This window comes from Victivallis sp., assembly GCF_048170485.1.
In the GTDB taxonomy this organism is placed as follows: Bacteria; Verrucomicrobiota; Lentisphaeria; order Victivallales; family Victivallaceae; genus Victivallis.
In genome coordinates this window covers 1-50,541 of record NZ_DBEXAY010000071.1, presented here as the reverse complement: position 1 = coordinate 50,541, position 50,541 = coordinate 1, and the positions used below count along the sequence as shown (strand labels likewise).

Sequence of the window (50,541 nt, the reverse complement as noted above, 5' to 3'; positions counted from 1 at the left end):
TCTCTCCTTGTCTTCACAATGGTGACAATGTTGAAAAAAAAGAAACCGTTTCACAATGTTTAATATAACCAGAGAAAACGATTTTTCCATAGGGAAAACACCTTTTTTACCAGATAATTCCTCCCCTTACGTCAGAGCGCCCCGCGCCTCACCACGGAACTCCCGCCCCGAATATGCTCCGCGAGTTTCGTCGCGGCCGGTCCATAGTCACGTTTGAGCAGAAGCTCAAAAAGTTCGAGCCGTTCACGCACCGGGTCAAAATCGTCCCCGGGCGCGGCACTGCAACTGCGCAGGTTGCGGAACGGCGCAGTCCGCCGGATCAGCCGGGCGGCAATTTCGCCGAGACAGCGGTTGGTGCAGTATTCCGTAATCAGGGAGTGGAGGGCGGCGTCCGCGGCGAGCGCGACGGAAATCCGTTCCTCCGGAGCCGCCTCTTCGAGGCGCCGTTTCCAACCGGTCAGCTTCGCCTCGGGAATGCGGGAAATGGCGCTCTCCAGCGCCAGCGGTTCAATCATGGCGCGACAGGCGAACAGCTCCTCGACCGCTTCCGGATCCGGGCGGCAGACCTGGTATCCCCGCCGGGGCAGCGACTCGATCAGCCCCTCCTCCGCCAGACGTCGCAACGCTTCGCGCACCGGAGTCCGGCTGATTCCAAACTCCCGCGAAAGCCCCTCCTCGGTCAGGCGCACGCCGCCATCCAGCCGCCCGTCCATAATCCGCCGGACCAGCTCCAGATAAGCCTGTTCGGCCAGCGATCGTTTCATCAGCCCCATGGGGATCCTCCTTTGCAGCATACAATACCACTTCGACGCGCAAAATGCAACCGAAAGGGTTTACATTACTCCTTAAAGAAAAGAGCTTCCGCGAACATCAACAAAGGAGACGCCATGATAGAATTTCAAGTAAAAGACAAACGTTTCTCCCGCTGCGGCAACCGTCAACTTCCCTGCGGAGCGCGGCCGGTCCTCGAATATGCGGTCCGGGAAACGGTGGAGTTCACCTTCGATTTCGATCTCGATGCGCAGGCGCTTCACACCCTCTCCGGCGACAGTATGCCGCTCCAGTCCGGCGAACCGATGCTGTTCGCGACCGGCATCGGTACCGGCGCGCGCAAACTTCAATTCGAAATCGACACCATGAATCAGAGCTTTCTGGAGAAATGCCGAAGTTTCCATCAGAAACTCTATCTGGAAATCGCGGAAAAAAAGAATGGTTCCGACCGGATTCTGCTTCAGGACTGGATCGAATGCTCGCCTCGCGTCAACGTCTCCGGCACCCCGCCCGAACCGGTCACCAGCTACTACACCGCCGCCGAAGTGGACGCCAGACTCGCGCAGATTTCCGGCGGCGGAGAACCGCCCGACCTGAGCGAATATGCGAAAAAAAGCGAACTGCCGCAGAAACTCTCTCAGCTTGAAAACGATTCCGCATTTCTCAGCGACGCACCCGCCGACGACGCCCTTTACGGCAGGCAGAACGGTCAATGGACCGCTCTGGTCGCCACCGAGGAAAACTACTCCGCCGCAGAAAAAGCCAAGCTGGCAGAACTCCCCTCCGCGGCGGAACTCGATCAGCGGTTCGCCGATCTCGCCACCGGAGAGGTGGATCTTTCCGGCTACTACACCCGCGCGGAGACCGATGCTCTGCTCGCGCAAAAGCCCGACCGCGACGAACTGCCGGAGGTGCCGGACACCTATTCACGCAGTGAAATCGATGCGATGTTCGGCGCCTTCGAACAGGCCGCCGCCGCGGTGATCGGCGAGCCGCAATAACCTCACACGCGTTCCAGCGTCAGGAGTGCGCCGCCGTTGCCGGGCAGGAAAATCCCCTCATCCCGCAGGCAGGTTTCCGGAGAATCCGAACAGCAGTCGGCCATCCGCCAGCCTGCCGCGGGATGCAGCGCCACTTCGCGGGCGTCCGGCGAACAGTTGGTCACCACCGCGTAACAGAGCGAATCCGACGCCGGGTGTTCGCTCAACAGCATCTCCCGGCACTCCGGATGGAGCCGTTCTCCGGCCAGCGCCCCTGCCCCGCAGTAACGGTAGAACTCACAGGCCGGGATCGACTGGAAGGAGCCGGGGATTTCCAGCATCCGCTTTTCCAGCGGCAGCGCGGCCAGGATCACCCGCCCCCCTCCCCGCCGGAACTCCAGGAACGTCCCGCTGTCGTCGAGCGGCTCCGCTCCGCGTGACGCCAGTTTGAACTCGTAGGCGGGAGCAAGCGGCAGCTTCACCCGGGTTCCGCCCAGATTCAAAGCGTATTCCCGGACCGAACTCCCTTTCCGGCGGCTGACGATCTCCGCGCCGAAGAACTCCGCCATCTCCACCGGGCAGGCGTCGCTGTCCAACGTCACGCAGAGCGTCGCCCCGGCCTCGACCCGCCGGGCAAGCTCCCGGAACGCGGCCCGGTTCAATCCCCCCTTCCGCTTCATGCACGGCAGGAAATAACAGGGCGCTTCCGGAATCTCATCCTCACAGAACGCAAATTTCAACGTAAGTCCCGCCTGACGGGCCAGAATGTTGACCGCGTTCACCAGTTCATAATGCTCCTGATCGCGCCCCAGAATGCAGACCGCGGTGTGCGCCGCCGGCGGAAGCGCCTGCACCGGAGCACGTTTCAGAAACTCGCCGAATGCCGCAATCGCCTCTCCGGTCGGATTCAACCGGAGGTCGCCGGTGAGAATGCCGTGCTCCATGCCCGCTTCATCCCAGTCGTAAGGGGGAAACTCCATGCCGGTCTGGTCAAACGCACACCACCACAGCAGAGCCCGCGCATCCGACGCCCACAGCAGCCAGAGTATGTTGCGGAGCTGACGACCCAGCGCCGGGAAATCCGAAAAGGTGCGCCGGAGCGTGCCGATCTCCTCGACAATGCTCGGTTTTCCGCCGATATCGTGGTAAAGCTGATTTTCCGTCGGCGCAAGCATCACCCAGCGAAGTGTGTTCGCAGGATCGCAGTTGACGTAGCTTCGCCACATCTGATACGGATGCGTGGTCAGCACATCGCACAGTTCCGCCTGGTCGGCGATCAGCCATTTGTTCGGCCGGGGCTCCCACTGCCGGTCGTGCAGCTGGAGAGAGTGCATCCCCGAAAAAATCGGCCGTGAGGGATCTGTCTGCCGGATCGACGCGGAGATCTGAGCGGCCCAGTTCCACGCCGCCGCCCGGGTATCGGCCACGGAGAGACAGTTGCTCTCGTTGCCCAGCTCCCAGGCGAGAATGGCAGGATGGTGTTTCATCCGCCCGACGAAATACCGGACAAACCGATTCTGCCAGAAGAGTGACTCCGGATCGGTGAAGGCGTCCAGCCCGTCCACCGCGGGCGGGCAGTAAATCCGGAAGGTCATGTGGCCGTTGATCAGCGGCACGATCAGCTTCATGCCGTGCTTCTGCGCGAGATCAGCCAGCGTCTCGAACCGCTCCATCATCGTCTCATCCACCCCGGCCCGCCCCGCTTCGGTCGCCGGAAGCGGCCGTTCGCCGGTAAAGGCGTACCCGCGCGGATACCCGCCCTTCGCACAATTGCTCCGCAATACCATCACCGGCTGAAAATCCGGCCAGAGCGGAAATACCCGCAACAACCGGCAGCCGATCTTCTCCAATGCAACAAAATCCTGCTCCACCACCACAGCGTCCCACTGCGACCACATCCGTGTCGCGGCATGGCTCGCCCAGTAGTTTACCCCGAGCGTCATCGTCCCTTGTTCCAGCATCTGCACACCCTTTCTTCCGTTTTTTCTAGTATATCCGGGAAACCGTGCAAAACAAGGGGAGCTCTCCGCCTTTATACAGAAAACATTGAAACAAACCCGGGGAAATATGAAAATATTGAAACAGAAGAGTTCAAATCAGCGGAACCGCTTCCGAAACCGCGCGCCGGTCGGGATATTCCCTCCGGAGACGTTCGACATCCTCTTCCGCCATCCGCCAGCCGACGGCACCGACATTTTCCGCCAGGTGAAGAGGATCAGACGCCTTGACAATCGTCACCACGCCCGGCTGGGAAATCAGCCAGTTCAACGCCAGCTGCCGGGGCGTGTGGCCATATCGCGCCGCCAATTCCGTCAGCAGCGGAACCGAGCAATCGACTCCGCGCAACGGCCGCCAGGCGATCACCATGACGCCCGTTTCCTGACAGAAGTCGAGCAGTCCGGAAAGCTCAATTTCGCGGACCTGCAGATTGTAGTGGAGCTGGTTGGCGACGATCGGCACCTCGGAGAGCGCCTGCGCCTGTTTCAGCCGATCGAGGGAAAAATTGCTCACCCCGATGTTCCGCGCCAATCCTTCGCGCTGGAGCCGGTTCATCGCCCGGATCGTCTCCTTCAATGGAATCTCCGGATTCACCTGATGAACCAGATAGAGGTCGAAGGCATCGACGCCCAGCCGGCGCAGGCTTGCCTCCGCCGCGCGCAACGGTCCGTCGCCGCCGAGATGGCTCTTCCAGACCTTGCCGGTGAGAAAGAGCCGGGAGCGCTCCACGCCGCGAATCGCCTCGCCGACCAGCTCCTCGGCATGGCCGCCGGCATACATTTCCGCCGTGTCGATATGGGTCAGACCGGCGTCGAGCGCCCGGCGGATTACGGCGACGTCGCGGGCATCGTCATTCTTCGGGTCGCGTTCCGAAACACCGCCCAGCCGCCAGGTCCCCTGCCCGAGCACGGGCATCGAGAATCCGCCGGCAATCGTTTTCCATGGAACCGTCATCGATTCTTCTCCTCCTCTTCCAGCCGCTTCCGGCGCAACCGCTCCCGGAGAAAGAGCTTCCGTTTCCGGTAGTCATCCAGCAGAACCGCGATGCTCAACAGCCCCGAAATGCAGAATCCGAGCGTGCCGATCACCGGGATCTCCCCCCAGAACGGCGGAATTTTTGCCACAATGATCAGCGCCGACCCGATCAACAGCGCAGAAATCAGCAGAGAACGGGACATCCGCTCCCCGGTCACGTAAAGCGTCTCCTCGATGTCGTTGAGCCGGTGATGTTCCACCCGGAGCGTCAGATCGCCCCGCTCCAGCTTGCCGCCGATGTTCCGGAGCGCCTGCGGCAGATTCTGCAGCGACGTGATGTTTTCGCCGAGCGTATCGAAGAAGCGGCGCACATAGGGGACCGGATTGAGCGCACGCATTTTGAGCTTCTGCACGAACGGCTTGACCATCTCCACAATTCGCAGTTGCGGGTTGAAGGTCCTGCCGAGATGTTCTATGGTGATCAACGCCTTGAACATCATGTAGAGATTGGGCTTGAGCGACAGCTCATACTTGCTGAACATCTCCATAAGCTCTTCGAGGATGTGGGAAACGCTCAGTTTATCCAGCGGCAGATTGATGTTTTCGTCGACGAGGTCGCCGACATCGCGTTCCAACTCCAGCCGGCTTCCGGTAAAGCTGCCGGAAATCGTCATGCGCAGCGCGGTGTCGGTCATCAGAGAGATCTGACCGCGCAGCATGTAGTCGATGATCTTGACGAAATCCTGCCGCTCCTCTTCGCTGACCCGCCCCATCATGCCGAAGTCAATGAAGGCAAACCGGTTTCCTTCCAGCAGAAAAATGTTCCCCGGATGCGGGTCCGCATGGAAAAACCCGTATTCGAAAATCTGGGCCAGCAGGGAGTTGACGCCGAGCTCCGCGATGCGCGGCAGATCATATTTCCGCCGCACCTCCTCTTCGGCCAGCACCTTCGTGGCGGAATCGCCGAACAGACGCTCCATGGTCAGCACCCGCATGGAGGTGTATTCCAGATAGAGGCGCGGAATGACCAGCCCTTCACTGCCGGCCATGTTCCGGGTGAACCGGAGCAGATTGGCCGCTTCGAATTGATAGTTGAGCTCCCGGCGGAGCGAATAGGCGAACTCCTCGACAATCCGCACCGGGCGGAGCCGGGCCAGGGATTCGTTGAAATTCTCCAGCTTCCGGGCGATGTAGAGCATGATCTCCAGATCGGTGGCGATCAGCGCATCAACGCCGGGCCGCCGCACCTTGACCACGACAGCGGTGCCATCCATCAGCGTCGCGGCATGGACCTGCCCGATGCTGGCCGCCGCCAGTGGCTCCGGGGAGAACTCCCGGAAGATCTCCTCCGGTTCCTTCCCCAGCTCTGCGCGGATGGTCTCCCGTGCCTTTTCCACCGGAAAGGGGGAAACCTTTTCGGTCAGCTTCGAAAGTTCGCGCGCATATTCCGGCGTGATGAGATCCGGCCGGGTGGAGAGGATCTGCCCCAGCTTCACAAAGGTGGGGCCCAGCTCCTCAAACAGCATCCGGAGTTTCTCCGGCCGGCTTTTCCCCGTGAGAACATGCTCCTGCCAGAGCCGCTTCTTCAAAGGATGAATATGCTCGGCCAGATCGTGAAATCCATATGCTGCCGTGGTTTCAAGAATGACGAGAAACCGTTTGAATGATTTATAATCGCGGGTAATCTCCGACGGAGCCTTGAATCGCATACCAGCCTCCTCCTCCCTTTACCATACCCCTCCGGACGCGCGGATGCAATCCCATTTCCGGAGAAACCGGCGTTATTTCCCCTCCTTCTCTCGCAAAGCGGCCCGCTGCGGCGACTCCACCGCGATTGCCGCAACCGGACTCTCCGCGCTGACCGAATGCAGATTGAGCACCGCCTTGATGAAGTAGCGCCGCTCCCCCTCCGGAGAAACCACCAGTTTTTCCACGAATGGAAGCTCCTTGGTCACCAGCACATTGTTCCCCGGAACAATCTCCAGCGGGTAACGGGTGGCCGGGCGCTTGACGTCGAAGGAGAGCGGAATCCACAACCCTTCATCCGGCTCGGTGGTTCCCGGCAGCCAGGGCTGGCAGTAGATCAGCAGATTGTCCGGCTCGTTGGCGTACCACTCGACCAGACGGAGCGGGCGGTCGTCGGTGTTCCGGAGCGAGAAGGTCACCCGGCCCGGCCGGCCCGCCGTCAGCGTCCGGCTGCCGACCAGCTGAAGCGAGAGTTTGTAGCGCGCCAGCTGCGGGTACTCCGGCAGTTCGGCGACAACACCGACCCCCAGCTCCTCGCGTTTTTCCACCTCACGGACACATCCGGCGGTCTGCATCAGAACGATACCGGCCGCCGCCAGCAGAAAACAGTGTGAAAGTTTCATAACAAGAATACCTCCCGGAATTATTTTCGATTCAATTCCACCAGCTGCCCCAGAATCGCCGTCCGTTCCTCCGCGGTGGCTGCCTGCCGCAGGCGAAGGGTCAGCGTGCGGCGTTTCTCTTCACGGCGAATCCGGCGCAGCTCCCTGACCGAATCGAGGACCGCCCGGCTGACGTCGGCATACTGGTGATCGCCCACCAGAAGACGGCTGACCGCCGGCGACGGGTGTTCCAGCAGCATGTCGGAAATCGCGCTGCCCGCCTGATCGAACTCTCCATTCAAAGCGGCGTTGACTGCGAGATTGATCGCACGCTCCGGCGGCGATTCTCCGGAGAGCTCTTCCGGCGGCAGAAGTTCTGCGATCTGCCGGGCCGCCTCCTCGTAGTTGACCGCCAGCGCGAGCAATGTGAGCAGCGCGGAGGGGTAACGCTCCTCCACCGGACGGACCGGCGGCTTCGCCTCCTGCTCCTGCCCGGCAAAGCGGCTCCGCCGCTCCTCCTCTCCCCGGAGTTTCCGGCGCACCTGCCGCAATTCCGCCCAGAAGGCGTCTTCGCTCACGCCCAGAGCGGTCGCCGCCTCGCGGACATACAGCTCCAGCTCCACCTGATTGGTCACCTTGCCGAGGAACTCCGCCACCTCGGCGGCGGCCTGCCCCCGGCCGGCGGGCGAACTCATGTCGTACCGTTCCGGCAGCGAGTCGCAGAGCACCTGCAGCCAGGAGACCGCCCCCGCCACCGCCTGCTGAACCGCCTCGGCACCGCCGTTGCGGAACAATTCATCTGGATCCTTTCCGCCCGGAATCCGGATCACCCGGATATCGAACGACATCGGCAGAAGGATCTCCAGATCGCGCCGGATTGCCTTCTGACCGGCCGCATCGGAGTCGAGCGCCAGAAAAATCCGCCCCGCATAGCGGCGCAGAATCCGCCCCTGATTCTCGGTGAAACTGGTTCCCTGCGGCGCCACGGCACACGCAAACCCGGCCCGGTGAAACGCGATCGTGTCAAGCTGCCCTTCGCAGATGATCGCCATATTCTTTTCGCTCATCATCCGGCGCGCGAGCGGCAGAGCGTAAAGGAGATTGCCCTTTTTGAAAATCGGCGTCTCCGTGGTGTTGATGTACTTCCCTCCGGCCGGAGTGGCTTCCAGCGCCCGGGCGCTGAATCCGACCGCCCTGCCCTGTTCATTTTCAATGGTGAAAGTGAGTCGCCCCTTGAAGTGATCGTAACAGCGTCCGGTCTCCGCCTTCCGGCTGACGATGCCGGAATTGACCAGTTCCGCGTCGGTAAACCCGATGCTCCGCCCATAGTTGAGGCAGGCGGTCCAGTCATCGGGACAGGCGCCGATCCGGAACTTCTCGGCCACTTCGGGCGGAATTCCCCGCTTCTGCAAGTAAAGCGCCGCAGGAGAAGCGGGATTCGAAACCAGAACCCGGTGAAAAAATTCCGCAAACGCTTCGTTCACCTGAAACAGCCGCTCCCGTTCGCCGGCCCGGCGCCGCCCCTCCCCCGGATCGCCGCCGGGAGCGTTTTCCGGGATCACCACGCCGACCCGCGACGCGAGCATATGAAGAGCGTCGACAAAACCGACGTTCTCCTTCTCCATGAAGAAGCGGAAGACATCGCCCCCCTTGCCGCATCCGAAACAGTGAAAGGTCTGCCGGGCCGCATCGACATGGAACGACGGCGTCTTCTCCTGATGAAACGGGCACAGCCCCTTGTAGGTGTTGGTTCCGGCCCGCCGGAGCTGCACGAACATGCCGATCAGTTCCACGATGTCGCATCGGGATCTGATGTCTTCGATGATCTCCTTGGATACGCCGAACGCCATGGTCAGTTCATCTGCCGCAGCCGCGCTTCCACGCGGGCGCGGGCGGCGGCATATTCCGGCTTGCCCTGGGTCTGCTTGAGGAAGAACTTGTAGAAGCCGCGGGCATTCGCCTTCGACGAGGTGTAGCGATCCATGAACACCCCCATGTTGTAGAGCATGCCGGGATTGTTCTTCGAATTGCGGCAGGCATCCATGAACGCCCGCTTGGCGGCGTTGAAGTTCCCGGACCGGACATAGGAGATGCCCAGCTGATTGTCCAGCGCCGAATTCTTCGCGAATTCCGGCCTCTGCTTGAGCATCAACAGATAGGGAACCGCCTGCCGGGAACGCATGGCCACCGCGACGTTGCAGAGCGCCACGAGCGTGTTCGTGTCGTCCGGCTTGAGCCGGAGCGCCTGCTCCAGCGCATTCATCGCGTCGGCATAGCGGGCCGGATCAGAGGCATAGAGCCTCCCCAGCGTATACTGTGCGGCAAAACTCTCCGGATTGATCTTCACCGCCTGAAGAGCCGAATCCAGCGCAAGATCACGTTCCCCGCACTTCTCACTGGCCACCGCGCGGAACACCAGCCCGGACACATTGTCCGGCTCGAGCTCCACCGCCCGTCGAGCCTGCTTCAGCGCCTCTTTCCACTCCCCGGAATCAGCATATTCCTTTGCCTTCACCAGACACCCGTCCGCCGTGCGGCTGCCGCACCCGGCAGGAAGCAGACAGATCACCCCCAGAACCGTCGCGGCCAATCCTTTGAAAAACCGTCTCATTTTCGCCTCATCTCCGTTGGTTGCGGCCGCGCCACGCACTCACCGCCAGCCCGGCTACATAAACCACCCCCGCCAGCAATACGATCGCCGGTCCGGAAGGCATCCGGTACCAGTAACTCACCAGCAGGCCGAACGTCACAAAAAGCCAGCTCAACACGGTAGCGAGCACCATCGTCGACCAGAGGTGCCGCGTAAAACACCCCGCCGTCGCCGCCGGCAGCGTCAAAAGCGCAATCACCAGAATGATCCCCACCACGTTGATCAGCAGTACAATTGTCAAAGCCGTCAGCGCCAGCAGCGCCAGATAGAGCAGCTTCACCCGCACGCCGCGCAGCTCCGCAAAGGTTCCGTCAAACGACATCGCCAGAAGGCTGTTGTAGAAAAACAGCGTCGGAATCAACACCACCGCATCCAGCACCAGCGTCATATACACTTCGTGCTGCGACAACAGCAGAATGTTCCCGAACAGATACCCCTGCCAGTCCACATAGCCCGGCGTCCGGTCGAGAAAGAGCAGACCGATCGCCATGCCGAGCGCCCAGACCACATTGATGATCGTGTCTTCACGCTCGCGGGCGCAGATGCTGACCACGCCGACCAGCAGGGCGGACGCCACCGCACCCACAACGGCGCCGAGCGTCGCCGAACACCATCCCCAGAGGCAGACCCGCTGCAGAAAGAGCGCCACGCCGACGCCGCCGAGCGCGGCATGCGCACTGGCTCCGGCGATCGACGAGATCCGGCGGGTCACCACCATCGTACCGATCACGCCGAGCGCAATGCTCGACAGAACCCCGATCAGCAGGGCGTAGCGGAGAAACACCATCTCGGGCAGAAAGAAGTCACGCAACAGTTCCATCTAGTGCGCCTCCTTTCGGCCGCATTCGGCATGTTTGCAGTTGCAGAAACAGTCATGATCGTGTTTGATCAGATTCACTTCGTGATGGTACACCGCGTTGGCGGCGGCGGCGTCGAACCGCCCCGCCTCGTGGACCGTCACCCGACGGTTGACGCAGATCACCAGATCCACCTCACGGTTGACAAACCCGAGATCGTGGGAGACGGTCAGCACCGTCATCCGGCGGCGGAGAATTTCAAGCGTCGCATAGAACTGCTCTTCCGCACCGGGGTCGATATTGGCCGTCGGTTCATCCAGCAGCAGCAGTTCCGGCTGGCAGGCGAGAGCACGGGCGATCAGCACCCGCTGCCGCTGCCCGCCGGAGAGCGCAGCAAAACTGCGCTCCGCCACCTGCGGAATGCCCATCTCCTCCAGCGCGGCACGGGCAATCCGCTTGTCTTCCGCGGAGTAGCGCCCCCAGAATCCGCGACGGAGCCGCCCCATCAGCACCACTTCAAGCGCCGTCACCGGAAACGCTCCGTCAAGTTGATGAAACTGCGGCATATATCCCACCTTGGGGCGCGCCTCCTCCGGAGAAACACCGAAAATCCGAATCTCCCCGCTTTCCGGCGTGAGCAGCCCCAGAAGCAGACCGAGCAATGTGCTCTTCCCTCCGCCGTTGGGGCCGACGATACAGCCGGACTGCCCGCGCCGCACGGTCAGGTTGACCGATTCCAGAACCCGGCGGCCGGGCTCATATCCGAAACAGAGGTTCCGCAGTTCGATGATAGGTTCAACGTCGTTCATCGGCTTCCCGCTTCTCTTTCTGTGCCGCGAATCCATGCTTGAGAACCCGCGTCATCTCCCGGATGTTGGCCGGAAGATCGGCGGCCAGAGGATCCATGCCGACCACTTCGCCGCCGATCGCCTGCGACAGCGCCCGCGCGCTGGCCGGGTTGAACTGCGGCTGAACGAAGATCACCCGTACTCCATGTTCGCGCGCCCGGCGGATGATTCCGGCGAGATGGGCCGGGGTCGCCTCGCGGCCGCCGAGCTCAATCGCGGCCTGCCCGAGCCCGGTCATGTGAGCGAAATAACCGAACGCCGGGTGGTAGACGTAAAACTCTCCGCCCGCATACGGGGTGAGTTCCTGCATCACCTCTTTTTTCAGCGCGGCGAGTTCCCGGGTGAGCGTTTCGCAGTTGGCCCGGTAGACGGCGGCATGGGCCGGATCGAGCGCCGAATATGCTTTTTCAATATTTTCCGCAATCCGGATGGCATTGTCGAGCGAGAGCCAGACATGCGGATCGAGTCCATCCTCGCTGCATGGTTCGCCGGGCCCGTGCGCATGGCCGGCATGCGGATCCTCGTTGTGCGTATGTTCGCAATCGGCGCCGAAGGGAATCCGTTGAATTCCCTCCGACACATCGATCACCTTCACCTTCCCGTTCGCAAGCGGACGCAGAAGCGAGTGTTCAAACGGCATGCGGGTGGTGAGAAACAGCTTCGACGCCGCAGCGGCCCGGATATCGTGCGGACCGGGAGCGTAATCATGCGGACTGCGCCCCTCCGGCAGCACAGACTTCGCGTGGATGAATTCTCCGCCAATCCGGTTGGCCAGGTAGGCGATCGGCGGCAGCCCCGCACTCACGGCAAAACGTTCGCCGGCGGCGGGAGCACTCTCCTCGCCGCAGCCGCAGAGCAGAAGCAGAGCAACGGCCGGCAGCAGGGCAAGGCAACGGAAAAAAGTCATAGTAAAACTCTCCCTCATAATACCAGATGATAATTGAAATAAAATACCCCGGAATGAGAACAATGTCAAGGGTTCACCGGCCGGATGACGCTTTTTTTGCCCAAACTGCTTGCAATTCCATGAAAAAGGTGTATAGTTTACTCCTTGTACATGAATTCGCAAAAAAAACAAAATCAGGTGTCTGATGGAAAAGATTTTTCTGACCGGCATCACCGGTCTGGTCGGCAGTGCATTCGTCGTTGCGCTGCTCCGTGAGCGGCAGGATTACGAAATTGTATGCCTCGCCCGGAAGACAGCAGTCAAGAGCGCGCAGCAGAGAACCGAAGAGATCATCCGCGATGAATGCAAATTCGACGGGTGCCCCGAACTGGCCGACCGGATCCTGAAATCGGTCAAGGTGATCGAAGGAGACGTGACCACCATCGACCCGGAAGAACTTGCGAAGAATCCGCTGCTCTCCGGCACCACGATCATTTTCCACTGCGCCGCCGACGTCAATCTCGGCAAGGACCCCACCGGGCGCACCTATCGGATCAACTACAACGGCACCGTGAACATGGTCAAGTTGGCCCAGCTTCTCAAGGTGAAGGAGTTCCACTATGTCGGAACCGCCTACATCGCCGGGAAACTGGTGGGGACCGCCTTTGAGAACATGCCTATCGACAACGGCTTCAACAATCCGTACGAAGAGAGCAAATTCAAGGCGGAGATGCTGGTCCGCAATTCGGGCATTCCCTTCACGATCTACCGGCCGGCGATCATCACCGGCCGCCGTTCGGACGGCCGGATCCGCAAGCCGCTGGCGTTCTACCGCATTCTTGAATTTCTGGGCAAACTCAAGAGTCATTACTGCACCAAGCACAAGATCGATCACACCGGCTGGGCCAATCTGCAGATCAATTTCGCCGCGGTGCCCTCCGAACATGTCTATTTCGTGCCGATCGACTATGTGCAAGAGGCGATTACCGCCCTCTTCCAGCAGCCGGTCAACAATCAGGCCTACCACATCACCGGTGAAAGCCCGCTTTCGACCCACCAGATTGAAAACTCCATCTGCCGGGTGTTGCGTCTCGACGGAACCACCGTCAACGGCGGTCCGGTCGCGGAAACGATGGACAACAAACTGATGGCCCGCTTCCTCGGCGACCTTTTCCCCTACTTCTCGTCGGATATCATCTTCGACCAGAGCAACGTGCGCAAGGCGCTCGGCGACAAGATCCTCGACTGGGAATACGGGCAGAAGGGGCTGGAGACGCTGATCCGGTCGTTCTACAAGGACTACTTCCCGAACGTCGAATGGCTCCAGACGCTGGCCAATGCGCCGCTGGATCGCGAGCCGCACTGCTGAACATTGAGATAGAACCCGGGCGGGGACCGCAAAAACGGTTCCCGCTTTTTTCATGATGGTCATTGATTTTCACACACACTGCTATCCGCAGAAGGTCGTCGCCAAGGCGCTCAGCGCGGTCCAGGGCCGTCTCAAGCCGGCGACGGACGGCACGCGCGACGGACTGATCGCCTCGATGCACGAAGCAGGAATCGACTATTCTCTTGCCCTGGCGCTGGTGACCAATCCGGCGAACAGCCTCGGTGTGAACCGCTGGGCGGCAGAACAGAACCATGCCCCGGTCTTCTTCACCGGCTCCCTCCATCCTGACGACCCGACGCCGAAAACGACGCTGGATTTCATCGCGAAATCCGGACTGAAAGGAATCAAACTCCACCCGGAGTATCAGCAGTTCGAATTCCGTGAAGAGCGGCTCTTCCCGCTCTGGGAACGGTGCTGTGAACTCGGGCTTTTCGTCGTGACCCATGCCGGGTACGACATCATGTTCCAGCCGCCATGGCACACCGACCCGGAGCGACTGGCGGCATTTCACCGCCGTTTCCCGGAACTGCAACTGGTGCTGGCGCACCTCGGTTCGATGACCTTGTGGGATGATGTGGAGAAATATCTGCTCGGTCTGCCGGTCTATTTCGATCTCGCCTTCGTCACGCCGGACTACATCGAGCCGGAACGACTGGTCCGGATCATCCGCCGCCATGGTGCGGAACGCATTCTCTTCGGCACCGACAGCCCGTGGTGCGACCAGAAAAAACAGCTTGAATTCATCCGCTCCCTGCCGCTGACACCGCAGGAACAGGAGCTGATTTTCTGGAAAAATGCGGCAAAACTGCTGGATCTGCCGCTTTCCACTCCGCAAGCGCTCAGAAGAAGAGCTTGATTGCTGTCAACACGACAAGAACCTGAATGATGTTCTCGAAAAGCTTTTGCGGCATCCTGGAGAGCAGCAGAATTCCGAGCGCGGCACCGATCAGCAGAAACGGAATCATCATGAGGTCGATCTTCAACGCCTCCATCGTAATCCGTCCCTCCCAGAGGAAAATCGGCAGCTTGGTCCAGTTGATGATGAGAAAGAACCAGGCGCTGCACCCCATATACTTCTCCTTGGGCAGCTTCATCGCCAGAAAATAGATCGCCGCCACCGGCCCCGCCGCATTCGCCACCTGCGTGGTGAAGCCGAGCGTCACACCGCAGGCCGCCGCCACTGCCGAACCGGACGGGATCTTCTCCGGCGCCAGCCGGGCGCGCAGCACGTTGAGCGCCGCCAGAATCAGAACAATCGCCCCCAGCAGCGGCCGCATCGCCTCGTCGCTGATGTACCGCAGCGTCCAGGAGCCGAGTGCCAGCCCGGCAAATGCCCACGGCAGCAGCCGGAGAACGATCTTCCAGTCCGCATGGCGGCGATACCAGGCGACCGCCAGAAGATCGGTCATCGCCAGCATAATCAGCTGCAGCCCGGTCGACAAACGAGCCGGAAACGCCATCGTCAACAGCACCACCGGCAGAACGCCGATTCCGGGAATCGCCGTTTTGTTGATTCCGATCAGAACGGCACTGACGATCAGCGTCAGAATCTGGAGAAAAGTAAATTCATTGAAGAGATCCGGCATGCGTCAAAAACTCCTGAAACAGAAAGGGCGGCCGGCCAACGGCCGCCGCCCGAATTCCGACTCTTTCCCTTACAGAGAACGCCCGGTGAGCATCCGGTATGCTTCCAGATACTTCCGGCTGGTCTTTTCGACCACATCGGCGGGAATGACCGGCCCGGGGGCGGTCTTGTTCCAGTCGAGCGTCTCGAGATAGTCGCGCACAAACTGCTTGTCGAGGCTGACCGGACTGGTACCGACACGGTACTGGTCCGCCGGCCAGAAACGGCTCGAATCCGGCGTGAGCACTTCGTCGACCAGAATCACCTTCCCGTCGATTTCGCCGAACTCAAATTTGGTATCGGCGACGATAATGCCCCGCTTTTCCGCATAATCACGCGCCGTGGTGTAGATCTTGAGAGAAAGATCGCGGATTTCCGCCGCCTTCTCCGCACCGATCAGCGCCACAACCTGCTCAAAGGAGATCGCCTCGTCATGCTCGCCCACGGCCGCCTTGCTCGACGGAGTGAAGAGCGGCTCATCCAGCTTCGACGCCTGCTGGTAACCGGGACGGAGCCGGATACCGGAAACGACACCGCTCTTCTGATAGTCCTTCCAGCCGCTGCCGACCAGATAGCCCCGGACGATGCATTCCACCGGAATCACCTTCGCCTTGCGGACAATCATCGACCGCCCCTGCAGGTCCTTGACATAAGCCTTCAGTTCCGGCCGGGTGGTGACATCCGCGGAAATCAGATGGTTCGGCACATCCCGCATCAGGTCGAACCAGAAAAGCGAAATCTGCGTCAGAACCTCGCCCTTGCGCGGCACGCCGTTGGGCATGACCACGTCAAATGCGCTCAGCCGGTCCGTCGCCACAAACAACAACGCATCGCCGAGGTCGTAGACATCGCGCACCTTGCCGCGGTTGACGAGCGGAATCCCCGGCAGTTCCGTCTGCATCAGGGCGCCGTTGGCATCGTACTGCATTTGAGTTCAGCCCTTGATTTCACCGATTTCGACGCGGGTCAGCCCCTGGCGATGTCCCTTGGTCCGGCGATAGCCCTTGCGGCGCTTCATCTTGAAGACCACGATCTTCTTGCCGCGGAACTGATCCTTGACCACCGCCTCGACCGAGGCGCCCGCGACGAGCGGAGAACCGACGTTGAGTTCGCCGCCCTCTTCGCCGACGGCGAGCACTTCGGAAAAGGTCACCTTGCCGCCGACTTCGGCATCGAGCTTCTCGACTTCGACGAGGTCGCCGGTTTTGACTTTATACTGCTTGCCGCCGGTTTTGATGATCGCATACATTCTTTTTTGCTCCTTCAGCTGATGATTTCAAAAAACCTTCATTCAGTTTAACCATTCGCACATAATCCTGATAATATATCCTCATTTTCCCGCTTTGCAAGGAACGGATGGCGCTGTTTTTGCAAAAATCCATTGCAACCCTCCAGCCAACCGCCCGTTTCCCGGAAACAACCGGCACGTTCCGCCGGCCGGCGAAAGCCCCTCTGCCTCTTTCGGTTTCAGAACGCCTTCCGAAATAAAAAAGTTAGATATTAGAAGTAATTAGGATTTGCAAAATATTAAAAAGGGGATATTTTATATGCCTGTCAAACAGGAGAAACGAAAAATCATATGGAACAAAACCAGTCATTCGACGCCGCGCTCTGGCGGCTGCTCTTTCAGATTGTGGACCGCCTGCGCGAGTCCGCGCTGGATCAGCAGCAACCGCACGAGATCGAACTGGCGATGAATCTCACCTTGCGCCAGCAGCAATTGCTGCGCAACATCTGCATCCTCACCGAGACGAAACCGGAGGGGGTGAGCCTCAAAGAGCTCGCCGCGTCCCTCGCCCTCACCTCCGGCGCGGCCTCGGCCATGGTGGAGATGTTTGTCCGCCGGGAGCTGCTGGAGCGCCGGACCGATCAGCAGGACCGCCGGGCGGTCCGGATCCGTCTTTCGGAAAGCGGACGCCGCCTCATCCGGGAGCTGGAACAGCGATTCAGCGACATGACAGGCCGCTTTCTCGCCCGCCATCCGGCAGATGAGAGCGCCCGGCTGATTGCCCTGCTCGAACAATTTAACAGTGAACTGCAAACCAATTAAGGAGACCCATATCATGTTCCAGACAACCTACTGCAAAGCCGCCCTGCTCGGGATGGCCGGTCTGCTCTCCCTGAGCGCCGCCGCCGCGGACAAACCGGCGGGCAAACCCGCTCAGCCGATCGCCAGCGTCCTGGTCGAACCGGCGGTCGAAATCTCGGAATCCACCACCCGGACCATTCCGGGGCGGCTGGAGGCGATCGAAGAGGTTTCGCTGATTCCGCGCATCTCCGGCAACATCAACTCCATCAAGTTCAACGAAGGCGACATGGTCAAAAAGGGGCAGCTTCTCTACGAGCTGGAGGATACCACCTACCGCGCGCAGATGCTGGCGGCCAAAGCCAAAGTGGATCAGTGCAAGGCGGAACTCAACTACGCGAAGATCAACTACGACCGCCAGAAAACGCTGGAACAGCAGCAGGCGGTTTCGAAGAGCACCTACGATGACGCCGAGCGTCTCTACAATCTCAACAAGGCGAAATTCGCCGAAGCGGAGGCTTCGCTGCTCGATGCGGAAAACAACCTGAGCTACACCTGCATCTACGCCCCCATCACCGGCCGGATCGGCAAGGTGACGCTCACGGTGGGCAACTATGTGACCCCTTCCACAGGGGAACTGGTCGACATCGTCCAGATCGATCCGATCTACGCGAACTTCGCCATCAGCGAACGGGATTTCCAGTCGATGTTCGGCGATATCGAGACGATGAAGCAGAAAGCGAAAATCCGCCTGAAACTGGCGGATGACACGGCATATCCGCTGGATGGCAAGGTCGCGCTGGTGGACAACAAAGCCGATACCGACACCAGCACCATGCAGATCTGGGCCCGTTTCCCGAACCCCGACGCCAAGCTGGTGCCCGGCGGTCTCGTCACCGTCATGATCTCCAAAGTCGCGGACAAAAAATACCCGGCTGTCAAACTCTCGGCCCTGATGACCGACGCCAAAGGCAACTTCATCTACGTCGTCACTCCGGCAAACAAGGTCGAACGCCGCGACGTGCGGCTCGGTGCGATGATCGGCAACCTCCAGACCATCCTCGAAGGGATCAAGCCGGGCGAAATCGTCATCGTGGACGGCACTCACAAGGCGGCGCCGGGCGCGCAGGTCAATCCGGTTCCGGCGAAGTAAAGCGGGGAAAGGTTTTCGATCATGATTTCCAGAATCTTCATCGAGCGCCCGAAGCTCTCCTTCGTGATCTCCATCGTCACGGTGATCGCCGGAGTGCTCTGCCTCTTCCAGGTGCCTGTCGCCGAATATCCGGAGATTGCGCCGCCGCAGATCATGGTTTCCGCCAGCTATCCCGGCGCCAGCGCCGAAGTGATCGCCGAAACCGTCGCGACGGTCATCGAATCCGAAGCGAACGGCATCGAGGATATGATCTACTTCTCCTCGCAATCGAACAACTCCGGCAGCTATCAGCTGAGCATCACTTTCAAGCCGGGGACCGATACCGATATCGCGCAGGTCAACGTGCAGAACGCCGTCAGCCGCGCCGAACCCTCCCTCCCCGCCGAAGTGAAAGCGCTCGGCGTTCAGGTCAAGAAGCGGTCGAGCGACATTCTCGGCATGTACGCCTTCACCACCGACGGAACGGAGGTCTCGCAGCTGGAGCTCTCCAACTACGTGCGAATCCACGTCAAGGATGAACTCGCCCGAATCGACGGCATCAGCGATGTCGCCATCTGGGGTGAGCGCAACTACTCCATGCGTGTCTGGCTCGATCCCATGCGCATGTCCGCCTTGAAGATCAAGCCGGAAGATGTCATCTCCGCCATCGAATCGCAGAACGTTCAGGCCGCCGCCGGAACCGTCGGCGCCGAAAGCAGCAACGAATATCTCCAGCTCAAGGTGAACACCCTTGGCCGCCTCAAGACGACCGAACAGTTCGGCGACATCGTGATCAAGGTCGGCAGCAAGGGTCAGCTGACCAAACTGCGCGACATCGCCCGTCTGGAACTCGGCGCGGAAAACTATTCGAACAACAGCCGTTTCAACGGCCGGGAATCGGTCTCCGTGGCGATCTACCGCAACGACGACGCCAACGCGCTCAACGTCATCAATGCGGCCAACGCGCGGCTCAAGGAGCTCTCCGAACGCTTCCCGAAAGGAATCAGCTACGAGCTGGGCTACGACCCGACCGAATACATCCGTACGACGATGGCGGAAATTGTCGAAACGCTGGTGGTCGCACTGATCCTGGTGGTCGCGGTGACCTACCTCTTCCTGCAGGACTGGCGCGCCACGCTGATTCCGACGCTGGCGATTCCGGTCAGCCTCATCGGCACCTTCGTCGTGCTGGTGCCGCTCGGGTTTTCGATCAACGTTCTGACGATGTTCGCGCTGATTCTGGTGATCGGCTCCCTGGTGGACGACGCCATCATCGTGGTCGAAAACTGCATGCGCATCATCGAAGAGGAGCATCTTCCGCCGAAAGAGGCGACCATCAAGAGCATGCAGCAGATCACCGGGGCGATTCTCGCCACCACGCTGGTGATCGTGGCGATCTATGCACCGGTCGGCTTCTACGGCGGCATGGTCGGAACGATCTATCTGCAGTTCTCGGTGACGATGTGCATCGCGCTGTGCATTTCCACAATCAACGCGCTGACCCTCAGCCCCGCGCTCTGCTCGCTGCTTCTGCGCCCCTACAATCCGGATAAGAACATCGTGTTCCGGGGCTTCAACCGGGTGCTCAACTTCAGCCGGAGCGGCTACATGCTCTTCGCCGGACTGCTGGTCCGCCGGGTGATCATCATGCTGATCCTCTTCGCCGGCGTGCTGGCGGCGAACTACTGGTTCTTCGAAAACACCGAGAGCTCCTTCCTCCCGCCGGAGGACAAGGGCGCCATCATGTGCGACATCGAACTCCCGCCCGGGGCGACGCTCTACCGTACGGAGCAGGCCATTCAGGAGGCGTATGAGAAGATCTCCAAGATCCCCGGGGTGCAGGATGTGCTCTCGGTGAGCGGCTTCAGCTTCATCGGCGGCGAAGGGGAAAACGTCGGTCTGATGATCGCCAAACTCAAAGACTGGTCGAAACGGACCACGCCGGATCTGTCGGTTGAAGCGATTCAGGAGAAGATCCTGCAGGAGACCGCCTCGATCCCGTCGGCGAAGATCAACGCCTTCCTGCCGCCGGCGATCATGGGCCTCGGCGTCACCGGCGGTGTCAGCTTTGTGCTGCAGGCGACCGGCAACCAGACGCCGCAGGAGCTGGCGAGCACCCTGAACGGACTGCTTGCCAATCTCAACAACAAGCAGGTCGCACCGGAAGCGCTCTATGCGTTCAGCTCATTCAACGCGAACACGCCGCAGCTCTATCTTGATCTCGACCGCAGCAAGGCCGAATCGATGAACATTCCGATCAGCCGGGTGTTCACCACGCTGCAGAGCAAGCTCGCCTCCTACTATGTGAACGACTTCAACCTCTACGGCTACAGCTTCAAAGTGAAGGTGCAGTCCGAGGCGGAAGAGCGGTCGCGTCTCACCGACATCAGCCAGATTCAGGTACAGACCAACGACGGCAAAATGGTGCCGCTGAGCGCGATTGCCAGCGTCTCCTACATGATCGGACCGCGCCAGATCGAACGGTTCAACCTGGCGATGGCCGCCGCGGTCAACGCGCAGGCGATGCCCGGCGTGAGCAGCGGCGCGCTGATGAAACGGATCGAACAGATCGTCCGGGATAAAATTCCGCACGACTATCAGATCAGCTGGACCGACATGAGCTATCAGGAGCGCGGCAACGAGGGCAAAATCGTCGGCCTGATGCTGCTGGCGCTGATCTTCGGATACCTCTTCCTGGTCGGCCAGTACGAAAGCTGGAGCATTCCGCTGCCGGTGATCACCTCGATCGCCATCGCGGTGCTCGGCGGCTTCATCGGCTTGCATCTGTGCGACCTCTCGCTCAGTATCTACGCCCAGCTCGGCCTGGTGATGCTGATCGGACTAGCCAGCAAGAACGCGATTCTGATGGTGGAGTTCTCCAAACAGGAGCGCGCCACCGGGAAATCGGTCAACGAGTCCGCGCTGGAAGGGTTCAAACAGCGCTACCGCGCGGTGCTGATGACCGCCTGGAGCTTCATCATCGGCGTCTACCCGATGGTGGTGGCAACCGGAGCCGGTGCGGGCAGCCGCCGGGCAATCGGTGTGACCACCTTCTACGGAATGCTTCTTGCCACACTGGTCGGCATCGCCTTCATCCCGGCGCTCTACGCCTTCTTCCAGCGAATCCGGGAGTGGGTCAAACGCGGCAAGAACTGTTACTGACCCAGCCGTTTTCCTCAAAGGGCGGAACCCGCACTCCGGTGTTCCGCCCCTTTTTTTCTTTGAACGTTGAAAAAAACAGAGAAACAGGTTATAGTGGAACAAACACCGCAATCAGAGGAGTTGTCCTTATGAAACACCATCACACATTCCTGTTCGGGTTGACCTCCGCCGCGCTTCTGAGCGGATGCTCCGCCCCTTCCGCCGTGGTCATGAAAACCGCAGTCGCCGACCGTGCCGCTCCGACAGCGGCCGCCGCACCGATGGTTCTGGCGGAGACCGCCCCGATGAACAAAGCGGTTTCCTACGAATCCGGCGCATCGGCCCGGAAGTTCCGTGGCGAAGCGGGCCGGCAGATGGCCTACACCGCCTCGCTCACGCTCAATGTCGACGACACCGGAGCCGCGCTCGCTCAGTCGCAGGAGATCGTCCGCAAAAGCGGCGGCTATACACAGGACATCAGCAACTACCGGGTGGTGCTCCGGATTCCCGCCGCGAAAGCGGAAACGGCGGTGGATCAGATTGAAAAACTCGGCACGGTCCTGTCGCGCCGCATCACCGGCGAGGATCTGACCGAACAGGTTTCCGACCTCGGCATCCGGCTGGACAATCTGCAGAAGTTGCGGCTCCGCCTTGCCGAACTGCTCAAGCGGAGCGCCAAGGTCGAAGAACTGCTCAAAGTGGAGCAGGAGCTCGCCCGCGTCACCACGGAAATCGAACAGCTTCAGACCCGCCTCAAGCAGGCGGAGAACCGGATCAATTACGTGACGTTGACGGTCACCTTCCAGAACTCCGGCTCCCGCCCGGTTCAGAGCGGCCCGGTGATTCCGCTCGACTGGGTGAAACAGCTGGGCAGTTCCACCGGAAAATCCTCGATTCCGGTGAACGGGCAATCCGCCCTCCCCTTCGATCTGGAGTTGCCGGCAGATTTCGTAACCGTTTATGCTGGAACCAACGGAGAAGCACGCGAAGCGGTTGCCGTCTCGGCCAATGACTGCGTCATCCGACTCACCCGGCGCGACAATCTTTCCGGCGGCTCACTCGCCTTCTGGGAGCAGCTCATCCGCCGTGCTCTCACGGAGACCAACAACTACGTCATCACCGAAAACCAGAAAATCCGGACCGCCGAAGGGCTGGAGGCCCAAAGCATTTCCGCCCGGCGGAGTGTCGGGAAAGAGGATTTTCACTACCAGCTGCTGATCGTACCGTTCAACCCCGGTTTCTGGGGGGCGGGAGAGCTCTTCCTCATCGAAGCATGGGGACCGGGCAAGGCGTTTGAACAGCTGAAGCCGAAACTGAAGGCGATGGAGTCGACGCTCGATCTTGCGCTCTGGCGCTGAGCCTCCTCACCGGGAACCGGCCGACGGACCGCCCGTCGCCGGGCTCCCGGGCGCGACCGGCTCGAGGTGAAATTCAATCTTCATCTTCTGCATCCGTTCGCGCAAATAGAGCTCCAATGCACGCCCGACTTTGGCGGCGGCGAGTTGTTCGCGGATGTAGGGGGCGACCGTTTCCAGCGGGACGAAAGCGGGTTCTGTCTTTCCCCGCAGTTTGACAACCACCCAGAATTCCCCGGCCCGAAGCGGACGGCTGATGCCGTTAACCTTCAACTCCGGCTGTTCCCGGCGGAGCAGCTGGACAATGGCGCCGGCGTCGAGCGTGACGCCCTCCGGATTCACCTCGCGGGCAACCCGGTCGAACGCCTCCCCCTGCAGCAACCGGGAACGCACCGTCTCGGCCTCCTCCCGCGCCGTTGGGCGGGACGCGGGGAACTGGATGATTCCGAGGTCGACCTGTTCCGGCAGCAGAAACTGCGGCTGGTTCAGGCGGTAAAAGGTTTCGATTTCCTGATCGGTTACTTTGATCTGGTCCGGCGCCATCCGGGCGAAACAGCGGTGAAGCGCCGCGTTGAGCTGGAACTGCGGCTGAGAAGCCAGCTGGGGGAAACGCTCCGGCGGAGTACCGGGAATTCCCCGCGGCAGCAGGGAATTCAACTGCTTGAGATACTCCAGCGCCAGCTCACGGCTCGGAACGATTCCGGCGGAGCGGAGCAATTCATCGATCAGGGCGAAACAGATCTTCGCTTCAATCGCACGCCGCATCAGCGGAATCAGCGCCGCACGGTCCGGAACCGCTCCGGGGGGGAGTTGGACCGAAAGCTCACTGCGGCGAATCGGTTTGCCGTCGACGGTCGCGACCACTTCCGGCAGGAAATCCCAAATTCCGCCGCCGGGCTCTCCGGCGGAAACTACGGCAAAGGAGAAAACGAGAGCCGCAACGCCTCTCCGCCACATGGCGTCACCGCGCGGCCGGGTTCTTCCCCGGCGCGGCGGGTTCGGAAACAGCCGGCGCTTTCGGCGCGGGGACCGACGGCTCCGAAACGGCCTTGTTGCGTTCCTGCTCCGCCTGAGCGGCGATGCCGGCGCGATAGGCGTCGAAATAGGCGGTCAGCTCCGGCGTCATATTCCCGGCCAGCGTGGTAGTGGCCGCCGAAAGGGCCGCGCTCTTCGCCGCCGAACTTTCGGCACTGCGCATCGCCTGGATCAGCCCCGGGGCCTGCTTCAGGATCCTCAACCGGTTCCTCAGTTGAGACAGGGAGTGATTGAGCGGATAAAGTTTCAGCCCATCCTCCAGCGCGGCAATGGCGCCGGTGACATCGCCGGCGTTGAGCGCTTTCTGCGCCCGGTCCACATAGAGATTGCTCTGTTGAATGGTGACCAGCTTCGCCACGTAATCGTTGCCGGAATCCATCGCCTGAAGCTTTCTGCCCTGTTCGGACGCGGCGGCGGCATCGTGGTTCTTCATGCTGTCGAAGAAGCGGATGACCAGCTCATTGCGTTCGGTGGGCGGCGCCGGATGCTCTTTGCCGCACCCGGCGAGAAACAGCGACGCCGCGGCGACGCACAACCAGTGTTTTTTTACGATCATTTTCATCATGTTCATAAGATAGCGCCACATTCTGTTTTTTTAAAGTCAGCGGGCAAATTTATTGCCGAAAAAACGCCGTTCCTCCTCATCCACCCCCCGCCGGGCGGCCGCATTCATCCGGTAATGCAGCGGGGTGCAGTGAAAGCGCCCGCGAAAGACCCGGATGAAGTAGTTCGCCTGCCGGAAGCCGCAGCAGGAGGCGATCTCCCCGACATTCATATCCGACTGCAGCAGCAGGCGGCGGGCGAGTTCCAGCCGCTGGCCGGTCAGATATTCGGAAAAACCGCAGTGCATGTGCCGGGCGAAGAGCTGGGAGACGTAGTTGCCGCTCACCCGCAGATGACGGCCGACCTCCGCACAGGTGACCGCTTCCCCCAGATGTCGCTCGAGATAGTCGAGCGCCTCTTCGAGCATCCGGTGCGACGCGTTGCCGGGCTGTTCGCCGGGAGCCTCCAGCGCGAATCGGACGAGGCTCCAGACCGCGTTCAGAATGTCGCCGGCGGTTTCCCCGTTGCCGATGTCGACGAGCGCGGCAAGTGCGTGCAGAAGCTCTTCGAGGGAGTCGCGGGAGGCCGCACCGCAATGGAGCACCGCATCCGGGTCATATCGCACGGGATCCCCTGCCCGGCGCCTCTTGGAGACGAGCCGGATGAAGTTGTAGCTCACCACCACCGAGAAGAGCTCGTACTCCCCCTCCTCCTCGTTCCAGAGGTCAGCGCGCGGTTCGACCAGCAGGACGTCGCCCGGCACGATCCGGCGGTCGACAAGCTGTTTCCCATCCCCATACCGGCAGAGGCGGTTGCCGGAGAGAACCAGCACCAGCCGCAGAAAAAAGGTCCGGGTGATCCGGGGATGCACCTGCTGCGGAAAAGTTCGACAGAGCAGGACACGCGGATGCTCCCGCGTAGCGGCGGCGGCAAGGGCGATTTTCCCCCGGAAAAATGCGATACTTTCGCTGTTTGTCATTTTTTTATCATTTTTATCAGAATTCTACTCTTTGCAACCGGCATCGATTATCGTATAATATAAGCAGAGAACCTAAATTTTCAAACTGTTATGAAAGGGAATCCATGCTTCCTCCGCTTCTAGATTTATCAAGTCATACGGAGATGCAAACCATCATTTCCGATGGCAGAACCACCTATCAGGGCCATCCGACCACCGTGCTGATGCCGGATGGGAAGACGCTCTTCTGCGTCTGGACCATCGGCCACGGCGGCCCCTGCGGCCCCTTGAAAAAGAGCACCGACGGCGGCCGGAGCTGGAGCGGACTTCTGCCGACACCGGCAAACTGGCGCGACCATGTCAACTGCCCGACCATCTGGCATCTGCCGACACCGGAAGCGCCGCTCCGGCTGGTGGTCTACGCGCAGAAGCCGGAGAGCCGCCGGATGGTCTATTCGCTCTCCGAGGACGGAGGGAATCACTGGACCCCGATGAAGCCCTGCGGCGGCGACATCGTTTCGGTCATGCCGTGGACCGCGATTCTGCCGATCGGAGACGGGCGGCTGGTCGGGCTGACCAATGCCCGCGATCCGGAGAGTGCAGAGCCACTCAGCAACCGGATCATCCGTTCTTACTCCTGCGACAACGGGCTGAGCTGGACTCCCCCCGAACCGGTCACCCACCTCACGGAGGCGAACTTGTGCGAACCTTGGGTGCTCCCCTCCCCCGACGGGCGGGAGTGGGCCTGTCTGCTCCGGGCGAACAACCGGGAGTATCCCTCGATGGTGATCTTCTCCCGCGATCACGGGGCAACCTGGAGTGCGCCGCGCCCGCTGCCGGAGGGCTTGCGGGGAGACCGCCACATCGCCCGTTATCTGCCGGACGGCCAGATTCTCGCGGTCTTCCGCAACGTCGCTCCCGATACCGCAGGCTTCGGTCACTTCTGCGGCTGGGTCGGCCGCTGGGAGGATCTGAAGAACGGCACCCCGGGGGAACTTCAGCTGAAGCTGCTTCACCACGCCCCGGCCGAACCGAAATTCCAGTTTGACTGCGGGTATCCCGGTCTGGAACTTCTGCCGGACGGCACGGTCGTCGCCGTCACCTATCTGCACCGCCGGACGGAAGACGCCGGCAATTCGGTGGTTTCCATGCGCATTCCCAGTTCACAACTGACACAGGAGTTTTCTTATGAAGCAGCGAAGTAACGCATCTTGTCATCGCAGAATTACACGAAATTTTACCCTTATCGAACTCCTCGTGGTGATCGCCATCATCGCGATTCTGGCGGCGATGCTGCTGCCCGCTCTGAACAAGGCGCGGGAACGGGGACAGGGTGTCCGCTGCATCAGCAATCTCAAGCAGTGCATGTCGGGCGCCCAGCTCTATGCGACCGATTACGCAGACCAGCTTATTGTACGCTTTGACGCCAACCAGTCCTACCGGGAATACCTTGAAAAATTACGTTATATTACCGACCCGGTCTCCTTCTGCCCCAGCGTGAAGCTCACCACAACCAAAGGGGTCGAAAAAGCATATTCCCGGGAAGGTTACGCGATCCTTTACTCCTTTCCCGCAAAAAGCTGGGGATGGGATGGAAATGTTGAGATGGATATCACAGGAGATTCTAAAGCTTATTTTCTTAATTTACGCAGCAAAAAATGGAAACCGGCTGCACCAATCTTTTTTGATTCCCTTCGAATCTACGGAGATGTCATACAGCAGTGGAGTATTGGAGCTGGCATTCGAATTAGCGACTACTACTATTCTCAAGGCAGAGCCCATGCCCGTCACGGCGAGAGAATGAATGCGGCTATGCTGGACGGACATGTAGCGGCTCTGCAACCACAATCATTTGCCGACCATTATGTACAGGGAATATACACCTGGCGGGAAAAAAGCAACGAATATGCTCTCCCTACCATATACAGTTTTACACAACAGCTTGGCTGGATTGGAAACCAGGCCAGATAGTCAGGAATGATCATGAAATATTTCTATATCGTTATACTTTGTTTACTGTCGTGTATAAATATGACTTCTGCCTCTGAAACTATCAGAGTGACCAATCTCTCGTCTCCTGAGTTGCGAGTTCAAAGGAACCCCATCCGAATGATTATGGGCAACATTGTCGTTCAGGCTCCGGAGACATTCGAAAAAGCACTTTTTATCGCAGCTCCCCGGGACAACGCTTACGCTCCTGGTATGGGTTACAGTTTTACAATCGATAAGCCTGCAACCGTTTATATTGCGGTCCATCGACGGGGAAAGCCTACAATTCCCCCCGGCTGGGAAAAAGCCCGCGAGGTATTCAACTGGGGACACAGCGGTCATGGGGTCATGAGCGCCGATATCGTCTATCGGAAAGACTTCCCGGCAGGCGTGGTGAACATCCCGCCTCACAACGGCTTCAATGGAAAAATGTACGGTATCCCCCATCTCACAATCATCCCGCTAGGCACCCCACCGCAACCGTGCAAAACATGGTCTCTGGAAGAACTGCAACCAGCCCGAAAAGCAGAAAAAAGCTCCCCGAATGGTCGCCCTCTCTTCACGGTTCCTGCCGGCAGCTCTTTCTCCTGTTCCGTCCCCGCCGGAGTGCTGAAACCGGGAAAGGTTTATCTTTTCTCTGTCTCCGGATCCAGCCGCAACGGAAGCTTCTTCACTCTTTCGGCAAACCGCCGACTCCGTTTCCCCTTCGGGAACCGAAACCGCTTTGAAAAAGAATTTTCCCGTATACAAATTCCGTTTGTTCCGGATGACACCGACGAACTGCGGTTCACTCTGAGTTTCAATATGGACTCGGCTCAACTGGAAGCACCCCGCCTTTTCGAGGACCGGAACGGCATCCGGCCGCAGGAAGGGCAAATCGTCAATTACTACCCGTCACGCGATTGGAAGCCACTTGAAATGAATCATGCCGTTCGTCTTCCCAAGGCAGGAAGCGCCCTTGATTTCTCTCAAATCGCAGCGTTCCCGCCGATTGGGAAAGAGGATCGCATCATCATCAAAAACGAAGGGAAATGTGCCGTAAGGAAAAATCCAACCCATCCTTTGCGGTTCCGCAGTGCCGTCATGCAATTTGTGCCTGATCCCCAAAAAATCGCCAATGATATCAAACAGCTGAAACAACTGGGAATCAATCTGGTTCGTTTTCATGGCCCGGTCTATGCAAAAAATAAATATCGCCGCTTTGGAGTTACCATCGACCAGGCGAAGATGATTCCACAGTCACAGGAGGAATTCAGGGAGTACTTCGACGAACAAAAACTCAGAGCTTTTGATTATGCGCTGGCGGAACTATCCAAGAACGGAATTTACGTCTTCTGGGATCTGATGAGCAGTTACTGCGGCTGGACTGACGCACTTCAGTCCGGTCACTGGGTCGGAAAAGATCTATTGGGGAAACAGTTCCACGCCCAGCTCTACGTCAACGAAACCTTCCGGCGCAACTGGGCCGAAGGGGTGAAGTATCTGCTGAACCGGGTCAACACCGTCAACGGCAGGCGCTATGCCGATGATCCTGTTCTGGCTTTTCTGCTCTTCATGAACGAACAGGACTTCCGCGTCTCCCCGAGTTACCTATCGGCTTTCACGCCGGAGTGGGAGAAGTTCTACGGCCCTGGTGCGCCAAAACTTTCGGAACAACTCCTCAAAAGCGACACTCCCGCCGGACGCAAAGCGGGCGAGTTCATGCAGAAAAAGATTCAGGAGCTGACCCGCTTCTACCACGGCGTCGTCCGCTCCACCGGCTGCAAAGCCCTGCTCACCAACTGGGACCTCTACATGCGCATGATCGACGCCCCCGGGCGGGAACTTCTCGAAGTCTCCACCCTCCACACCTACCATGGCCATGCCGGGTTGCCGCTTCCGGCGAAAAGCGTTCCCGGCTATCCGGTCCAGACCACTCATGGAGCAAAAGAGGTTTATCGCAACATCAGAAGTTCTCTGCGAAGCAATGGGCATTACCTTGCCCGAATTCTCGCCAAACAGAGCCTCAATCGACCAGTACTTGTCACAGAATATGCAGACTGCGCCCCCAATCCCTACCGACACGAAATGGGGCTCTTCTTCTCCGGCTATGCGACGCTGAACGGAATCAGCTTGCTGCTGCCGCACGGCAATCTGCTTCCCGAACTGAATTTCCGCCCGGTCGCACCACACAACTATGCCGACTTCTATGATCCTATTTTCCGGGCGAGCGACGCGGTGAGCGCCTTTGCTTTCCTGCGCGGCGACGTCGCCGAAAGCCCGCATTCGGTGGAGTTTACCGTCACGCCGGAAATCCTCCGCTCAGCCCATCGGCTCGACGCGCTGGCTGCCGAGTACACCATGCTCGGCTTCCTCACCCGGATCGGCGTCCGCGCCACCGGAGTGAAACCACTGGACCCGGTGGGGAACGTTTCGCCGAACCTCTCGCTCACTCCGCAGATCTTCTCCCGCGCCTACGGCACCAGCGTGGAGGCGGTCACCTCCGACGCCCGGCGCGACCGCCCCGCCATCTACGCCGACATGATCCGTCGTCTGCGGAAACAGGGGGTCCTGCCGAAAACGAACCGGACCGATGAAAAGGGAACCATCCTCGAAAGCGACACCGGCGAACTCCTCTTCGAACCGGACCGCGGCACGCTCCGCGTGGTCACGCCACGGCTCGCCGGAGCGGTCCTCAAAGAGAACCGGCCGGTCACCGCAGGAGCGGTCCGGATTGAAAATTGTTCGGTTCCCGCCTCGGTCACGCTCGTTTCGCTCGAAGCAGAAAAAACACTCTCCGACGCGAACCGGCTTCTTCTGATCTTCGCCACCGACGCAGTCAACTGCGGCATGGCCACCACGAAGGACGGCAAGCGGCTGCTCGCCCTCGGCGGCGCACCCCTCCTGATGCGCACCGGGAAGCTGACCATTTCGCTGGCCAACCGGCACGCGACGCCCCCCGCCGTCTACGCCCTCCACCTCGACGGCAGCCGGGCGGAACAACTCCCGGTCCGCCAGACGGCGGACGGTATGAAACTGGAACTCGACACCGCGAAGCTGCAGTACGGCACTCCGTTCTTCGAGATCCTCTATCCGGAGAAACGCTGAGCGTCACGCCCCCGGCGGCGGAGCGGTGCTGGAACGGACCCGGAACCGGTAATCCACCAGAACATCGCCCGCCACCGGCTCCCCGTTGAGCAGTTTTTGAAAGATTTCACAGCCGCAACGGACCAGCTCCGTGTAGTTCTGCTCGAGATTGGTGAGCGACGGTTCGAGAAAGGGGGCCACCGCATCACTCGACCAGCCGACCACCGAAAGCATTTCCGGCACCCGGACATTCAACAGCCGGAGCGCGTGCATCGCCTCCAGCTCCATCCCCTCGTTGAGCAGAATCATCGCGGTCACTCCCATGTCGAGCAACTGACGGACCGCCTCGGGGACGCTCTGCGCCTCGACCGCAACCCGCAACTCCGCCGGGAGTCCATGTTCGGCCATCAGATCGCGAAAGGCCAGATCGCGGGCATAGCTGTTCCAGTTGGTGCGGTCGCCGAACGAATACCCCCCGCCCAGCCGCCCGATCCGGCGATGGCCGAGCTGAATCAGATGACCGACGGCACGCCTCATCCCCTGCACGTCGTTCGAACCGACCGTGAAAATGCCGTCCAGATGGCGCGGCCGGGTGTTGATGCACACCAGCGGAATCGTATGCCGCGCCCCCCAGTAGGCCTCCAGTCCGTTGTGCGCCAGAAGCGAAATCGCGCCGCAGAACGGCATCTTCTCCAGCACATGCAGTTCCAGCGTGGAGAAGATCACCGGCACGAAGCGATTCCGCCGCAGCTCCTCCTGCAGCTGATGCAGCAGTGTCCCGAAATAGGCGCCGTAAGGGATATCCGGCATGATGACCGCCACTTCGCGGCACACTTCATCCCGGTAACCGGTTTCCCGGGCGCAGGCCATCACTTCGCGGCGGGTCCGGGCGGAAATGAGCGGCGACCCCGCCAGCGCCCGCGACACCGTCGCAATCGAAAAACCGGTCCGCGCGGCAATCTCCTTCTGTGTGGGATGTGCCATTTCATCGTCTCCTTTTCCTCCTCAATATAGCGTGAAACAATCCGTTTGCAATTGATTTTTACATTTTTTGCATAAATTCTATTTTTGTTGCAAACAATCGCTCCGCTCTCCCCTTGATTTTGCCTCACCGGCCAATATATTCTATGAAAAACCAGGACAACATGAATTTTGCAGGAACTAAGCAAAAATGGAAAATTTCATCGATTTGAGCGGCGAATGGTCGCTGAAAAGTGCGGATTGGGAACATGGGCGGACCATCCCGGCGCAACTGCCCGGAGACAACTACTCCGCACTGCTGGCAGCGGGAGCGATTCCCGACCCCTATTTCGGCTGCAACGAAACCCTCGTGCAGGAGTTCCGCAAATATGAGTGGGAGTTTGAACGGGAGTTCGACGTTCCGACTTCCCTGCTCGAATACGACAGCGTCTACCTCAACGTCGAACAGCTCGACACCTTCGGAACCATCTTCATCAACGGCCACCGGGTGCTCACCGGCAACAACATGTTCCGCCGCTACCGCCCGGAGGTGAAACCGGCGCTCAAACCCGGGCGTAACGTCATCCGGATTCACTTCAAATCCGCGGAACTTGAAGCGAAAAAAGAGGCGCTCCGCCAGAAACGGGAAATCCCGATGAACGGATGCTCCAAGGTGGAACACCTCAATCTGATCCGCAAAGTCCACTGCCACGGCGGCTGGGACTGGGGCATCACGCTGATGGTCACCGGCGTCTATGCGCCGCTCACCCTCACCGGCGTCAACCTTGCCCGGATCGACTATGTCCACACTGAACAGAAGCATGAGAAGAAGCGCGTCACCGTCACCGCCGTCGCGGAACTTTCCGCACTGCGTTCCGGCCGCAAAACCGTCACCTTCACCTTCAACGGCGAAACGAAAACCGTCACCGCCTCGCTGAAAAAAGGTGAAAACCGGGTCAAGGCGCTCTTCGTGGTTGACAATCCCAAACTCTGGTGGCCCAACGGCCTCGGAGAAGCTTCACTCTATTTGCTCACCGTCTCGACCGATGACGAAACCGTCGAACAGGAGATCGGGCTGCGGACGCTGGAGGTCGTCAACCAGCCCGACGAATACGGCGTTTCCATGTATTTCCGCGTCAACGGATTCGATGTCTTCTGCAAGGGGGCCGACTGGATTCCCGCCGACGCGATGCCCGCCCGGGTGACACCGGCAGTGCTCGACGATCTGCTCGAATCCGCCCGGCTCGCCAATATGAACATGCTCCGCGTCTGGGGCGGCGGCCAGTATGAATCCGAGGAATTCTACCGCCTCTGCGACCGCAAAGGGTTGCTGATCTGGCAGGATATGATGTTCGCCTGCAGCCTCTACCCCTCCAACGAGGAGTTTATCGAGAATGTCCGGCAGGAACTGAACTTCCAGATCCGCCGCCTCCGTCATCACCCCTGCCTCGCCCTCTGGTGCGGCGACAACGAGGTGATCGGCGCCACCCGCTGGTACGGAGAAGACAAACGTCTCGTCAACACCATCCACTACGACCGTCTCAACCGGGAGCTCGCCCGGATGGTCGAAACCTTCGATCCGGACCGGTTGTTCTGGCCGAGCTCCCCCTGCGGCGGCCCCAACAACTTCAATGACGGCTGGCACGACGACTCCTGCGGAGACATGCACTACTGGGAGGTTTGGCACGGTGGCAGGGAGTTCAGTGCCTATTACTCGGTCAAACCGCGTTTCTGTTCGGAGTTCGGCTACCAGTCCTTCCCGTCGTTTGAGACGGTCAAACGCTTCTGCCCGCCGGAACAGTTCAACGTCTTCTCGCCGGTGATGGATCACCACCAGAAATGCGTCCGCGGCAATGCGCCGATCATCGGCATGTTCGGCAAATACTTCCGCATGCCGGAGAGTTTCGAAAACTTCCTCTATCTGTCGCAGGTGCAGCAGGCGCTGGCGATCAAGACCGGCGTCGAATTCTGGCGGAGCCTCAAGCCGCGCTGCATGGGAACCATCTTCTGGCAACTCAATGACAACTGGCCGGTCGCCTCCTGGGCGAGCATCGAATACGGCGGAAAGTGGAAACAGCTTCAGTACCATGCAAAACGGTTCTTCGCCCCGGTCATCGGCGTTCTCTACCAGGATGAGGCGAAGGTGCTGCAGCTCCATCTGGTGAGCGATCTGCCGGTCAAAACCGCCGCAACCGTGACCGCCGTGGCGTACGACTTCGACGGGAATGAGCTCCGCCGCTTCGACCTCTCCGCTTCGCTCCGCCCGAACGAAAACCGCCGGCTCAAAAGCTTCAAAGCTTCCGAACTGGCCGATCTCGATCCCGACGCCTGCTTCATCGAGCTGGTCACCGTCGCGGAAACGGCCGAAGGCAGACGCTTCCGGCATGAGAACACCTTTTTCTTCTCCCCCTTCAAACGGTGCGATCTGCACAAAGCGGCTCTCCAGGTCCAGGTCGAAGAGAAGGACGGTCATTATTTCTGCCGCCTCACCACCGACAAGCCCGCATTCTTCGTCACGCTGGATACGCCCGGAATTCCCGGTATCTTCAGCGACAACAGCGTGACGCTGCTCCCGGGTGTTCCGGTGGAACTGGAGTTTACCCCAAAACGGAAAACCTCGTTGAAGGAGCTGCAGAAGACGCTTGCCGTCAACGATCTGCGCAACACCTACAACTGAACCCAACAGCAGAACGCCCGTCCCTCCGATACCGGGAGGACGGGCGTTTTTTTTGGCTGCCGCACATTCCGCATGTGCGGAATTTCAGCACACGGTTACTTCTTTGTATTGACCTGCTGGAACTCGTTCACCGCCTTTTGGGCGATGTTCCGGAGGAACTGCGCCTCTTCCGCGCTCAGCCCTTTCGGAACGAATTTGATCTCGGAGGTCTTGCGCCCGAAGAGTTCGGCAAACCAGACGCACGACTGCAGATACCGGCCGCGCTCATTGAGGTGGATGTAATCGACATTCAACTTCCAGTTCCCCTTTTTGTCCTTGCGCCAGTAGTTGTTGCCGATGAAAGCGCCCTGCGGCTCGGGGAGCCGGTTCGGACGGACCGCTTTCCTGATATCCTCCGCCGTGTAACTCTGCTGGAACTTCACCGGCTGCTCCGCCCGCGCCATCTGCACCGCGAATCCGGAGGGAATGATCCGGCAATTGAACTCCTTCGCCGTCTTGACGTAGCTGGCGAAGAGCTTTTCATACATCTCCTTGTAGTCCTTGCAGCACCACTTGCCGAATCCGGGGTGGTCGGGGCGGTAGGACCAGGTCATCTGAATGACGATCTCCGCCTGCGGCGCATATTTGCGCACATACTCATAAAGATTCTTGAACCACGGCTGATAACTCTCCGGCCGGAAACTCTGGTGGCTCGCCTGCTGAAGCGTGACGATATCCCACTTCTTCGAAGTGAGTTTTTCGCGGAGATTGAACTTGCCGTAATAGGGTTTGTACTCCGGATCCTTTTCCGACTTGAGCACCTCGCGCCAATGGCGTTCCAGCGTGCAGCCGCCGATGTTGGCCCGCTCCAGCACCAGCTGGCAGTCCGGCACCGATTTCACGATTTTCGGCAGAAACTCGAAGACGCTGTCGGCGAAACTGTTCCCGATGGTCAGCACCTTCAGTTCCTGCGCCCGCACCCCGACCGCACAGCACAGCAGCGCGGCCCCAAGCATCCATCGTCTCAACATACGGCAATCCTTTCTGTTGCAGTGAAAAGTTCCAACAATATACCTCTATTTTCAACAAATGCAACAGAAGGGGCGGTCAAATTTTATTTCTCACCCAAAAATTGCCGACCTTCCGGCCTGCCACGCCGTATCTTACGCCGGGAAATGAACTTTTTCTCCGAACCGGCCCTGGTGATCAGCAAGAGCCGCCGCAGCAATCTTCCCGAACAGAATGCGGAACACCGGGTCGCGATTGATGCGGCAGACAAACCGGCAGAACGGCCGTCCCGGCTCCCGCCGCCAGCGCCCGTCATCCCCGAGTTTCAGAATCGGTCGCAGTTCCGAGGTGTACGCCTCCGGAGCGGCAAAAATCCCGACGGTTGAAATGTCCCAGATAATCCGGCTCCCCTGCCGGTTCATGAAACGTTTTGCCACCTCGTACAACCCGGCCCCGATTCTGCCGAACGGGGCGCAATGCTCCTCCAGTTCCGCCAGTGTCGTAAGGAGCGTTTCCGCGCCATGGACACACGGAATATGGATCAGCGGAGTTCCGGAGTCAAACACCACCTGCACCGCGGCGATGTCCTGCTTGAGGTTGAATTCACCGCAATCCGGCCAGTCCGGCGGATTGCCGCCCAGCCAGACGATCACGCAGCTTGCCGCGATTTCCGGTGCGAGCAGCAAGGCGGACGCCACATTGGTCAACGCGGCAATCGCCAGAATGTGCAGGACCCGCCCGGCCCGCTTCGCCTCGCGGGCAAGTTCCACAATGCGCCGGGCGGCGGGAGACTCCACCGGTGTGTCTCTGTCCGGCAGATAGGAGACGGAGCCGCGGTACGCCAGTGACTGCGGAGCTCCGGTGAGCGCAAGGATGCGGCAGATCTCCTGATAACTCTTTTCCATCCCGTCGGCCGGTCCGGAGGAGAGTTCGTTGAAAAACGGCGCGGCGGTTACGGCCCGCAGGTGAAGCAGTTCCGGAGAAAGCAAAGCGAATACCAGCGCGAACTGATCATCCATCTCATTGAAAGTATCCGTATCCAGAACGGCCTCCGCCGGCCTCACGCCGCGCAACATCAGCCGCGCCTGCCGGTCCGCCGCACAAAGGACCTCTTCTCCGCATCCCGCAATCATCGCTTCATTCCCTTCCGAATTCTTTAAACAGTTTTCTGCCGGACCGGGTATAGTATACAGGCGACTGCATCGGGAAACAATTGAAATTCATGAGAAAAAATCACAAAAAAACAGCACAAATCAACATTTTGCCATTGAGACAAAGAACGTTTTAACGTATATTCTCCTCCGAAAGTTGCAGAACACAGCCTGAAAGGGGAAACGCATCATGGATGTACTCTTTCCACAACCGGAGGGATCACCTTCCCCCGATGTCTCATTTCTGATCTCCCACTCCGGTCATTATGAATTTGTGGACAACGTTCCGCGGCCGATGCACTCCCACCGGGGCGCTGAAGTGGTCCTGTTCACCCGGGGAAGCTGCGAAACCAGAGTGGAAAGCGGTGAGCATTTTCATTGCGTCCCCGATATGCTGCTCATCCTTCCCCCCGGATTGCGGCATATTCAATATGACAACTCCACAGATTGCGAAACCTACTACACGGTGTTTGAAGATTTTTCCGGAACGGCCGACTTCACCTTGCGGAGCATCCGGCTGCAGGAGGAGACTCACATCGCCCGCTGGCTCACCGAGATCTATGAGCTGTGCCGGGAACATGAGTTTCAAGAGGCCTCCCATCTGCTCGCGGCAGCGTGGCTGCGCATCGAACGGCTGGAAGCCGCGCGCGCCCGCTGCATCGACATGCACCCGGCCCTCCGGCAGGCGCTGGCGGAGATGCTTCATCATTACGCAGAAGATCTCTCCATTACGGAAATCGCCCGCAGGAGCAATGCCAGCGTCAGTTTGATCCACCAGCTGTTCCGGCGCCAGTTCGGCATGGGGCCGCGCCGGTTTCTGATCGCTCTGCGGATGCGGGAGGCGCGCGCCGCCCTGCTGAATCCCAACTTCAACATCTCCGACGTCGCCAGAGAAAGCGGATTTCGCAGCACGAACTACTTCATTCGCCTCTTCAAGGAGTTCCACGGCGTCACGCCCAACACGTTCCGGCGTTCTCCCGATCAATTTGCCGACCGTCTCAAACTCACGGAAAAACTTTTTGACTTCAGCGCCGGGCGTTCCGATTTCTGAAACCGCCCACCCTGCCCGGCGGCTCAATCGAATTTCAATGAAAAGTCGAGCGGCCCGTAATCAACGTCAAGTTTCACCAGCAGACGGTTTTCGCCCGGCCGCAGAGAGACCCGCCGTTTCAATGTTTTTCGAAACGACGGCGGCAGAACCGGCGAATTCGGATCCCGGTTGAAGGTGTGATTGTGATCGTCGATGAGCAACGTTCCGTTCAGCCAGACGCGAACGCCGTTGAAAGTGGAGAGTTCCAGCGTGTACTCCCCCGCCGCCGGCACATCGACCGTCGTGGCCGCGTATCCGGCAACATACTGCAACGGCGAAACATCCAGCCCCGGGACATCGCTTCGCAGCAACGCATTGCCGAGATCGACCCGATCTCCGGAGGAACGGCAGGGCTTCCAGCGATTGACCAATGTTCCCGCCTCGTAATAGGCCTTTTCATAGGCGGGGAATTCGGTTCGGATCTCCTGGTTTTCCGGGACGGTAGCCGCCTCTCCCCCGAGAAAATCCTGCCGGAATCCGGAACATTTCGGCCGTTCTCCCACGTTCGGGAACGGGCCGATCACCATCCAGTCACGCAGGAATTTTCCGCGCTGCAGAGCGGTTCCCGTGGCCGGCGGTGTCAAGCTGTTTTCCAGAAGAAGCGGTTTGCCGCCGGAATCGAGGAAACGGAGGGCGAACGCGTAGCCGCCGGTCTCCTGTTCGATCTTCACCAGCAGGCGGTTCCACCCTTTTTTCAGACGGACGGAATGGCGGTTTTCATCCGGTTTACAGCCGCGGTAGGCCTGCAAAGCGCCGACCATTTCGCCGTTGAGAAAGATCTTGTAACCGTCATCGCTGCCGATCGTCAGCACGGCATCCCGGTCGGAATCACTTTTCACATAGCAGGCGGCATACCCGAAAATGTATTGGATGATTCCATCCAGCCCGGGGTGGTCGATCAGAAACGCTCCGGAAAGATCGACCACATCTTTGTCGGATGTGAGCCAGTCCCAGCGGATGGTGAACCGCCCGGGCTCCCAGTACGCCTCCGGATTGCGCTTGAATTCCACCTGTTGCGGCGGCAAGGCAAGGGAGGGATGAATTGTTGTCTCTCCGCCGAGAAAGTCGGTGTTCATCCACTGCGCGGACCGTTTTTCCCGGCTGCCGTAGTTGGGGAACGGGCCGAGCACCAGCCAGCGCCGGATGAATCCGGTGGGGCCGATCGGCGCAAGTTTGGCGAAGGCCGATTTCGGCCGACGCAGGGAAGCGGGAGTCTCTTTGCGGGAGGTCGCATCTGCCGCTGTATCGCCAAGATCGACGTTGCCCGGGGTGAATTCCGCCGAACCGGTTCCGAGGTCGAACCGCAGTTTCGGCAGGTACTCCCAGCCCGGTTTGCCGAGCGGAATGCAGACAAGCTCCACCTCATGAGTCAGCGTTTTGCCCTCCGCCGTGACGGAGATGGTCTGTCTGCCGGGGAGATCGTAATAGAACCATGCCCTCCCCTGCGCATCGGCCTGAACGCCCTGCGGGCCGCCGGATTCACTTGTCGAAAAGACGTTTTCATGCGGAACCGGCTTTCCGTTGCGGACCACCTCGACAAGCAGCTCCGGACTCCGCCGGATTGCCAGTTCCGGCAGCGGCTGAAAGATGTTGCGATACGCCTCCATCACCGCGGTCGGGGTGTAGGCGGGGCGTTCCGGGTCGAAGAAGTTGACTGGTCCGCGGCGCAATGTCATGTTGTCAAGATAGAGCTTTTCCGCCCGGATTCCCCCCGAGCCGGACATCGACGGCCAGACCACGGGGCGGCTGAACACCTTCTGCGGCGCCGCGGTGTAATATTCGCTCCACGGTCCGCAGGCGCGGGAATCCCGTTTCGAGGCGATGGCGCCGAGACCGGTGAAGGTGTAGGGCATGACGCCGTCGACGCCCGCCTTATAGTAACTCTTCACCAGCCGTTCGAGCCAGAGTTTCATCAGCCGTTCCGCGCCGCGGGCCTGCTGCGGGTTGTAGAGCGCGTTCGAGACCTCCGGGTTCCAGAACTCGCCGATCACCACCGGTTTTTCCGCCAGAGAGCAGTATTCGCGAATGCGGTTCACGCCGAGATCGTAATCGTGCAGAACCGCGACCGGAGCCTCCGGAGCCAGCGCGGAGCTGTGCGAGTGGTTCATCAGAATCATGTGGGGGGCCTCGGCCTGCGCCCGTTCGCGGAACTTCTTCACGGTCCGGTAATTCGCAGCATTCATCGTCTCATTTTCAAGCGAGAAGAAGAGCATCGAAGGGGCGTTGCGGAATTTCCGCATGATCTTTGTGTAGTACTCGAGGCTGTTTTCGAGCCAGACCGGGTCGTCGTAATTGCTTTCGCCGTTGATGTCGGTCGGTGCGAAGAGCGCCCACCAGGGGCCTTCGCCTTCACTCACGATTCCCGCATCGTCACAGGCGGTGACCGGCCAGTTCTGCAAATTGAAACGGTGATAGCGCAGGAAGTTGATGTGTCCCTCCCGCCGGGCGCGGTTCAAAAAGAGCTCCGCATGGCGGTTGTTGCGAATCGTCACCCGTTCGATGAGGCTGGGGGAACTGCCCTGCAGGCGGAACTCTTTCCCGTTCAGAAACATCTTGCGCCCTTCGATCGTCATTTCGCGGAAAGCGAACGGCGTGAATTCCGTGCTGCTTCTTCCTGCCGCGGCAACGGTGCTCTTCAACAGGTAACGGTTGTGAGGCTCTCCGTAGGCGCCGCCGATGCCCCAGAGTTTCGGATTCGGGAAGGCGACTTCCGTCTCGACGAGTTTGCGCTCGCCGGGAGCGAGGGTGACGATCTGTTCCGGCAGGACGGCAACGGAAGTGGCCCCGTCGAGCACCTCGGCGGAGAGTCGGGCTTCCACCTCTTCGGCGGTGTCGTTAACGACGGTGGTCCGGACGATGATCTTCTTCTGTTTCAACGAGGTCTGCACATAGTGCTCTTCGCCGCGCAGCAACGGCTTCGCCAGCAGATTCACGTCGCCGGAAATGCGCAGGGCATAGACGTGCATCTCCGGCACCGGGTAGAGATAGTGCGCCCGGAGTTTGTGGTAACGGGGTATACTGCTTTCTGTTCCCATCGAAACCTTTTTGGCGGAGGAGACGAAGACCAGCAGATGGTTCAACTTTCCCGGCACCGCCAGTTTTGTCACATCGATTTCAAACGGAATAAACCCGCCATAGTGACTCCCGGCATACCGGCCGTTGACGAAAACTTCAGCGTACATCATGACTTCATCAAACTGCAAAGTCAGCTTTGCTCCGTTCCACTTCGCCGGGATCTTGAACGAGGTTCTGAACCAGGCATTCTGAATCGACGCGGCGCGCCAGTAGGCGCCCGCCTGCTTGCCGAACACCTCATCCGAGACATTGCCCATATTGTAGAATACGAAAGGGGAATCATTCGGAATCGGCACGGGCATCCACCGTGTCGGCAGCACATCCGCTTTTCCGGGGGAGAACTGCCAGACGCCGTTGAGCAGCAGCGGCTGGACGCCATTCGGTTCGGCGGCGGGCAAGGCGGAATCGCGTTCGACGAAAAACGCGGGGAATTCCACGGTGCGCTGCGGTTTCGCGGCGAATTCACGTGCTTTCGCGAGATAGCGCATCCCGTTATCCATATTGGTGATAATGCGGGTGAGCGGGGCGAAATCCTGAATTTCGCCCTCCGGCTTGTCGTTCAAGGCCTCCTGTACCGCGCGGAAGTAGCGCCGGGCGACGTCGGCGTAGAACCGCGCTTCGCGCCCCGCATGACAGTTCGGATTGGCCGCCGCAGTCAGCTTGTCAGCCGCAGTGCAGTTCTGAACCGCAGCCGGGACAAGGGTTTCCGTCAAAGCGGCGAAAAGGCGGCTCCGGAAGTTCTCCCATTCTCCGGCAAGTTTGTCGCCCGTCGCAACCACCTTGGGGAGTGTCACCCGTTTCTGCCGGACAAAGGCGGCAACCCGATCCGCCAGCGCTTTTCCATCCCGCTGAAATCCGGCAAAGTCAAGTCCGAATTCGCGATATTGGGAGAGACGTTCCAGACCGCGCAGAAAATAGCGAAGAGAATCGACCGGGTAGAACCGTTTCGGCCGTTCGACGGCAGCAACCCAGGCGTTGCCGAATCCCTTACCGGGTGCTGTGCCGAAGAGGTTTGACATGCGCAGTTTTTCCGCCCGCCACTGCGGTTCATTGAGCAGAGCGATTTGCGTGATGAAGCCGTCCGGTTTCGCGCATTCCACCGAGAGAACGGAATCCGGCGTCACCTGCACGCTCTCCGGGAAGTAGAGCCAGCCGGTGTAGATGCCGTTCTCCTCCTTGTCGCGGCCGATCGCACGGACCATCCGGGCGCTGATTTCCGGCCGGAGCGGTTTGCCGTCAAGCAGGAAACGGTAGGCGATTCGCGGCATCCAGTAGGTGTAGCCGCCGAACATCGAATCACCTTCGTTGCCGGAACGGTCCGAACTTTTCACCTTCACCATCAAGTGATAACGCCCGGCTGGAGCGCCGAGGCGGAAAGAGCGTGCCTCCCCCTGCCGGAGCGGAACGAGACGGACCGGATAATCCGACTCCTCCAGCGGCAGTTGCGGACGAAATCCGCCGGTTTCCGGCCGATTCGCCCAGAGAGGAACGATGAGGGAAATGACAGCAGGAATGGCAAAAAAGCGAAAACGCATGATGAAAATTACTTTCTTTTTGGTTTCATTGGTTCCATGGCATATTCGACATCTTCCGGCGTGACACGGCGGAAATCGTCGAGATTCAACGAGCCGCCGGTCGCATTCTTTTCGCGCAGGCAGTTGACGACGAACCGGGCACGACCATCCGGCCCGTCATATTTCATGCGGTAGACGATCGTATTCCAGCCGTCTTCGAGCGTGATGAGATCGTATTCCTGCATTGCATGAATTTTGCCGCCCTGTTCCAGAAAGAGCCGCATCTTTGCCATCGGCGTGGCGGAATCGGCGGAAACCTGAAACGTCACGCTGTAAATTTCCCCCCTCTTGACCGGGAATTCCGGCGACTTGAGCGTGAGCCAGCTGCACGATTTAAAGGTGAACATGCGAAGATAACTCTTTCCTTCGGCGGGTTCGAGAGCCGGTTTCCGCTCGGCGAGAGTTTTTCCGCCACGATCCACATAACTGATCGAGGTCCAGGGATTCCCGCCGGCAGGGAACGCACTCCAGCCGTTCAGTTCCTTTGTGCCTTTCGCATTGATCTGGGCATTGGCGGCATGCGCCTTTTCAAATCCCGGATCTGCAAGATAATCCGCGATAGACTCTTCGGCCCTGCCGCAAAAAGCAAAGCAGAGTAATAGAAAAGAAATCAACCGTAAACTCTTCATGAGAATGCCCTCCGTCATTTCAGCCCATACATCTGACACTTGGAATTTTCGCCGAGCCAGCGAAATGGTGCAACATTGAATGCGACCACCGTATTCGGCACTTTTGCACCTTCCACATGGTAATCCGCATAAAGAACATTTACCGTCTTGGCATGACGCACGGCGGGGCGTCCCCAGCCGGCATCATTCTGCCAGTTGCCGATGTAATTTGTCGGCGCGATACGCCATTTCCCGTTGACATTACCGGGATTGGTAAGAGAACCGTTGGTCACAGAATCCATTAAAAATACCTTTGTCGATGGATTTTTTATTCGAGTTATTTTCCCATATTTCGAGGGACTGTAGGGGTCTACAATTCCCAGATTGAAGCCATACTCTGTTTGTTGCGGATTAACAGACGTATTCCAGAAATTATTTGGATCAGAAATCCAGGAAAAACGCAACGTATCATTCGCCGGGCAGAGAAACAGCTTGTTGGTCAACGACTTGTTGTGACGTTTGAGTTGATGGACCCAGGTATTGGTGTCCGTCGGGCTGCATGCCGGCAGAAAATCCTGACTGTCCGCTACATACATGGCAACCACCTGCCCGAGGGATTTGAGTCTGCTGGAACAGGAGACGCACTTTCCGCGCTCCCGCGCCTGATTCAATGCCGGCAGAAGCATCGCGGCAAGGATGGCGATGATCGCTATTACAATTAAAAGTTCTATAAGGGTGAATCTATCAGTTCCATCCGTGTTCTTCGGACGCCGAGTCGTTTCCTGCCGTTCAGTGAGCAACGAGAATGGGTTCATAGTAGGGGTCCTCCAGTTGTGTGTTGTAAAATTGCGCCAAGTCGGTCACATTCATAAATTTTGCAGGAAGACTGCGGTGTTCCGCCGGCCCCGCCGGGTTGTCGATCATTTCAATCATCCGCTTCATGCATTCCGAAATCGATTCCCGGAATGGATTGACAATGACGCCGCGAATGCTCGGGTGGGCAATGTAGTCGGTGGGAAGCGTGTAACAGTAGATGCAGGCAGGTAGCGTGACAATTTCATGTTGTTCGCAGAAATGCAGCATCTTCGCAACAATGGTGCTTGAGTAGGAGAGAAGAGAGTCCGCTCCGGAAGCGGAGAGCATTTCCAAAAGATTTTTCGGATTGTCTGCCACATTACCCGGAATATAAACAATTTCCAGATCATGTTCCCTGCATGTCCGAGTTATGCAGCGGCCCCAGTCGCCATAGTTTGCCACGACTGTCACGGCAAGTTTGCGTCTCCCCTCCCGACAGAAAAGCTCGATCGCCTGCTCGAAGGCGGCCTGTCGTTCAAAGTCGAAGTTGTTGTAGGCCGGATTGTCCCCCGACATCTGCAGGATAGGATACCCTTTCAGGCGTCTGGCGGTTTCCTCGTCCGGTCTCAAATCCAGATTGTAGAGAATGCCTGCCGGCTGACTGTCCAGCAGACTGTTGAGTATTTTCTGCTCCTGCGCATAATCGTAAAACGGCACCAGGGAAATCAGCAGCTGATATCCGAACCGGTATGCCTCCTGAAGCAGCATTTGCGTCCGGAAACTGGAAAAGGTCCCGACAATGTTTCCGGTGGCATATCCGATGATCATCGATTTGCCGCTGCGGAGACTGCGCGCCAGCGCCGAAGGATGGTAGTTCATCTCCCGGATGGCCGCATCGATCCGCTGACGTGTCTCCGCCGACATGCGGGATTTCGGATTCTTGTTCAAATACATCGATACCAGGGCCGGAGAAACGTTTGCCCGGCTGGCGATATCTTTCAGTGTCGGCGGCATATCGGTCCTCATTGTTCGGTTGCTGTATCGATTAAGCAATTATATTATACCCAAAAAAGAGGTCAATGTCAAGAGCAACAGGAAAAAAAAGTAAAAAAACATGTTCAACGGGTGCAAGGACTCCCCAGATACGTTGTTTTCTGGAAAAATCGGGAAAACTTCTCCCCTGCCCCGCCGATCCAGTGGAAATTGTCACCTCGACAATCTATCTTATACTGTTTCCGGACACGGGCCGGAAACCGCATTATGAAAACCAATGAGGACGATATGAGAAAATTCATCTGGGACAACACCTGGTACCGGGGCGCAAATTTCACCCCCTCCACCGCAATCAATCAGCTGGAAATGTGGCAGGCGGAAACCTTCGATCCGGAGACGATCCGCCGGGAGCTCGGTTACGCCGCCGGCATCGGCATGAACATCATGCGGGTCTATCTGCACGATCTTCTCTGGGAACAGGATTCCGCCGGCTTTCTGAAACGCATGGAAACCTACCTCGAAATCGCCGACAGCTGGAAGATCAAAACGATGTTCGTCTTCTTCGACGACTGCTGGAAATCCGAATTTCAGCTCGGCAAACAGCCGGAACCGGTTCCGAACACGCACAACTCCGGCTGGGTTCAGTCCCCCGGCAACCGCGCGGCGGACGATCTGTCGCAGCGCCCCCGTCTGGAACGCTATGTCAAGGGGGTCCTCACCCATTTCGCCCACGATCCGCGAATCGCCCTCTGGGATCTCTACAATGAACCGGGCAACGGAAGCGCCGGCGACCACATCACCGCCACCGGCATGCGGGAATCCGCCTCCCTGCCGCTGCTGCGCGACGTCTTCCGCTGGGCGGAAGAGGTCAACCCGGATCAGCCGTTCACCGCGGCGCCCTGGTGCTTCGGGAAGGCGTTCGATGAACTGAACCGCTTCATGTTCAAGCACTCCGACGTCGTCACCTTCCACGCCTACAACCGGCCCGGAGAGCTGCTGGAACGTATCAACTTCATCCGCCTTATCGCGGATGGGCGCCCGATGCTCTGCTCGGAATATATGGCACGCCACGCTGGAAGCACCTTCCGCGACTGCCTGCCGCTGCTCAAAGAGAACCATGTCGGCGCCATCAACTGGGGGCTCGTCTCCGGGAAAACTCAGACCGTCTTCCCCTGGCAGGGAATGATGGAAACCGCCGATCTGAGCATTGCCTTCCACGATGTATTCCATCGCGACGGAACCCTGCTCGTGCCGGAGGAAGCGGAGGTATTCGAGAAATTCATGCGCTGAACGAAAATTCACTGAGGAACGAGAATTATGGAATTCGCTGAAACGTTCTCTTTTCATCGCGTTTTCTCCTCTCACATGGTCCTCCAGCGGGAGCAGCCGATCCGGTTTTCCGGCAAAGCAACGCCGGGGAAATCGGTGACGCTCGCATTCGCCGGTGAGGAACGCCGCGTTTCCGCCGGAGCCGACGGGGAATGGACCGCGGAATTTCCGGCAATGCGGGCCGGCGGTCCTTACACCCTCACGCTGAGCGGCGCCCCCGGGGTGCAACCAATCCTCTTTGACGATATTCTGATCGGAGAGGTGTGGATGTGCACCGGGCAATCCAATATGGAGATGCCGGTCTACTCCGAAAATCCCTTCTGGCAGACGCTCAACGCCAGAGAGGAGCTCAAGAAGGCCGACCATCCCCGGATTCGGTTCTACAACTCCATGCTGACCCGCCGCATCGCGCCGGACGGGCCGCTGCCGGAGGAAAACGGCACCGGCTGGCAGCCCTGCAACGCCGAAACCGTCGCGCAGTTCTCCGCCTGCGGCTACTTTTTCGGGCGCACGCTGGAAGAGGATCTCGACGTTCCGATCGGTCTTGTTGCCACCGCCTGGGGGGGCACCATCATCGAGGCGTGGATCTCGCAGCGGAAATTTCAGGAGAAGAGTTGGGAGCCCTTCGTTGAGCAGAGCAGCGTCGACGCGATGTGGCGCGAACTGCGCAACTCCGGCGAATTCCAGTCGCTGTTCGAGTGGCTCGATAACTTTGACGCTCTCGGCAGAGCGGATTCCGCACTGTTCCAGCTGGATGCGGATGTTTCCAACTGGCAGAAAATCACGGCGCCGTCCCTCAGCCTGCCCTGCCCCGGCCGCTATCTGGTGCGGGCGGAATTCGACCTTCCGGAATCCTTCGCCGGGCAGGATGTCACCCTGGAAACCGGTGTCTTCAACGATACGGACCGCACCTTCCTGAACAGCGAACTCATCGGCTCGACCGGATTGGAGCATCCGGCGTACTGGAATGTCTCCCGCCGGTATCGTGTCCCAGCCCGGCTGCTCCGCCCCGGCCGCAACTGTGTTGTCATTGAGGTGGACAACCACTACAGCACCGGTTCCGCCAACTTGAGCAACTGGAAAATCAGCGACGAAACGGATTCTCTCGAGTTTCAGCCCGTCAGTTGCTGGACCACCATCTTCACGGTTCCGGCGGGATTTCCGCTGCGGCCGAACGTGCCGACTCCGGGGAGCGGGCGCACGCCCGACGGGCCGAACTACCCCTCCACGCTGTTCAACGGCATGCTTTACCCGTGGTTCCGCTACACGATCCGCGGCACCATCTGGTACCAGGGGTGCAGCAACAACGGCGAATTCACCTACTACCCGCTTCACAAGATGCTGATCGACGATCTGCGGGAACACTGGAAGGACCCGGAAATGCCGTTCCTGCTGGTGCAGCTTGCCGCATATCACTCGCACAATCCGGAAACCCGGCTGCAGGACGCCATGTTCGACAACCTGCCCTTCCCGGAGTTTTCCGCCTATGGCCTCACCCGCGAAATCCAGGCGGAAATGCCGCGGGTGCGCCGGAACGTCGGCATGATCTCGGCGTTCGACCGCGGCGATCACTCCGACATCCATCCCCGCGACAAGCAGACGGTGGGGATGCGGCTCGCGAAGAAAGCGGAACAGATGGTCTACGGCAAAGAACAGGTTGCCGACGGACCGGTTTTCGCCGGCATCCGCAAAGAGGGGCCACGGTTCCGCATTCTCTTTCATAACACCGGTTCCGGGCTGACCACTTCGGACGGCAAAGCGCCGACCGGGTTCGTGCTGGGAAACCGCACCGGAGACCTCTATCCGGCAAAGGCGGAGATCGACGGCGATACGGTGGTATTGAGCACCCCGCTGGTGCCGGAACCGCAACGGGTCCGCTACGCGTTCACCGGCTACTGCCGGGTGAATCTCTGCAACAAGGAGGGCTACCCGGCTCTGCCGTTCCGCTCGGACAAACCGGATTTCGAGGCGATGTTCCCGGACATTCCCTGAGCCGGTTTTGCGCGGCGCCTCGCCGGAACTCCGGAGAAATCACCGCTGTTCCGGCGCATCCGCCGCGGCAAACCGTTTCCGATACACGGTCGGTGCGCATCCGGTCAACTGCTTGAAAACCGTGCAGAAGTAGTTGCTGTCGGGAAACCCGCTGCCGGAAGCGATGCTCTGAATCGATTCCCGGGTGTGGAGTTGAATCCGCAGTTTTGCTTCATGAATCCGACGTTCATTGAGCAGCTGCCGGAAGCTCTTTCCACCGGCCCGCTTCAGAATTCCCCCCAGGTAGTTCGGGTTCATCTTCAACTGTTCCGCGAAATCGGCAAGGCTGATCGGCAGATAGTAGTTCTGCTCGATAAAATGTTTTGCCAGAAGAAGGTATGAAGCATCATCCCCGCGCACCGGCCAGGAGTCCCGGTTGCGTTCCAGCTCCAGTTGAATGAACTGAACGATGAAATTCCCCAGTTGAATCAGCTCTTTTTTCTTCGCTTCCGTCACCAAATGGCGGGGAAATCCCCGGTCATAAAGCTCCGGTCTCGCGCATCCGGCGAAGCCCCCCAGATAGAGAACACAAACGAGATCGCCGCTCCAGATCACCGGCAGAGCGAGATCCCAGATGCCACAGGGGCAACACCCGGAAAACCGCCGGCCGCGTCTTGCGATTTCAATGCTTCGGCTCTTGTTGCGGGCGCACTCCTGCAACCCCTGGTGGCTCTTGTGGTAGCGGCAGAACGCTCCGTGATGAAGAAACTGATCCGGAGCGAGTTGAAGCGGAGAGTTCCGGACGAAGGCGCAATGCAACGCTTCCAGACAGATCACCGCGCCGGATTTCCGTTCGCAGAACCGCATCAACTCCGACAGATTCATGGATTCTCCCGTTTCTCAGCCATTTCCGGAGTTCCACCCCTCCCCCCGTCGCGCGATTTTCCCTCGGTCATTTTGCCGGGATGATGCCCCATGCCCGGAGGTCCGCCTCGAGCTCAGCGGCGTTGAACACCTTGCCGGGACGCCATTTGCCATTGTACTCCAGCGTCGGAACCACCCAGTCATCACCGCCGTTGACCTCGACGACCTTCTGGACGACCTCCGGCGGCTGCTCCTCGATTTCGAGGTATTCGAAGGGAATTCCATGCGCATTGAGCCATTCGATGGTGCGGTGGCAATGGGGACAGACCTTCCAGGCATAAACTTTCAACATGACGACAACCCTCCTCCTGATGATGGTTTCGGATACCATATCACAAAAAAAGCAGCTTTCAAGTGGATATTTTCATTTCCCGGAGTACATTATTTTACACACCCCGGCGGGGGAGAGAGGAAGGAGATGGTGCCCATGCGAAAAATTCTGATACCAGTACTGCTGCTGATCCTGGCCGGACTTTGTTCCGCCGCTCCGGAGAGTACTCTGTCCCTCCCGGAGGAGACGGAAAAGAGCGAAGAGGTCCGGAAAACCCCGGAAAAAGAGTCACAAGAAACCCGGGACTCCCGGGAAGACGAGAGCGAGATCGACCGGATTCTCTCCGGGGAAGAGACCATTCCGCTGGTTTCCGAGGAGGAGCTGGCTCAGACGCTCGGCCAGAAGGTGGATGCGGCACTCGACTGGTTTCATCGGGAGCGTCACGCCCTGTTCGTCCTGCTGACCGGAGCCGTTCTGACCATCGGCATCGGCATCGGCCTGGGCATCGGCATGCAGAAGATCATCCGTGCACAGCGTGCGGTCAAGCAGAACTCCCTGCGCTGGCAGCTCATCTGGGCGCTCTCGCTGCCGCTGTTGCTGCTGGGGGTTGTGATTGCGCTGTTTCTTCTGATGCTGCCGGTTCTGCAGACGCTGCCGCGGCTCTACAAATTTGATGCACGGCTCTTTTTCACGCTGGTAACCCTCATCATCACATGGGCGGGGATGCGTCTCATTTCCGTCTTGAGCATGCGCATGTCGCAATACGCCGCCAGCGCCGACAACAACCTGGATCAGCTGATGGTGGAAATCACCCGCAAGGTCTTGAAAATCACTCTGATTATCGTCTCCATTCTCTTTATCGGGCAGAGCATTTTCAATCTGAATATCACGACTCTGCTGGCAGGCGCCGGAGTCGTCGGCCTGGCGATAGCATTTGCCTCGCGTGAAACGCTGGCGAATTTTTTCGGGACTCTGGTCATCATCCTGGATCGACCTTTCCGGTGCGGCGACCGCATCCAGGTCAACGGCGTCGACGGGCTGGTCAAGGCAGTGGGGATGCGGAGCACCCGGATTCTCACGGCGGACGAGAGCGTCTACACCATTCCGAACAGCAGAATCGCCGAATGTGACATTGAAAACATCAGCAATCACGGGGTCATCCGCTTTGCCTTCACCATCGGCCTGGTCTACGAAACACCGGGCGGCGACATAGAAAAGGCGATGAAAATTCTCCATGAAATCGTAGACGATTTTCACGGCAAGGATCCGCAGTCCCGGCAGCCGCGTGTCTTCTTTGAAACGCTCGGCAGCTCCGCGCTCAACCTCAAGGTCATCATGTGGCTGAAGACCACCACCTACGAAACGGAAGAAAAGTGGCGGACCGAAATCAATCTCGCCGTCATCAACCGGTTCAACGAAGCCGGTCTCAACATGGCCTACAATACGGTAACCAGCTACCTGCGCGGCGACCCGGCGTACCCATTCCGGCTGGAATCCTCCCCCGCCCAAGAGCCGAAACAACCGTAACCGTCACACGGCCGAAACCGCACATACTTTCACGGCTCACGCAGACAAAGACAAAGCGTGAGCCGCATTTCTTCCCCCTTCCTGCGACGGAAAAAAA

At 59.3% G+C, this 50,541-nt stretch carries 41 protein-coding genes; 15 read left to right on the top strand and 26 right to left on the bottom strand.

What is annotated here, in order from left to right:
* Positions 1-131: 131 nt before the first annotated feature.
* A complete protein-coding gene (locus tag ACMLHG_RS03940) occupies positions 132-773 on the bottom strand; it encodes a GntR family transcriptional regulator (protein ID WP_417169629.1) in 642 nt (213 codons plus the stop codon).
* Between the two features lie 114 nt (positions 774-887).
* Between ACMLHG_RS03940 and ACMLHG_RS03935 the strand changes: the two genes are divergently transcribed.
* Entirely contained in the window at positions 888-1,772 is an 885-nt protein-coding gene (locus ACMLHG_RS03935) for a hypothetical protein (protein WP_417169628.1), read from the top strand.
* Positions 1,773-1,774: 2 nt separating this feature from the next.
* On the opposite strand, the gene ACMLHG_RS03930 is transcribed toward ACMLHG_RS03935, so the two are convergent.
* The 9 genes from ACMLHG_RS03930 to ACMLHG_RS03890 form a co-directional block, all read right to left on the bottom strand.
* Positions 1,775-3,712 carry a glycoside hydrolase 5 family protein gene (locus ACMLHG_RS03930; RefSeq protein ID WP_417169627.1) on the bottom strand — a complete coding sequence of 646 codons (1,938 nt, stop codon included), beginning with the start codon at positions 3,710-3,712 and terminating at the stop codon, positions 1,775-1,777.
* A 130-nt stretch (positions 3,713-3,842) separates the two neighbouring features.
* Complete coding sequence (locus ACMLHG_RS03925) at positions 3,843-4,703, bottom strand: aldo/keto reductase (protein WP_417169626.1); 861 nt, start codon at positions 4,701-4,703, stop codon at positions 3,843-3,845.
* Positions 4,700-6,433 carry an ABC1 kinase family protein gene (locus tag ACMLHG_RS03920; RefSeq protein WP_295807429.1) on the bottom strand — a complete coding sequence of 578 codons (1,734 nt, stop codon included), beginning with the start codon at positions 6,431-6,433 and terminating at the stop codon, positions 4,700-4,702. The genes ACMLHG_RS03925 and ACMLHG_RS03920 overlap by 4 nt, the downstream gene beginning before the upstream one ends.
* A 72-nt stretch (positions 6,434-6,505) precedes the next feature.
* Positions 6,506-7,093, bottom strand: a complete 588-nt coding sequence (locus tag ACMLHG_RS03915; protein WP_294435588.1) for a hypothetical protein — start codon at positions 7,091-7,093, stop codon at positions 6,506-6,508.
* A gap of 20 nt (positions 7,094-7,113) precedes the next feature.
* Positions 7,114-8,922, bottom strand: a complete 1,809-nt coding sequence (dnaG, locus tag ACMLHG_RS03910) for a DNA primase (protein WP_294435590.1) — start codon at positions 8,920-8,922, stop codon at positions 7,114-7,116.
* 2 nt (positions 8,923-8,924) lie between these two features.
* Positions 8,925-9,683 (bottom strand): tetratricopeptide repeat protein, encoded by a 759-nt coding sequence (locus ACMLHG_RS03905; protein WP_417169625.1) that lies wholly within the window; start codon positions 9,681-9,683, stop codon positions 8,925-8,927.
* 7 nt (positions 9,684-9,690) lie between these two features.
* The gene (locus ACMLHG_RS03900) at positions 9,691-10,542 is read right to left on the bottom strand and encodes a metal ABC transporter permease (protein ID WP_417169624.1); all 852 of its coding nucleotides are present in this window, start codon (positions 10,540-10,542) and stop codon (positions 9,691-9,693) included.
* A complete protein-coding gene (locus tag ACMLHG_RS03895) occupies positions 10,543-11,328 on the bottom strand; it encodes a metal ABC transporter ATP-binding protein (RefSeq protein ID WP_294435597.1) in 786 nt (261 codons plus the stop codon).
* Complete coding sequence (locus tag ACMLHG_RS03890; RefSeq protein WP_417169623.1) at positions 11,315-12,274, bottom strand: metal ABC transporter solute-binding protein, Zn/Mn family; 960 nt, start codon at positions 12,272-12,274, stop codon at positions 11,315-11,317. Before ACMLHG_RS03890 ends, ACMLHG_RS03895 begins: the two co-directional genes overlap by 14 nt.
* Before the next feature lie 184 nt (positions 12,275-12,458).
* Between ACMLHG_RS03890 and ACMLHG_RS03885 the strand changes: the two genes are divergently transcribed.
* Both ACMLHG_RS03885 and ACMLHG_RS03880 read left to right on the top strand, forming a co-directional pair.
* Positions 12,459-13,622, top strand: a complete 1,164-nt coding sequence (locus tag ACMLHG_RS03885; protein WP_417169622.1) for an SDR family oxidoreductase — start codon at positions 12,459-12,461, stop codon at positions 13,620-13,622.
* A 52-nt stretch (positions 13,623-13,674) separates the two neighbouring features.
* Entirely contained in the window at positions 13,675-14,499 is an 825-nt protein-coding gene (locus tag ACMLHG_RS03880) for an amidohydrolase family protein (RefSeq protein WP_417169621.1), read from the top strand.
* Here the strand turns inward: ACMLHG_RS03880 and ACMLHG_RS03875 are convergent.
* The 3 genes from ACMLHG_RS03875 to rplU all read right to left on the bottom strand — a co-directional run bounded on the left by ACMLHG_RS03875 (position 14,483) and on the right by rplU (position 16,516).
* Positions 14,483-15,229 (bottom strand): sulfite exporter TauE/SafE family protein, encoded by a 747-nt coding sequence (locus tag ACMLHG_RS03875; protein WP_294435605.1) that lies wholly within the window; start codon positions 15,227-15,229, stop codon positions 14,483-14,485. The genes ACMLHG_RS03880 and ACMLHG_RS03875 overlap by 17 nt on opposite strands.
* 69 nt (positions 15,230-15,298) lie before the next feature.
* Positions 15,299-16,195, bottom strand: coding sequence for a phosphoribosylaminoimidazolesuccinocarboxamide synthase (locus ACMLHG_RS03870; protein WP_295807414.1), 897 nt, complete (start codon positions 16,193-16,195; stop codon positions 15,299-15,301).
* Positions 16,196-16,201: 6 nt separating this feature from the next.
* Complete coding sequence (gene rplU / locus ACMLHG_RS03865) at positions 16,202-16,516, bottom strand: 50S ribosomal protein L21 (protein ID WP_294435610.1); 315 nt, start codon at positions 16,514-16,516, stop codon at positions 16,202-16,204.
* A 330-nt stretch (positions 16,517-16,846) separates the two neighbouring features.
* On the opposite strand from rplU, the gene ACMLHG_RS03860 reads away from it, so the two are divergent.
* The 4 genes from ACMLHG_RS03860 (at position 16,847) to ACMLHG_RS03845 (ending at position 22,924) form a co-directional block, all read left to right on the top strand.
* Entirely contained in the window at positions 16,847-17,317 is a 471-nt protein-coding gene (locus ACMLHG_RS03860) for a MarR family winged helix-turn-helix transcriptional regulator (protein WP_295807409.1), read from the top strand.
* Between the two features lie 13 nt (positions 17,318-17,330).
* A complete protein-coding gene (locus tag ACMLHG_RS03855) occupies positions 17,331-18,446 on the top strand; it encodes an efflux RND transporter periplasmic adaptor subunit (RefSeq protein WP_417169620.1) in 1,116 nt (371 codons plus the stop codon).
* A 21-nt stretch (positions 18,447-18,467) separates the two neighbouring features.
* Positions 18,468-21,587, top strand: a complete 3,120-nt coding sequence (locus ACMLHG_RS03850; RefSeq protein WP_417169619.1) for an efflux RND transporter permease subunit — start codon at positions 18,468-18,470, stop codon at positions 21,585-21,587.
* Positions 21,588-21,715: 128 nt separating this feature from the next.
* A complete protein-coding gene (locus ACMLHG_RS03845; protein WP_417169618.1) occupies positions 21,716-22,924 on the top strand; it encodes a DUF4349 domain-containing protein in 1,209 nt (402 codons plus the stop codon).
* Positions 22,925-22,930: 6 nt separating this feature from the next.
* Here the strand turns inward: ACMLHG_RS03845 and ACMLHG_RS03840 are convergent, their stop codons facing one another.
* From ACMLHG_RS03840 to ACMLHG_RS03830, 3 genes are read right to left on the bottom strand one after another with little or no spacing between them, the layout of a single operon-like run.
* Positions 22,931-23,878: a peptidylprolyl isomerase gene (locus ACMLHG_RS03840; RefSeq protein ID WP_294435621.1), complete on the bottom strand. Its 948-nt coding sequence runs from the start codon at positions 23,876-23,878 to the stop codon at positions 22,931-22,933.
* A 4-nt stretch (positions 23,879-23,882) separates the two neighbouring features.
* Positions 23,883-24,542 (bottom strand): hypothetical protein, encoded by a 660-nt coding sequence (locus tag ACMLHG_RS03835; RefSeq protein WP_417169617.1) that lies wholly within the window; start codon positions 24,540-24,542, stop codon positions 23,883-23,885.
* Positions 24,543-24,557: 15 nt separating this feature from the next.
* Entirely contained in the window at positions 24,558-25,478 is a 921-nt protein-coding gene (locus tag ACMLHG_RS03830; RefSeq protein WP_417169616.1) for an AraC family transcriptional regulator, read from the bottom strand.
* Between the two features lie 143 nt (positions 25,479-25,621).
* Between ACMLHG_RS03830 and ACMLHG_RS03825 the strand changes: the two genes are divergently transcribed.
* Positions 25,622-26,662 (top strand): sialidase family protein, encoded by a 1,041-nt coding sequence (locus tag ACMLHG_RS03825; RefSeq protein ID WP_417169615.1) that lies wholly within the window; start codon positions 25,622-25,624, stop codon positions 26,660-26,662.
* A complete protein-coding gene (locus ACMLHG_RS03820) occupies positions 26,646-27,428 on the top strand; it encodes a prepilin-type N-terminal cleavage/methylation domain-containing protein (RefSeq protein ID WP_295807396.1) in 783 nt (260 codons plus the stop codon). The genes ACMLHG_RS03825 and ACMLHG_RS03820 overlap by 17 nt, the downstream gene beginning before the upstream one ends.
* A 912-nt stretch (positions 27,429-28,340) precedes the next feature.
* On the opposite strand, the gene ACMLHG_RS03815 is transcribed toward ACMLHG_RS03820, so the two are convergent.
* Positions 28,341-28,505, bottom strand: coding sequence for a hypothetical protein (locus ACMLHG_RS03815; RefSeq protein WP_417169614.1), 165 nt, complete (start codon positions 28,503-28,505; stop codon positions 28,341-28,343).
* Positions 28,506-28,529: 24 nt separating this feature from the next.
* On the opposite strand from ACMLHG_RS03815, the gene ACMLHG_RS03810 reads away from it, so the two are divergent.
* A complete protein-coding gene (locus tag ACMLHG_RS03810; RefSeq protein WP_417169613.1) occupies positions 28,530-30,533 on the top strand; it encodes a hypothetical protein in 2,004 nt (667 codons plus the stop codon).
* A 3-nt stretch (positions 30,534-30,536) separates the two neighbouring features.
* On the opposite strand, the gene ACMLHG_RS03805 is transcribed toward ACMLHG_RS03810, so the two are convergent.
* Positions 30,537-31,496, bottom strand: coding sequence for a LacI family DNA-binding transcriptional regulator (locus tag ACMLHG_RS03805; RefSeq protein ID WP_417169612.1), 960 nt, complete (start codon positions 31,494-31,496; stop codon positions 30,537-30,539).
* Between the two features lie 187 nt (positions 31,497-31,683).
* On the opposite strand from ACMLHG_RS03805, the gene ACMLHG_RS03800 reads away from it, so the two are divergent.
* Entirely contained in the window at positions 31,684-34,149 is a 2,466-nt protein-coding gene (locus ACMLHG_RS03800) for a beta-mannosidase (protein ID WP_417169611.1), read from the top strand.
* Between the two features lie 95 nt (positions 34,150-34,244).
* Here the strand turns inward: ACMLHG_RS03800 and ACMLHG_RS03795 are convergent, their stop codons facing one another.
* Positions 34,245-35,159: a DUF4886 domain-containing protein gene (locus ACMLHG_RS03795; protein ID WP_417169610.1), complete on the bottom strand. Its 915-nt coding sequence runs from the start codon at positions 35,157-35,159 to the stop codon at positions 34,245-34,247.
* 132 nt (positions 35,160-35,291) lie between these two features.
* The gene (locus tag ACMLHG_RS03790) at positions 35,292-36,269 is read right to left on the bottom strand and encodes a nucleoside hydrolase (RefSeq protein ID WP_417169609.1); all 978 of its coding nucleotides are present in this window, start codon (positions 36,267-36,269) and stop codon (positions 35,292-35,294) included.
* Between the two features lie 208 nt (positions 36,270-36,477).
* On the opposite strand from ACMLHG_RS03790, the gene ACMLHG_RS03785 reads away from it, so the two are divergent.
* Positions 36,478-37,338, top strand: coding sequence for a helix-turn-helix domain-containing protein (locus ACMLHG_RS03785; RefSeq protein WP_417169608.1), 861 nt, complete (start codon positions 36,478-36,480; stop codon positions 37,336-37,338).
* Positions 37,339-37,361: 23 nt separating this feature from the next.
* Here ACMLHG_RS03785 and ACMLHG_RS03780 read toward each other — a convergent pair whose 3' ends face one another.
* The 4 genes from ACMLHG_RS03780 to ACMLHG_RS03765 are packed head-to-tail and all read right to left on the bottom strand — an operon-like array spanning position 37,362 to position 44,443.
* Positions 37,362-41,987: a sugar-binding domain-containing protein gene (locus tag ACMLHG_RS03780; RefSeq protein ID WP_417169607.1), complete on the bottom strand. Its 4,626-nt coding sequence runs from the start codon at positions 41,985-41,987 to the stop codon at positions 37,362-37,364.
* A gap of 8 nt (positions 41,988-41,995) precedes the next feature.
* Complete coding sequence (locus ACMLHG_RS03775; protein WP_417169606.1) at positions 41,996-42,655, bottom strand: hypothetical protein; 660 nt, start codon at positions 42,653-42,655, stop codon at positions 41,996-41,998.
* A 14-nt stretch (positions 42,656-42,669) separates the two neighbouring features.
* Positions 42,670-43,449, bottom strand: a complete 780-nt coding sequence (locus tag ACMLHG_RS03770) for a prepilin-type N-terminal cleavage/methylation domain-containing protein (RefSeq protein WP_417169605.1) — start codon at positions 43,447-43,449, stop codon at positions 42,670-42,672.
* Positions 43,424-44,443 carry a LacI family DNA-binding transcriptional regulator gene (locus ACMLHG_RS03765; protein WP_417169604.1) on the bottom strand — a complete coding sequence of 340 codons (1,020 nt, stop codon included), beginning with the start codon at positions 44,441-44,443 and terminating at the stop codon, positions 43,424-43,426. The genes ACMLHG_RS03770 and ACMLHG_RS03765 overlap by 26 nt, the downstream gene beginning before the upstream one ends.
* Positions 44,444-44,710: 267 nt before the next feature.
* On the opposite strand from ACMLHG_RS03765, the gene ACMLHG_RS03760 reads away from it, so the two are divergent.
* The gene (locus tag ACMLHG_RS03760) at positions 44,711-45,712 is read left to right on the top strand and encodes a hypothetical protein (protein ID WP_295807372.1); all 1,002 of its coding nucleotides are present in this window, start codon (positions 44,711-44,713) and stop codon (positions 45,710-45,712) included.
* Positions 45,713-45,739: 27 nt separating this feature from the next.
* Entirely contained in the window at positions 45,740-47,743 is a 2,004-nt protein-coding gene (locus ACMLHG_RS03755; protein WP_417169603.1) for a sialate O-acetylesterase, read from the top strand.
* Between the two features lie 39 nt (positions 47,744-47,782).
* On the opposite strand, the gene ACMLHG_RS03750 is transcribed toward ACMLHG_RS03755, so the two are convergent.
* Entirely contained in the window at positions 47,783-48,607 is an 825-nt protein-coding gene (locus ACMLHG_RS03750) for a helix-turn-helix transcriptional regulator (protein ID WP_294434314.1), read from the bottom strand.
* 67 nt (positions 48,608-48,674) lie between these two features.
* A complete protein-coding gene (locus ACMLHG_RS03745; protein WP_294434316.1) occupies positions 48,675-48,938 on the bottom strand; it encodes a glutaredoxin family protein in 264 nt (87 codons plus the stop codon).
* Between the two features lie 135 nt (positions 48,939-49,073).
* Here ACMLHG_RS03745 and ACMLHG_RS03740 point away from each other — a divergent pair, with 135 nt between their 5' ends.
* Complete coding sequence (locus tag ACMLHG_RS03740) at positions 49,074-50,444, top strand: mechanosensitive ion channel family protein (protein WP_417169602.1); 1,371 nt, start codon at positions 49,074-49,076, stop codon at positions 50,442-50,444.
* The last annotated feature ends 97 nt before the right edge of the window (positions 50,445-50,541 follow it).

Bases quoted from the DNA above. Each gene is read 5' to 3' on its own strand.
- ACMLHG_RS03940 (WP_417169629.1), bottom strand. From the start codon at position 773: ATGGGGCTGATGAAACGATCGCTGGCCGAACAGGCTTATCTGGAGCTG.
- ACMLHG_RS03935 (WP_417169628.1), top strand. From the start codon at position 888: ATGATAGAATTTCAAGTAAAAGACAAACGTTTCTCCCGCTGCGGCAAC.
- ACMLHG_RS03930 (WP_417169627.1), bottom strand. From the start codon at position 3,712: ATGCTGGAACAAGGGACGATGACGCTCGGGGTAAACTACTGGGCGAGC.
- ACMLHG_RS03925 (WP_417169626.1), bottom strand. From the start codon at position 4,703: ATGACGGTTCCATGGAAAACGATTGCCGGCGGATTCTCGATGCCCGTG.
- ACMLHG_RS03920 (WP_295807429.1), bottom strand. From the start codon at position 6,433: ATGCGATTCAAGGCTCCGTCGGAGATTACCCGCGATTATAAATCATTC.
- ACMLHG_RS03915 (WP_294435588.1), bottom strand. From the start codon at position 7,093: ATGAAACTTTCACACTGTTTTCTGCTGGCGGCGGCCGGTATCGTTCTG.
- dnaG (WP_294435590.1), bottom strand. From the start codon at position 8,922: ATGGCGTTCGGCGTATCCAAGGAGATCATCGAAGACATCAGATCCCGA.
- ACMLHG_RS03905 (WP_417169625.1), bottom strand. From the start codon at position 9,683: ATGAGACGGTTTTTCAAAGGATTGGCCGCGACGGTTCTGGGGGTGATC.
- ACMLHG_RS03900 (WP_417169624.1), bottom strand. From the start codon at position 10,542: ATGGAACTGTTGCGTGACTTCTTTCTGCCCGAGATGGTGTTTCTCCGC.
- ACMLHG_RS03895 (WP_294435597.1), bottom strand. From the start codon at position 11,328: ATGAACGACGTTGAACCTATCATCGAACTGCGGAACCTCTGTTTCGGA.
- ACMLHG_RS03890 (WP_417169623.1), bottom strand. From the start codon at position 12,274: ATGACTTTTTTCCGTTGCCTTGCCCTGCTGCCGGCCGTTGCTCTGCTT.
- ACMLHG_RS03885 (WP_417169622.1), top strand. From the start codon at position 12,459: ATGGAAAAGATTTTTCTGACCGGCATCACCGGTCTGGTCGGCAGTGCA.
- ACMLHG_RS03880 (WP_417169621.1), top strand. From the start codon at position 13,675: ATGATGGTCATTGATTTTCACACACACTGCTATCCGCAGAAGGTCGTC.
- ACMLHG_RS03875 (WP_294435605.1), bottom strand. From the start codon at position 15,229: ATGCCGGATCTCTTCAATGAATTTACTTTTCTCCAGATTCTGACGCTG.
- ACMLHG_RS03870 (WP_295807414.1), bottom strand. From the start codon at position 16,195: ATGCAGTACGATGCCAACGGCGCCCTGATGCAGACGGAACTGCCGGGG.
- rplU (WP_294435610.1), bottom strand. From the start codon at position 16,516: ATGTATGCGATCATCAAAACCGGCGGCAAGCAGTATAAAGTCAAAACC.
- ACMLHG_RS03860 (WP_295807409.1), top strand. From the start codon at position 16,847: ATGGAACAAAACCAGTCATTCGACGCCGCGCTCTGGCGGCTGCTCTTT.
- ACMLHG_RS03855 (WP_417169620.1), top strand. From the start codon at position 17,331: ATGTTCCAGACAACCTACTGCAAAGCCGCCCTGCTCGGGATGGCCGGT.
- ACMLHG_RS03850 (WP_417169619.1), top strand. From the start codon at position 18,468: ATGATTTCCAGAATCTTCATCGAGCGCCCGAAGCTCTCCTTCGTGATC.
- ACMLHG_RS03845 (WP_417169618.1), top strand. From the start codon at position 21,716: ATGAAACACCATCACACATTCCTGTTCGGGTTGACCTCCGCCGCGCTT.
- ACMLHG_RS03840 (WP_294435621.1), bottom strand. From the start codon at position 23,878: ATGTGGCGGAGAGGCGTTGCGGCTCTCGTTTTCTCCTTTGCCGTAGTT.
- ACMLHG_RS03835 (WP_417169617.1), bottom strand. From the start codon at position 24,542: ATGTGGCGCTATCTTATGAACATGATGAAAATGATCGTAAAAAAACAC.
- ACMLHG_RS03830 (WP_417169616.1), bottom strand. From the start codon at position 25,478: ATGACAAACAGCGAAAGTATCGCATTTTTCCGGGGGAAAATCGCCCTT.
- ACMLHG_RS03825 (WP_417169615.1), top strand. From the start codon at position 25,622: ATGCAAACCATCATTTCCGATGGCAGAACCACCTATCAGGGCCATCCG.
- ACMLHG_RS03820 (WP_295807396.1), top strand. From the start codon at position 26,646: ATGAAGCAGCGAAGTAACGCATCTTGTCATCGCAGAATTACACGAAAT.
- ACMLHG_RS03815 (WP_417169614.1), bottom strand. From the start codon at position 28,505: ATGGGTTGGATTTTTCCTTACGGCACATTTCCCTTCGTTTTTGATGAT.
- ACMLHG_RS03810 (WP_417169613.1), top strand. From the start codon at position 28,530: ATGCAATTTGTGCCTGATCCCCAAAAAATCGCCAATGATATCAAACAG.
- ACMLHG_RS03805 (WP_417169612.1), bottom strand. From the start codon at position 31,496: ATGGCACATCCCACACAGAAGGAGATTGCCGCGCGGACCGGTTTTTCG.
- ACMLHG_RS03800 (WP_417169611.1), top strand. From the start codon at position 31,684: ATGGAAAATTTCATCGATTTGAGCGGCGAATGGTCGCTGAAAAGTGCG.
- ACMLHG_RS03795 (WP_417169610.1), bottom strand. From the start codon at position 35,159: ATGTTGAGACGATGGATGCTTGGGGCCGCGCTGCTGTGCTGTGCGGTC.
- ACMLHG_RS03790 (WP_417169609.1), bottom strand. From the start codon at position 36,269: ATGATTGCGGGATGCGGAGAAGAGGTCCTTTGTGCGGCGGACCGGCAG.
- ACMLHG_RS03785 (WP_417169608.1), top strand. From the start codon at position 36,478: ATGGATGTACTCTTTCCACAACCGGAGGGATCACCTTCCCCCGATGTC.
- ACMLHG_RS03780 (WP_417169607.1), bottom strand. From the start codon at position 41,987: ATGCGTTTTCGCTTTTTTGCCATTCCTGCTGTCATTTCCCTCATCGTT.
- ACMLHG_RS03775 (WP_417169606.1), bottom strand. From the start codon at position 42,655: ATGAAGAGTTTACGGTTGATTTCTTTTCTATTACTCTGCTTTGCTTTT.
- ACMLHG_RS03770 (WP_417169605.1), bottom strand. From the start codon at position 43,449: ATGAACCCATTCTCGTTGCTCACTGAACGGCAGGAAACGACTCGGCGT.
- ACMLHG_RS03765 (WP_417169604.1), bottom strand. From the start codon at position 44,443: ATGCCGCCGACACTGAAAGATATCGCCAGCCGGGCAAACGTTTCTCCG.
- ACMLHG_RS03760 (WP_295807372.1), top strand. From the start codon at position 44,711: ATGAGAAAATTCATCTGGGACAACACCTGGTACCGGGGCGCAAATTTC.
- ACMLHG_RS03755 (WP_417169603.1), top strand. From the start codon at position 45,740: ATGGAATTCGCTGAAACGTTCTCTTTTCATCGCGTTTTCTCCTCTCAC.
- ACMLHG_RS03750 (WP_294434314.1), bottom strand. From the start codon at position 48,607: ATGAATCTGTCGGAGTTGATGCGGTTCTGCGAACGGAAATCCGGCGCG.
- ACMLHG_RS03745 (WP_294434316.1), bottom strand. From the start codon at position 48,938: ATGTTGAAAGTTTATGCCTGGAAGGTCTGTCCCCATTGCCACCGCACC.
- ACMLHG_RS03740 (WP_417169602.1), top strand. From the start codon at position 49,074: ATGCGAAAAATTCTGATACCAGTACTGCTGCTGATCCTGGCCGGACTT.